At 62.7% G+C, this 56,267-nt stretch carries 50 protein-coding genes (2 of these 50 running past the window's edge); 25 read left to right on the top strand and 25 right to left on the bottom strand.

Translation table 11 applies throughout. From position 1 onward, the window contains the following. Positions 1-217, top strand: partial view of a carboxypeptidase-like regulatory domain-containing protein gene (locus O9Z63_RS05925; RefSeq protein WP_270128394.1) — the 3' end only. 494 nt of this gene lie to the left of the window's left edge; the window shows 217 of its 711 coding nt (coding positions 495-711); the start codon falls outside the window, past its left edge; the stop codon is at positions 215-217. A gap of 198 nt (positions 218-415) precedes the next feature. Here the strand turns inward: O9Z63_RS05925 and O9Z63_RS05930 are convergent, their stop codons facing one another. Further along, positions 416-1,873: an APC family permease gene (locus tag O9Z63_RS05930; RefSeq protein WP_270128395.1), complete on the bottom strand. Its 1,458-nt coding sequence runs from the start codon at positions 1,871-1,873 to the stop codon at positions 416-418. 245 nt (positions 1,874-2,118) lie between these two features. Between O9Z63_RS05930 and O9Z63_RS05935 the strand changes: the two genes are divergently transcribed. Continuing rightward, positions 2,119-2,685 carry an FKBP-type peptidyl-prolyl cis-trans isomerase gene (locus O9Z63_RS05935; protein WP_270128396.1) on the top strand — a complete coding sequence of 189 codons (567 nt, stop codon included), beginning with the start codon at positions 2,119-2,121 and terminating at the stop codon, positions 2,683-2,685. Between the two features lie 126 nt (positions 2,686-2,811). Here the strand turns inward: O9Z63_RS05935 and O9Z63_RS05940 are convergent, their stop codons facing one another. Then, positions 2,812-3,339, bottom strand: a complete 528-nt coding sequence (locus O9Z63_RS05940; protein ID WP_270128397.1) for a hypothetical protein — start codon at positions 3,337-3,339, stop codon at positions 2,812-2,814. A gap of 64 nt (positions 3,340-3,403) precedes the next feature. Then, complete coding sequence (locus O9Z63_RS05945) at positions 3,404-3,934, bottom strand: hypothetical protein (RefSeq protein WP_270128398.1); 531 nt, start codon at positions 3,932-3,934, stop codon at positions 3,404-3,406. Between the two features lie 256 nt (positions 3,935-4,190). Between O9Z63_RS05945 and O9Z63_RS05950 the strand changes: the two genes are divergently transcribed. Then, positions 4,191-6,935: a hypothetical protein gene (locus O9Z63_RS05950; protein WP_270128399.1), complete on the top strand. Its 2,745-nt coding sequence runs from the start codon at positions 4,191-4,193 to the stop codon at positions 6,933-6,935. A gap of 119 nt (positions 6,936-7,054) precedes the next feature. Next, positions 7,055-8,167: an AAA family ATPase gene (locus tag O9Z63_RS05955; RefSeq protein WP_270128400.1), complete on the top strand. Its 1,113-nt coding sequence runs from the start codon at positions 7,055-7,057 to the stop codon at positions 8,165-8,167. 120 nt (positions 8,168-8,287) lie between these two features. Here O9Z63_RS05955 and corA read toward each other — a convergent pair whose 3' ends face one another. Continuing rightward, positions 8,288-9,493: a magnesium/cobalt transporter CorA gene (gene corA / locus O9Z63_RS05960; RefSeq protein ID WP_270128401.1), complete on the bottom strand. Its 1,206-nt coding sequence runs from the start codon at positions 9,491-9,493 to the stop codon at positions 8,288-8,290. Positions 9,494-9,566: 73 nt separating this feature from the next. On the opposite strand from corA, the gene O9Z63_RS05965 reads away from it, so the two are divergent. Together O9Z63_RS05965 and O9Z63_RS05970 are read left to right on the top strand one after the other, a co-directional pair. After that, complete coding sequence (locus tag O9Z63_RS05965; protein WP_270128402.1) at positions 9,567-10,883, top strand: MATE family efflux transporter; 1,317 nt, start codon at positions 9,567-9,569, stop codon at positions 10,881-10,883. 229 nt (positions 10,884-11,112) lie between these two features. Next, positions 11,113-12,021 carry a glycosyltransferase family 2 protein gene (locus O9Z63_RS05970; protein WP_270128403.1) on the top strand — a complete coding sequence of 303 codons (909 nt, stop codon included), beginning with the start codon at positions 11,113-11,115 and terminating at the stop codon, positions 12,019-12,021. A gap of 188 nt (positions 12,022-12,209) precedes the next feature. On the opposite strand, the gene O9Z63_RS05975 is transcribed toward O9Z63_RS05970, so the two are convergent. After that, positions 12,210-13,880 (bottom strand): ArnT family glycosyltransferase, encoded by a 1,671-nt coding sequence (locus O9Z63_RS05975; RefSeq protein ID WP_270128404.1) that lies wholly within the window; start codon positions 13,878-13,880, stop codon positions 12,210-12,212. Positions 13,881-14,306: 426 nt separating this feature from the next. Here O9Z63_RS05975 and O9Z63_RS05980 point away from each other — a divergent pair, with 426 nt between their 5' ends. Then, positions 14,307-16,058, top strand: a complete 1,752-nt coding sequence (locus O9Z63_RS05980; RefSeq protein ID WP_270128405.1) for a hypothetical protein — start codon at positions 14,307-14,309, stop codon at positions 16,056-16,058. Between the two features lie 54 nt (positions 16,059-16,112). Then, a complete protein-coding gene (locus O9Z63_RS05985) occupies positions 16,113-17,090 on the top strand; it encodes an acyl-ACP desaturase (RefSeq protein WP_270128406.1) in 978 nt (325 codons plus the stop codon). A gap of 197 nt (positions 17,091-17,287) precedes the next feature. Here O9Z63_RS05985 and O9Z63_RS05990 read toward each other — a convergent pair whose 3' ends face one another. Both O9Z63_RS05990 and O9Z63_RS05995 read right to left on the bottom strand, forming a co-directional pair. Continuing rightward, entirely contained in the window at positions 17,288-17,923 is a 636-nt protein-coding gene (locus tag O9Z63_RS05990) for a hypothetical protein (protein WP_270128407.1), read from the bottom strand. A gap of 390 nt (positions 17,924-18,313) precedes the next feature. Then, positions 18,314-18,595: a DUF427 domain-containing protein gene (locus tag O9Z63_RS05995; RefSeq protein WP_270128408.1), complete on the bottom strand. Its 282-nt coding sequence runs from the start codon at positions 18,593-18,595 to the stop codon at positions 18,314-18,316. Positions 18,596-18,761: 166 nt separating this feature from the next. Between O9Z63_RS05995 and O9Z63_RS06000 the strand changes: the two genes are divergently transcribed. Both O9Z63_RS06000 and O9Z63_RS06005 read left to right on the top strand, forming a co-directional pair. After that, on the top strand, positions 18,762-19,868 hold the full coding sequence (locus tag O9Z63_RS06000) for a vWA domain-containing protein (protein WP_044002390.1): 1,107 nt from the start codon (positions 18,762-18,764) through the stop codon (positions 19,866-19,868). Positions 19,869-20,011: 143 nt separating this feature from the next. After that, the gene (locus O9Z63_RS06005; RefSeq protein WP_270128409.1) at positions 20,012-21,568 is read left to right on the top strand and encodes a sigma 54-interacting transcriptional regulator; all 1,557 of its coding nucleotides are present in this window, start codon (positions 20,012-20,014) and stop codon (positions 21,566-21,568) included. Between the two features lie 155 nt (positions 21,569-21,723). Here O9Z63_RS06005 and O9Z63_RS06010 read toward each other — a convergent pair whose 3' ends face one another. Beyond that, the gene (locus O9Z63_RS06010; protein WP_270128410.1) at positions 21,724-22,185 is read right to left on the bottom strand and encodes a peptidylprolyl isomerase; all 462 of its coding nucleotides are present in this window, start codon (positions 22,183-22,185) and stop codon (positions 21,724-21,726) included. A gap of 185 nt (positions 22,186-22,370) precedes the next feature. On the opposite strand from O9Z63_RS06010, the gene O9Z63_RS06015 reads away from it, so the two are divergent. Beyond that, positions 22,371-23,012, top strand: a complete 642-nt coding sequence (locus O9Z63_RS06015; RefSeq protein ID WP_270128411.1) for a fasciclin domain-containing protein — start codon at positions 22,371-22,373, stop codon at positions 23,010-23,012. A 122-nt stretch (positions 23,013-23,134) separates the two neighbouring features. Here the strand turns inward: O9Z63_RS06015 and O9Z63_RS06020 are convergent, their stop codons facing one another. The 6 genes from O9Z63_RS06020 to O9Z63_RS06045 all read right to left on the bottom strand — a co-directional run bounded on the left by O9Z63_RS06020 (position 23,135) and on the right by O9Z63_RS06045 (position 29,390). Beyond that, entirely contained in the window at positions 23,135-24,019 is an 885-nt protein-coding gene (locus O9Z63_RS06020) for an NAD(P)-dependent oxidoreductase (protein WP_270128412.1), read from the bottom strand. A 219-nt stretch (positions 24,020-24,238) separates the two neighbouring features. Beyond that, positions 24,239-25,165, bottom strand: a complete 927-nt coding sequence (gene rsgA / locus O9Z63_RS06025; RefSeq protein WP_270128413.1) for a ribosome small subunit-dependent GTPase A — start codon at positions 25,163-25,165, stop codon at positions 24,239-24,241. Positions 25,166-25,270: 105 nt separating this feature from the next. Next, positions 25,271-26,515 carry a 3-deoxy-D-manno-octulosonic acid transferase gene (locus O9Z63_RS06030; protein ID WP_270128414.1) on the bottom strand — a complete coding sequence of 415 codons (1,245 nt, stop codon included), beginning with the start codon at positions 26,513-26,515 and terminating at the stop codon, positions 25,271-25,273. A 207-nt stretch (positions 26,516-26,722) separates the two neighbouring features. After that, positions 26,723-27,361, bottom strand: coding sequence for a peroxiredoxin (locus O9Z63_RS06035; RefSeq protein ID WP_270128415.1), 639 nt, complete (start codon positions 27,359-27,361; stop codon positions 26,723-26,725). 144 nt (positions 27,362-27,505) lie between these two features. Next, positions 27,506-27,955 (bottom strand): Fur family transcriptional regulator, encoded by a 450-nt coding sequence (locus O9Z63_RS06040; RefSeq protein ID WP_270128416.1) that lies wholly within the window; start codon positions 27,953-27,955, stop codon positions 27,506-27,508. 154 nt (positions 27,956-28,109) lie between these two features. Further along, entirely contained in the window at positions 28,110-29,390 is a 1,281-nt protein-coding gene (locus tag O9Z63_RS06045; protein ID WP_270128417.1) for an aspartate kinase, read from the bottom strand. Positions 29,391-29,486: 96 nt separating this feature from the next. Between O9Z63_RS06045 and fbp the strand changes: the two genes are divergently transcribed. Next, positions 29,487-30,503, top strand: coding sequence for a class 1 fructose-bisphosphatase (fbp, locus tag O9Z63_RS06050; protein ID WP_270128418.1), 1,017 nt, complete (start codon positions 29,487-29,489; stop codon positions 30,501-30,503). 96 nt (positions 30,504-30,599) lie between these two features. On the opposite strand, the gene O9Z63_RS06055 is transcribed toward fbp, so the two are convergent. The 3 genes from O9Z63_RS06055 to yihA form a co-directional block, all read right to left on the bottom strand. Continuing rightward, positions 30,600-31,184: a DUF5606 family protein gene (locus tag O9Z63_RS06055; protein WP_044017863.1), complete on the bottom strand. Its 585-nt coding sequence runs from the start codon at positions 31,182-31,184 to the stop codon at positions 30,600-30,602. Between the two features lie 31 nt (positions 31,185-31,215). After that, positions 31,216-31,701, bottom strand: a complete 486-nt coding sequence (locus O9Z63_RS06060; RefSeq protein ID WP_270128419.1) for an energy transducer TonB — start codon at positions 31,699-31,701, stop codon at positions 31,216-31,218. A gap of 77 nt (positions 31,702-31,778) precedes the next feature. After that, positions 31,779-32,396, bottom strand: coding sequence for a ribosome biogenesis GTP-binding protein YihA/YsxC (yihA, locus tag O9Z63_RS06065; protein WP_270128420.1), 618 nt, complete (start codon positions 32,394-32,396; stop codon positions 31,779-31,781). 532 nt (positions 32,397-32,928) lie between these two features. Here yihA and O9Z63_RS06070 point away from each other — a divergent pair. The 4 genes from O9Z63_RS06070 to O9Z63_RS06085 all read left to right on the top strand — a co-directional run bounded on the left by O9Z63_RS06070 (position 32,929) and on the right by O9Z63_RS06085 (position 37,587). Beyond that, positions 32,929-35,103, top strand: a complete 2,175-nt coding sequence (locus O9Z63_RS06070) for an OmpA family protein (RefSeq protein WP_270128421.1) — start codon at positions 32,929-32,931, stop codon at positions 35,101-35,103. Positions 35,104-35,231: 128 nt separating this feature from the next. Beyond that, positions 35,232-35,960 carry a bifunctional demethylmenaquinone methyltransferase/2-methoxy-6-polyprenyl-1,4-benzoquinol methylase UbiE gene (gene ubiE / locus O9Z63_RS06075; protein ID WP_044017859.1) on the top strand — a complete coding sequence of 243 codons (729 nt, stop codon included), beginning with the start codon at positions 35,232-35,234 and terminating at the stop codon, positions 35,958-35,960. Next, positions 35,909-36,733, top strand: a complete 825-nt coding sequence (gene porT, locus O9Z63_RS06080; protein ID WP_270128422.1) for a type IX secretion/gliding motility protein PorT/SprT — start codon at positions 35,909-35,911, stop codon at positions 36,731-36,733. Before ubiE ends, porT begins: the two co-directional genes overlap by 52 nt. A gap of 104 nt (positions 36,734-36,837) precedes the next feature. Further along, on the top strand, positions 36,838-37,587 hold the full coding sequence (locus O9Z63_RS06085; protein ID WP_270128423.1) for an SDR family NAD(P)-dependent oxidoreductase: 750 nt from the start codon (positions 36,838-36,840) through the stop codon (positions 37,585-37,587). Positions 37,588-37,659: 72 nt separating this feature from the next. Here O9Z63_RS06085 and O9Z63_RS06090 read toward each other — a convergent pair whose 3' ends face one another. Then, positions 37,660-38,319, bottom strand: coding sequence for an alpha/beta hydrolase (locus tag O9Z63_RS06090; RefSeq protein ID WP_270128424.1), 660 nt, complete (start codon positions 38,317-38,319; stop codon positions 37,660-37,662). A gap of 114 nt (positions 38,320-38,433) precedes the next feature. Further along, positions 38,434-38,925: a cytidine deaminase gene (gene cdd / locus O9Z63_RS06095; RefSeq protein ID WP_270128425.1), complete on the bottom strand. Its 492-nt coding sequence runs from the start codon at positions 38,923-38,925 to the stop codon at positions 38,434-38,436. Positions 38,926-39,211: 286 nt separating this feature from the next. Between cdd and O9Z63_RS06100 the strand changes: the two genes are divergently transcribed. The 3 genes from O9Z63_RS06100 to O9Z63_RS06110 all read left to right on the top strand — a co-directional run bounded on the left by O9Z63_RS06100 (position 39,212) and on the right by O9Z63_RS06110 (position 42,482). Then, the gene (locus O9Z63_RS06100) at positions 39,212-40,570 is read left to right on the top strand and encodes a saccharopine dehydrogenase C-terminal domain-containing protein (protein WP_270128426.1); all 1,359 of its coding nucleotides are present in this window, start codon (positions 39,212-39,214) and stop codon (positions 40,568-40,570) included. A 274-nt stretch (positions 40,571-40,844) separates the two neighbouring features. Continuing rightward, positions 40,845-41,768 carry a hypothetical protein gene (locus O9Z63_RS06105; RefSeq protein ID WP_270128427.1) on the top strand — a complete coding sequence of 308 codons (924 nt, stop codon included), beginning with the start codon at positions 40,845-40,847 and terminating at the stop codon, positions 41,766-41,768. 3 nt (positions 41,769-41,771) lie between these two features. Further along, complete coding sequence (locus O9Z63_RS06110) at positions 41,772-42,482, top strand: ABC transporter ATP-binding protein (RefSeq protein WP_270128428.1); 711 nt, start codon at positions 41,772-41,774, stop codon at positions 42,480-42,482. Between the two features lie 8 nt (positions 42,483-42,490). Here O9Z63_RS06110 and O9Z63_RS06115 read toward each other — a convergent pair whose 3' ends face one another. The 3 genes from O9Z63_RS06115 to O9Z63_RS06125 form a co-directional block, all read right to left on the bottom strand. Then, positions 42,491-43,210 carry a tRNA1(Val) (adenine(37)-N6)-methyltransferase gene (locus tag O9Z63_RS06115; protein ID WP_270128429.1) on the bottom strand — a complete coding sequence of 240 codons (720 nt, stop codon included), beginning with the start codon at positions 43,208-43,210 and terminating at the stop codon, positions 42,491-42,493. A 110-nt stretch (positions 43,211-43,320) separates the two neighbouring features. Continuing rightward, positions 43,321-45,774 (bottom strand): outer membrane beta-barrel protein, encoded by a 2,454-nt coding sequence (locus O9Z63_RS06120; protein WP_270128430.1) that lies wholly within the window; start codon positions 45,772-45,774, stop codon positions 43,321-43,323. A 393-nt stretch (positions 45,775-46,167) separates the two neighbouring features. Further along, positions 46,168-47,424: a pyridoxal phosphate-dependent aminotransferase gene (locus O9Z63_RS06125; RefSeq protein WP_270128431.1), complete on the bottom strand. Its 1,257-nt coding sequence runs from the start codon at positions 47,422-47,424 to the stop codon at positions 46,168-46,170. 140 nt (positions 47,425-47,564) lie between these two features. On the opposite strand from O9Z63_RS06125, the gene tsaE reads away from it, so the two are divergent. The 3 genes from tsaE to O9Z63_RS06140 all read left to right on the top strand — a co-directional run bounded on the left by tsaE (position 47,565) and on the right by O9Z63_RS06140 (position 50,101). Continuing rightward, on the top strand, positions 47,565-47,987 hold the full coding sequence (gene tsaE / locus O9Z63_RS06130; RefSeq protein ID WP_270128432.1) for a tRNA (adenosine(37)-N6)-threonylcarbamoyltransferase complex ATPase subunit type 1 TsaE: 423 nt from the start codon (positions 47,565-47,567) through the stop codon (positions 47,985-47,987). A gap of 98 nt (positions 47,988-48,085) precedes the next feature. Then, positions 48,086-49,312, top strand: coding sequence for an alanine dehydrogenase (locus O9Z63_RS06135; protein ID WP_270128433.1), 1,227 nt, complete (start codon positions 48,086-48,088; stop codon positions 49,310-49,312). Between the two features lie 285 nt (positions 49,313-49,597). Beyond that, the gene (locus O9Z63_RS06140; RefSeq protein ID WP_270128434.1) at positions 49,598-50,101 is read left to right on the top strand and encodes a hypothetical protein; all 504 of its coding nucleotides are present in this window, start codon (positions 49,598-49,600) and stop codon (positions 50,099-50,101) included. A gap of 44 nt (positions 50,102-50,145) precedes the next feature. Here the strand turns inward: O9Z63_RS06140 and O9Z63_RS06145 are convergent, their stop codons facing one another. Together O9Z63_RS06145 and O9Z63_RS06150 are read right to left on the bottom strand one after the other, a co-directional pair. Beyond that, positions 50,146-51,060 carry a flavin reductase family protein gene (locus tag O9Z63_RS06145; RefSeq protein ID WP_270128435.1) on the bottom strand — a complete coding sequence of 305 codons (915 nt, stop codon included), beginning with the start codon at positions 51,058-51,060 and terminating at the stop codon, positions 50,146-50,148. Positions 51,061-51,278: 218 nt separating this feature from the next. Continuing rightward, entirely contained in the window at positions 51,279-53,375 is a 2,097-nt protein-coding gene (locus O9Z63_RS06150; RefSeq protein ID WP_270128436.1) for a tetratricopeptide repeat-containing sensor histidine kinase, read from the bottom strand. Positions 53,376-53,501: 126 nt separating this feature from the next. On the opposite strand from O9Z63_RS06150, the gene O9Z63_RS06155 reads away from it, so the two are divergent. Next, a complete protein-coding gene (locus O9Z63_RS06155; protein WP_270128437.1) occupies positions 53,502-54,437 on the top strand; it encodes a M28 family peptidase in 936 nt (311 codons plus the stop codon). Here the strand turns inward: O9Z63_RS06155 and O9Z63_RS06160 are convergent. After that, entirely contained in the window at positions 54,426-55,031 is a 606-nt protein-coding gene (locus O9Z63_RS06160) for a hypothetical protein (RefSeq protein WP_270128438.1), read from the bottom strand. The two genes, O9Z63_RS06155 and O9Z63_RS06160, sit on opposite strands and share 12 nt — an antisense overlap. Positions 55,032-55,133: 102 nt before the next feature. Here O9Z63_RS06160 and O9Z63_RS06165 point away from each other — a divergent pair, with 102 nt between their 5' ends. Both O9Z63_RS06165 and O9Z63_RS06170 read left to right on the top strand, forming a co-directional pair. After that, the gene (locus tag O9Z63_RS06165; protein WP_270128439.1) at positions 55,134-55,556 is read left to right on the top strand and encodes an IS1/IS1595 family N-terminal zinc-binding domain-containing protein; all 423 of its coding nucleotides are present in this window, start codon (positions 55,134-55,136) and stop codon (positions 55,554-55,556) included. A 141-nt stretch (positions 55,557-55,697) separates the two neighbouring features. Beyond that, a protein-coding gene (locus O9Z63_RS06170; RefSeq protein ID WP_270128440.1) for a hypothetical protein crosses the window boundary here: on the top strand, positions 55,698-56,267 show its 5' end (the start). Its footprint extends 972 nt past the window's final position; only the first 570 of its 1,542 coding nucleotides appear in the window; it begins with the start codon at positions 55,698-55,700; its stop codon lies beyond the right edge, outside the window.

The following is a 56,267-nucleotide window of genomic DNA, read 5'->3' on the forward strand; positions in this document are numbered from 1 at the left end:
CCGCCCCATGGCCGGCGCTACGGTGCTGCTGAAAGGCTCGCGCAAAGGCACTGGCACCGATGCCAACGGCAACTACACGCTGGAAGTACCCGCCGGCGAAAATGCCCTCGTGTATGGCTACGGCGGCTACCAGGACCAAGAAATCCGCACCCGCGGCTCCCAGCCCGTCAACGTAACCCTGCTGCCTTCAGAAGGCACCAAGCGCCGCCGCAAGTAATCAGTATTTGATATTGAGTATTTGACGATAAGAGTTGAGCGGAGGGCTGGACTGAGTTTCAACATCCACACAACTTTCTCCCTCTAACTACTCACTACCAACTACTACCTGCTCACTGACCGCAACAACAAGAAGGCCTCCCCGGATCTCCGGGGAGGCCTTCTTGTTGAAAGTAGCCGCGGCGGAGCGCCGGGGCCGTTATTGTCCGCCGAAGCGCTTGCCAAACAGGTAGTACACCGGCACGCCCAGCGCTACCAGCAGCAGCCCCAGGCCCGCGTCGCGTGCGGTGGTGGGCGACACCAGCAGGATGATGCAGAAGGCCGAGGCCAGCACCACGTACAGCAGCGGAATCACGGGGTAGCCGAGGGCGCGGTAGGGGCGGGGCGCGTCGGGGCGGGTGCGGCGCAGCACAAAGATGCCGATGATGGTGATGACGTAGAACAGAATCACCGAGAACATCACGTAGTTGAGCAGCTGCCCGTAGGAACCCGACAAACACAGTCCGCAGGCCCAGATGCACTGGGCCCACAGCGCCACGCCGGGCACGCCGGCCTTGTTGAGGCGGGCCATGCCGGGGAAGAACAGGCCGTCTTTGGCCATGGCGTAGTAGGCCCGCGCCCCGCTCAGGATGATGCTGTTGTTGGCCCCGAACGTGCTGATCATGATGAGCACGGCCATGAAGCCGGCGCCCACTTTGCCCAGAATGCTGCCGGCCACGGCTGTGCCCACCCGCTCGTCAGCGGCGTACATGATGCCGCGGCTCATGAGGTCGGAGGCGGCGGCGGCCGGGTCGCCGTGCAGCGGCAGCACCAGCAGATACACCAGGTTGATGAGCAGGTACAGCCCCGTCACGATGCCGGTGCCGATGGCCATGCTGAGCACGATGGTGCGCTCGGGCCGCACGATTTCGTCGCCGGAGAAGCCGATGTTGTTCCAAGCGTCGGAGCTGAACAGGGAGCCGGTCATGGCCAGGCCGATGGCGCCTACCAGGCCCCACGTGGTGAGCGGCGTGCCCTGGCCGGCGGCGTCGTAGCTCACAGCCTCCCACATGTTGTGGAAGTTGAGGCTTACGGCCTGGTCGCTGATGCCCAGGGCCAGCCCGAACAGGATGAGCAACGCCAGCGCCACCAGCTTGGTGCTGCCGAAGATGTTGGAAATCAGCTTGCCGCCGCGCACCCCGCGCGAGTTCACCCAGGTGAGGCCCACCAGCATGACGATGGCCAGCAGCATCACGGTGGAGAACTTCAGCGGGCCCAGTTCAAACAGCACGTTCTGCTCGCTGAACCACGGTACCAGCACGCCCACAAACCGCGCAAACGCCACGGCCACGGCCGCAATTACGCCGGTCTGAATCACGAGAAACAGCGACCAGCCGTAGAGGAAGGCCACCAGCTTGTTGTAGGCCTCGCGCAGGTACACGTACTGCCCGCCCACCTTCGGGAACATGGCCGCCAGCTCGCCGTAGCTCACGGCGCCGGCCAGCGTGATGAAGCCCGTAATCAGCCACACCACCAGCAGCCAGCCCGCCGAGCCAACCTGCCGCGCAATGCCGGCTGAGACAATAAAGATACCGGAGCCAATCATGCTGCCGGTGACAATCATGATGGCGTCGAACAGCGTAATGGCCCGCTGAAAATGGCCTTGTTTCTCAGACATAAAAAAGAGCGAAAACAGGATTTGGGCCGGGAAGATAGAAGTATTCTGAGCATCGAATACCATGCGGGGCCGCGGCAAGGCTAGAAACCGGCCGCCCGGAACCTTTGCGGCTACGGGCGCTGTACTCAGCAGCAGGCGGTGTCCGGCCGGGTAATGTGCGTACTTTTGGTGGGCGCCCGGTGGCCTGCAACCTATGGGCCCCGGCCTGGCTCTTGTTTCTGCTCAGACTTTTTTCTTTTCTCCCTATGCTCCCATCCTTTCTTCGCACCGTTTCTTCCGCCCGATTCCTGGTAGCTGGCAGCCTGCTGCTGTCGTCGGCTGCGCTGCTCACGGCCTGCAACAACTCCGGCATCGACATCGACGCACTGAATGCCCAGGCGCTGCTGCGCCAGAAGCAGGTGCGCGCCGCCGATTCGCTGGCCATCACCAAGTACATTGCCGACAGCAGCTTCACCACGGCCCGCCGCCAGCCTTCGGGCGTCTACATCATCACCAAAAAGCCCGGCACCGGCAACCTGCCCACCGTCGGCCAGCAGGCGTCGGTGGTGTATAAGGGCATCCTGATCAGCAACAACCAGGTGTTCGACAAGTCGCGCGTCGGGGCTGATGGCCAGCCAGTGCCATTCGTGTATGCCTTCGGCACCGGCCAGGTGATTCCGGGCTGGGAGGTGGGCATTGCGCAGATGCGCAAAGGCGAAAAGGCCATTCTGCTGATTCCCTCGGAGCTGGCCTATGGCCCGGCCGGCGCCAACGGCGCCATCCCGCCCGACTCGCCCCTGCGCTTCGACGTGGAGCTGACCAACATCCAATAAGCAGTTGACGCTCGCCAGACGGGGCGGCCACCGGAACTTCCGGCGGCCGCCCCGTTTGGTTTTGGGAGGCCGGATGTATGCGCCGTGTGAACGGGCAAAAACCTCCTGCGAGTCGTTGTAAGAGCCCTAAAACTCGCTTCGGTCGTACCAGCTGCGCATGCGCCATGGGTCGCCTTTCTGGCGGCGTACTAGCACCAGCCGCGCCGAGCCGGCCCCGCTGAACTGCTGGTTGTCGCGCTGCTCGATGCTGAGCTGGAAGGCCCGCTCCACGTACACCAGCGTGTCCGAAAACAGCGTATCGGTGGTGGGTAGGTACTGGGTCCACTGCAGGTTGGCGGTGCGCGAGGCCCGGAACAGGCGGTAGGTGGTGGCAATTTCCACGTCGCGGTTCCAGGTGCGGTCCACGTTGGCCGCGAAGTCGCGGTACGTGAACGTGAAGCGCCGGTCGAGCAGCTGGCCGTAGAGCGTGGAGTCGCGTAGCTGGTAGGCGCTGCGGAACCGCTCGAAAAAGCCGCGCACCGTCACGGGGTTGCCCAGCAGCTGGTTGGGGTCGGTAGGCTGGTCGTCGAGGCCGGGAGCAAACGGGTTGCAGCCCGCGGCCCCCACGGCGCAGAGCGTAACTGAGTAACGGAATAGCTGAGTAAGTTGGGGCATAGGCGGATATGCGGCAGCGGCAGGTAAATTAAAGTACTCAGATACTCAACTGCTCAGCTACTCTTCAGTTGCGGATAAAATACTTTTTCAGGTCAGTCCAGCTTAGGGCGCTGGACGTGCGCTGGTCGCGCCAGCTGGTTATCTTCCATTCATTATTACGACGCCGCACCAGCAACCGGATGTTGCCTTCCAGCATTGTGGAGCGAAACGCCGTGTCCGACTGCACGATTTTCAGCTGGTAGAGGGCCGAAACCTCGGCCGAGTCGGCGGTGAAAAACTGGTCGCGGCGGCCGCTGAACGTGAGCTGGTTCTGGGCGGTACCGGCGGAGCGGCGGCGCAGGCCGTTGAGGTAGTCGCGCTCCTCGTTCACGCTCCAGTTGGTAAACAGCGAGGTGGCGGTGCCGGCCGCCGTGGGGTCGGGCACGAAGCGGTACTGTGGCCCCGCAAACGTGCGCTCGTAGTTCACTACGTTCAGGGTCTGCACGGCTGTGGTGAAGTTGGCCAGCAGAATATCAATCTGGGTGGGCGGCAGCCAGTCGCTGGCCGCGCCGGCCGGCTCCGGTTCGCGCAGCTGGAAGCAGCTCGAAAGCAGCACCAGCGGCCCGGCCAGCAACCCGGCTCTGAACAGGAGCCCTGCGGCCCCAACCCCGGAAAATCTGCCACGGAAAGTCATGGGTTGAAGATAGGCAGATTTACGGATCAGCTACGCTCCGGCCCGGCTGTTGTTGACTACGGCGGACTGGCTCGGACTCCGGCGGTTCGGCTTCGCGTACGCCGGAGCCGTATGACGGGCAATAAATCGGTTGGCTACGGTTGAATACCTATTTTTGCCGCCCGCTCCCGGTGTTCCAATGTCGAAAAAGCTACTTGTATTCCTTACCGGTTTGTTGCTGCTGGCGGCGCTGGCGTCGTACGTGTACTACCGGCGCACGGTAGCCGCCGTTCCTCTCGACCCCTGGGCGCTGGTGCCCGACGACGCCGTGCTGGTAACGGCCACCCGCGACCAGCCAACGCTGGTGCGCCACCTCAAGGAGACGCAGGTCTGGGACAACCTCACCACCGTGCGGTATTTCCAGAGCCTTGAAAATACCGTGGCCCTCATCGACAGCCTCACCGGCAGCCGCAACGTGGTGCTGCGCTTTCTGGGCCGCAAAAACGTGCTCACGTCGGTGCACGTCACCGGGCCCGGGCGCTTCGATGTGCTGCTGCAGGTGCCTATTGGCAGCGTGCGCGAGTACCGGCAGGTGCGCGGGCTGGTGGATGCCCTGGCCCGCGACCCGCAGTTTCGGGTGCGTACCCGCGACTACGAAGGCACGCTGCTCACCGAAATCGGTGAGCCCGGCACCGGGCGCGGCCTCACGTTCATCAACCACCGCAACCACCTGGTATTTAGCCCCAACCCGCTGCTGGTAGAAGCCGTGGTGCGCCGCCTGGCCGGCCCGGAGCAGCCCACCGTAGCGGCCGACTTCCAGGGCACCGACTTCTTCCGGCTGCGCGACGTGGACGCCACGCTGCTGGTGAACTACCGGCGCCTACCGCAGCTGCTGGGCGTGTTTTTCCGGGCCGATGTGGTGCCGGGTATTGGTTCCGTAACCAGCCTGGCCCGCAACGGCCAACTGGAAATGAAGCTTGCCGGCAATAAAGTAGTGCTCAGTGGCTTTGTCAACCCCGAAACCACGGCCGGCAGCCTGCACGAGCGCCTGCGCGGCCAGCCTGCCCAGCGCCTGCGCATGGCCGAAGTGCTGAGCCTGCGCACGGCCCTGCTGGTGCACCTGGGCCTGGGCCCGGCCAGCGTCCTACGCGGCCCACGCCCAACTGCCCCCCGCCCCGATACCCTCAACCCGGCCGTGCTGCCGCTGCTCGACAGCCTCACGGCGGGCCTGAGCCAGGAAGTGGCGCTGGCCTATCTGGCCCCACCCACGGCCCGCGTGAAGCCCGGCCGCCTGGCGTTGATGTGGTGCGCCCGGCCCGCGCAGCAGGCGCTGCTGCTGGGCCAGCTGCGCCGGGTGGTGGGCGCCAGCCCGTCGTTTGAGCGGGTGGGGCCCTATCAGATTCACCAGACCGGTGTGCCGGAGCTGCCGGCTAGGCTGGTGGGGCCGCTGTTTGCCGGTTTCCGGGCGCCGGTGGTGGCCGTAGTGGGCAGCTACCTGGTCTTCGGGGATGATGCCGCCGCGCTGCGGGCCTGGCTGCAGGACGTGGCCGCCGAAAACGTATGGTCCCGCTCGCCCACGCAGGTGGCCTTCCTGCAGGAAACTCAGCCGCTGGCCCGCCTGAGCGTGGTGCTGGACACCCGCAACGCCTGGAACCTGCTGCTGCGCGGGCTGGTGGAAGAGCGCCGGGCCGGGCTGCTGCGCAACGAGTCGTTGTTTAAGCGGTTTCCGCAGGTGGCGCTGCAGTTGGTGCCCGCCGCCAACGAGCAGGAAGAAGGAGCCCAGTATTTCAGCCAGCTGCTGCTGCGCCATCCGCTGGTGGGTCCGGCCGTGGCGCGGCCGCAGGGTAGCACCGGCACGGGCAGCGTGCTGGCCTTCAAAACGCCGCTGGCCGGATCCCCGCTGCTGGTGCCGGTGGCCGGTGCCACCCGGCCCGGCGTGCTGGTGCAGGACGCCGCGCAGGTGCTGCACTACGTGACGCCCGAAAACGTGGTGGCCTGGTCTGACTCGCTGCCGGGGCCGCTGGTGGGGCGGCTGCACCGCCGCACGGTGGCGGGCCGCGCCGGCTATCTGCTGGCCACGGCCGGCCAGCTGCACTTCTTGGACCAACAGGGGCGCACGGCGCCGCAGTTTCCGCTCAACCTGCCTGATTCAGTGCGGGCTACGGGCCTAAGTGTGTCACCGGAAGGAGCGGGGGCGGCCCCGCGGCTGCTGGTGGCCGGCGGCGGCGGCAACCTGTTTCTGTACGACACCAACGGCAACGCCTACCCCAACTGGCAGCCCAAGCGCCTGGACTTCAACCTAGCCGCCCAGCCGCTGTACCTGACCGTAGGCGGGCGCGACGTATTGGTGGTACTGCTCGAAAACGGCTACGTCTATGCCTTCGATCAGCAGGGCGCCACCTACCCGGGCTTCCCCATCAGCATGGGGGCGCGGCTGCAGAGTGAGGCGCTTGTGGAAACGGCCGGTCCTACGCTCAGCCGTACCCGCCTTACCGTGGTCAATCAGCACGGTGAGCAGGTGACTTTCACGCTGGCCGGCGACATTGTGAGCCGCCGCCGGGTGGCCACCTGGAGCCGCAGCTCGGTGTTCCGGCTCATTCCTGATCAGCAGCGCCGCACTTTCGTGGTGGTGCGCGAAGCCGGCGGCCAGCTGGATCTGTTTGAAGCCGGCGGGCGGCGCCTGCTGGGCCAGCGCTTCCTCACCTCCGGGACCAAGCCAGTGCAGTTCTTTGACTTCGGCAACGGCCGCCGCGTGTATGCCATCATGGAGCCCGGTCCCGGCAAAGCCTACCTCTACGACAGCCAGGGCCGGTTGCTGGGCGGGCAGCCCTTCGAGAGCAGCGCCCCGGAAATCGGGCTCGAATACGAAGCCGGCACCAACACCTACCACCTCTACCGCACCGCCGGCCCGGAGCTGCGCCGCACGGGTCTGGAACTGAAATAGCCGTCTGGAAGAGGCTGGAGCGTGCTATGCAAACGCCGCAAGGCCGGCTTCCATGCGAAACTGAATATATTGCCTGTTCAGCCAGCCGCTTTTTCAGGCCGGCCTCAACTTCACTGCGCTTGAACCCAACTTCTACTTCCGTTGCTTCCTGGCCTATCGGGCTGGTGGTGGGCAAATTTCTGCCGTTTCATGCCGGGCACCAGTGGCTGCTGGAGCAGGCGGCGGCCCGCGTGCAGGACCTCTATGTGCTGGTGTACTCCAACCCCGATCCGGCCACGATGGACGCTGAAACCCGCGCCAGCTGGATCCGGCAGATCTACACGCCGGCCGGGTCCGAGCCGGGCACGCCGCCGCGCATCGGTAGCACGGTGCTGCACGTGGTGGCCCTGCCGGTAGGCCAGTTGCCCGTGCCGCCCAACGAAGCCGACGACCACTCGCACCGCGAGTTTGTGCGGCGCTGGCTGCGGCAGCAGCCCCTGCGGCCCGATGTGGTGTTTGCTTCCGAAGACTACGGCCCCGGCTTCGCGGCTCATATCGGCGCTGAGTACGTGGGGGTAGACCCGGCTCGCACAACGGTGCCCATTTCCGGCACCCAGATCCGCGAAGACCTGTACGGGCACAATGCCTTCCTGCATCCGGTGGTGCAGGCGCACTTCCACTCGCCCCAGTTCATCCGCAAGATTGTGCTGATGGGGGCCGAAAGCACCGGCAAATCCACGCTCAGCAAGGCGCTGGCCGCGGCCTACGGCACCGTGTGGGTGCACGAGTACGGCCGCACGCTGCACGAGGAAAAAAACGGCGCCACCGACTTCGATGATCTGCTCTACATTGCGCACCGCCACCGCGAGCTGGAAGACGAGGCCGTGCCGCACGCTCGCCACTTCCTGTTCGTGGACACCAACGCGGCCACCACGGCGCAGTTTTCCTACTTCTACTACGCCCGCTGCGCGCCCGAGCTGCAGGCCCTGGCCGCCGAGTGCCGGCAGCGTTACTTCCACACCTTCCTCTGCGCCCCCGACATTCCGTACGAGGACGACGGCTGGCGCGACCCGGAAGCCCTGCGCGACTTCCACCACGGCATGGTGGCCATGCAGCTTGACATGCTGCAAATCCCCTACACGCTGCTCACGGGCTCGGTGGAAGAGCGCCTGCAGCAGGTGTACGCCGTTCTCGGCGAGCCGCAGAACGTGCTGGCCTCCGCCCTCACCACCGACCCGCGCAAGTGGGGGTAGGTGGTGAGTTGGTGGAGTGGCGGATTGGTGGATTCGTCAGCCTGAGCAGCACTGGTACGTAGTAGCGCGAACTTCGCGGTTCGTGCTACCGGCACTCCACCAGCCCACTACTCCCCAAACTCACCTATTCGTGAGCCAGCCTTTGCGGTAGAAGTACACCAGCTGGAATATCACAATGGCCGCCAGCACCACCAGCAGCACCGGGTAGCCCCAGGGCTCGTAGAGTTCGGGCATGTTGAGGTGATTAATGCTGCCGTCGGGGTTTTCGCGTTGGAAGTTCATGCCGTAGAGGCCCACCACGAAGCTCAGCGGGATGAAGATGGAGCTGATGATGGTCAGCACCTTCATCACCTCGTTCATGCGGTTGCTCTGGTTGCTCATGAACAACTCCACCAGGCTCGTCACCGATTCGCGGTAGCTCTCGGCCAGGTCCAGGGCCTGGATGGCGTGGTCGTAGCAGTCGCGGAAGTAGACCTTCATTTCCTCGGGCACTATCTCGTCGGGCATACGCAGGATTTCGGCTACTTTTTCGCGCTCCGGATACACGAAGCGCCGGAACCGGATGATGTCCTTTTTCATGCGCAGGATGCGGCCCAGTACGCGCCGGTCGGGGCGGTCCTGCAGAATCCGGTCTTCCAGCTTCTCAATATAGTCGCCGATGGCGGCCATGGTGGGGTAGTACTGGTCGAGCACCACGTCGGTGAGGGCGTAGGCCAGGTACAGCGGCGGCTTGCGCTTGATCTGGCTGAAGCCCGACCGGATGCGCTGCCGCACGGTATCGAGGCAGTCCACGTAGTCGTCCTGAAACGTGAGCACGTAGTTGGGGCCGGTGAAGATGGAGAGCTGGTCGTCGTCGATTTCCAGCAGCTGCGTGAACTCCGTCATGCGCGACACCAGAAACAGGCGGTTGTCGCCGAACACGTCCACTTTGGCCCGCTGGTAGTCGCCCAGCACGTCTTCCATTTGCAACGGGTGCAGCTCGAAGTCGGCCATAATCTGCTGCATCAGCTCCAGGTCGTTGTAACCGCGCACGTCAATCCAATGGCGCAGCTCGGGGTGGCCGTGGAAGTAGGTCAGCAGCTCCTGGTAGTTGTCGTATTCGTGCTCCTGGCAGGAATTTTCGTCGTAGGAAATCAGAAACAGCCGGGGCGTGAGCGAGCCTTCGCGGATGGTGAGCGTGCCCGGGCGCTGGCCCACGTGGGCCTCGCGGGCCAGGCGGGTGTCAGCGCGGTCGGCCACGGAATGCCGGCGCTCGGGCGTGGGCTCGGTGGAGGCATCGGGGGGCGGCAGCAGCGGGGCGGCGGCTGTGGGAGAAGCGGGTTCCATAGGAGGGAGGCGGATTGAGGCCAATGTACGGCGGAAGGTGGGGAGAAAGTTGGCCGGCGTACTTTTGGCCTCCATGTCAGTTGCCCGCCCATCCGCCGCCACGCCGCTACCCGCGCCCGCCGCGCCGCCCGCTGCCCGGCAGTTTGTGCGCGGCTCGGTGGGATCGGGCGTGGCCGTGGTGGCGCGTGCGGCGGGGGCGCTGCTGCTCAACAAGCTGCTGGCCGTGTACGGCGGCCCCGGCGGCCTCACGCTGCTGGCGCACTTCCAGAACCTGATGGCCCTGTTCACGACGCTGCCCAACGACGGCACGCACGTGGGCCTGGTGAAATACCTGGCGCCGCTGCCGGCCCGCGCCGGCCGCTACCGGGCGTGGCTGGGGGCGGCACTGTTGCTGAACGGGGCTGCGCTGGCCCTGGGGCTGCTGGCGCTGCTGCTGTTTCCGGGGCCGCTGGTAGGAGTGTTTCAGCCCTCGGTGGGCTGGGTGGCTCTGTTTGGGCTGGGTATTGCGCTGCTCACGGCCTACGCGCTGCTGGGCGCCGTACTGCTGGCTGCCGGGCAGCTGCGCGCCTATATTAGCCTGACGGTGGCGCTGAGTTTGCTGGGGCCGGCGGCGGTGGCGATGGTGCTGGCCGGCGGCGGCGCGGCAACCACGGCGCTGCTGACGTATCTGCTGGCCCAGGGTGCCACGCTGCTGCCGGCCCTTTGGCTCACGCACCGGGCCGGGCTGCTGCCGGCGCTGTGGCCGGGCCGCCTGAGCAAAGCCGCGCTGCGGGGACTGGGCCGTTTCCTGCTGATGGCCGTGGGGCTGCTGCTGTTCGGCAAAGCCGTGGACTTTGCGGTGCGGGAGCTGCTGATCCGGCAGTTCACCCTCGCCGAAACCGACCTCTGGCAGGCCGTAGCCAAGCTCTCCGACAACTACACCATGGTGATGACCGCCGTGATGAGCAGCGTGTACTATCCGCGGCTGGCGGCGCTGGCGTCTCAGCCAGCCGCGCAGCGGGCCTGGGTGCGCACGGTGCTGCAGATGCTGGTGCCGCTGCTGGCCGCCGGCCTGGGTTTGCTCTACGCGCTGCGCCACTGGCTGCTGCCGGTGCTGTTCGAGGCCCGTTTCGGGGCAGCCGCCAGCCTGCTGGGTCCCCAGCTGCTCGGCGACTGGCTGCGGTTTGTGGCGTGGCCGCTGGTGATGGTGCTCACGGCCCAGGCCCGCGTAGGGCGCTACGTAGCGCTGCAGACAGCCTCGGCGGTGCTGTACGCCGCGGCCCTGGCGCTGCTGCTGCCGCGGCTGGGTTTGGTGGGAGCCGTATGGGCCTCCGCGCTGCGCCACGGCCTGCTGCTGCTCTGGTGCGGCTGGTATTTTCGGCGGTTTTGGGTCGGGGAAGTGATGAAGTGATGGGGTGATGGGGTGATGGGGTGATGGGGTGATGAGGGGTTAGGTAAGACGAAACAAACAGCACGTCATTCCGAGCGGAGCAAGAAATTTCGCCAGCACGGTAGAATCATTCACTACACGGGCGAGATTCCTCGCTCCGCTCGGAATGACGTGCTTACTTTGTTACCTGTCACCTGTCACCTGTCACCTCATCACCTCATCACCTCATCACCTCATCACCTCAGAAGAAATGACGCCTCTGGTTACCATCGTGGCGCTTTGCTACAACCACGGCCGCTTCCTGCGGCCCGCGCTGGATTCCATTCTGGCCCAGACGTATCCGCGGCTGGAGGTGTTTCTGGTGGATGATGGCAGCACCGACAACAGCGTGGCGGTGCTGCGTGAGTACGCCGCCGCGCATCCGGAGTGGAAAACAGTTTTTCTGCCCGAAAACATCGGCAACTGTGCGGCTTTCAACCGGGCGTTCTTCCAAAGCCAGGGAGAGTTTCTCATCGACTTCGCCACCGACGATATTCTGCTGCCCGAGCGGGTGGCGCGGCAAGTGGCGCGGTTTCAGGAGCTGGATGCCAGCTATGGCATGCTCTACGGCAACGTGGCGCTGCACACCGAAGGCGGGGAGTTTCAACGGCTGTTTCACGCGCCCGGCCCTACGGGTGCGCTACAGCCAGCTCCCGCTTCGGGCTGGGTGTTTGAGGATGTGCTGCGCCGGTTTTTTATCAGCGCGCCGTCCATGATGATGCGGCGCGCCACGCTGGAGCAGCTCAACGGCTACGACGAAACGCTGGCCTACGAGGACTTCGATTTCTGGGTGCGGGCCTCCCGCAACTGGCAGTTCAGCTACCAGGATGAAATCCTGACCGAAAAGCGTCTGCACCCCCGTTCCATGTCGGCGCAGGGCTACCGCCCCGGCGACCCGCTGGTGGCCTCCACCATCCGCATCTGCCACAAAGCCGCCGCCCTGTGCCGCACCGCGCCCGAGCGCCAGGCCCTTGCCGAGCGGGTGCGCTGGGAGCTGCGTCAGGCCGCCCGCTGGGGCAACCTCCCCGAGGCCCGCGACCTGTACGCCCTGCTGCGCGAGCTGGGCGGCGCCGGGCTGATTGAGCACGGAATTGGAGCGTATCTGAAGGTGATGAGGTGATGAGGTGTCAACGTTAAGAACGTCATTCCGAGCGGAGCGAGGAATCTCGCGTGCTGACGTTGGATTACTATTGCAACGTCAGCACGCGAGATTCCTCGCTCCACTCGGAATGACGTTCTTTCTTTACCTGTCACCTGTCACCTGTCACCTGTCACCTGTCACCTGTCACCTGTCACCTCATCACCTCATCACCTGTCATCCAAAACCACCTCATACAACTCCACCGGCCCGTCCTGGGCTACCAACTGGCGGTGGGGGAACCAGGTTAGCATGGAGTCGGCGGAGTATTGGATGAGCTTGCGGGTTAGCTCGTCGTTTTGCAGGGTGGCGCGGTTGAGCAGCAGCCATGATTTGTCGCCGGGGCGGCGGGCCACGGAGTCGCGCCGCGCGAACCGTTCGTAGTGCAGGCTGGGGGTGGGGCGGAAGCCGTAGTAGAAATCGGCGTGGCGCAGCAGCATATCATCGGTGAACACCACCCCGCGGCGGCTGGCGGGTAGGTGCGTTTTCAGCAGCCGCGCCTGCGCAAAGTGAGCCGATACGCTGGGCTTGCGCGTATAGTACACCGGCCGAATCAGGAGCAGCAGCGCCAGCGTGCCCAGCAGCAGCGCCCCAAAACCTGAGGTGCCTGGCGTGAGCCAGCCAGGTAGCCTACGTACGTAACGCAGGCCGGCTACAGCCAGCAGCAACAGGCCCAACCCACCATACAGCACCGCTACGCCGTTGTGCAGCCAGCCCGCAAAGCCCAGCATCACCAGCCCGATCAGCCAGCTTCCGCGCCCGGTTTGCCATAGGTTGCGCAGTCCAAACCCGGCCGCCAGCGCCAGCGGCGGCAGCAGCGGCGTCACCATGCGGGCCTGCAACGAAATCGGGTTGTACTCGTGCAGGGAGGTGCTGCCCCACCAGTAGAACGCCAGCGTGCTGACCGCCAGCGCCACCCAAAACCCGGCCTCATCGTCAGACGTGGCCGCATCTGCCGGGCCTTGTGGGCGGCGACGGCCGAAGCCGGCCGCTGCGGCCAGTACCAGCATCACGCCCATGCCCAGGGCCACAAAAAAGTCGAGCGGCTGCCAGGTTACGCGGCCCAGCAAGGCATCGGCGTGGCCCTGCACGTAGTTGCCGTCGCGCATGTAGGCATTGGTTTGCTCGATGATGTGGTAGCGGTAGAGCACGTCGCCGGTCAGTACCTGGTAGTAGATCAGGTAAGCCGCCAGCAGGCCGGCGCCGGTCAGCAGCGCCGCGCGCCAGAACCGGCCATGCTGTTTTCGCCAAGTATCCAGCGCCAGCAGGCCCAGGTAGAAGGGCAGGTAAAACACGATGGTTTCCTTGCTGAGCAGCGCCGCGAAGCTCAATACGGCGAAGCCCGCACCCCAGGCCACTGGCCGAAGCTGCACTGCGCGCCGCCCCGCCAGCAGCGCCGCCGCCCCGGCCAGGCACCAGAACATCAGCACGTTGTCGGGGTAGAGGTAGGTGCTCAGGTTAAGGGTGAAGTAGTGCAACCCCAGCAGCAGCACAGCGCCGGCCGCCACCAGCGGCTCGCGCCGCCGGTACAGCTGCCAGATGATGCCGGCGCAGCCCAGCGTGCACAGCAGCGGCCAGAGCGTGGTGCTGATGATGTTCACGCCTAGCACCCGGTAGAGCGCCGCCACCGGCCCGAAAATCAGCAGGCGCTCCTGCAGCGGATCGTGGAGCAGGTGCTGTGGGTCGGGGAGGGGGCGGTAGGTGCCGCTGGCCAGGGCCTGCGCGTAGCGGGCGTAGAGGTAGTCGTCGAGGTCGTAGAGGCCCTCGTGGGCCAGCCCGAAAAAGGCCACGGTCACGACCAGCACCAGCACCAGGGCCAGCGTAGGAAAGCGGAAAAGCATGCGGTGATTCACACCGGCAAAGATGGTGATTAAGTGATGAGGTGGTTTTTGGTGATGAAGTTATGGGGTGATGAGGTGATTAGGTAATAGGGGGCACGTGACAGGTGACAAGGAATCAGGGGTAATGAGAGAACGTCATTCCGAGCGGAGCGAGGAATCTCGCGTGCTGATGCTGCGCTGCATGGGCAGGCTTGCAGTTATTCAGGGGCATGTTTGTAGCGTCTGGGTGAGGAGTGGAGGGGCGAGGGCCGCCGCCCGCCCGCAGTCGTTCGACAGTCTTTTTGCAGCGTACATTTACAGCACAGCTATAGAACAGTGTCAGCACGCAAGATTCCTCGCTCCGCTCGGAATGGCGTTCTTCCCTTATCACCCCATCACCCCATCACCCCATCACCCCATCACCCCATTACCCCACCACCCAGAAAAATGCCAGCTAAACTATTCCGACGGGTGCTGCTGCCGGCGCTGCTGCTGCTGGCCGTGGGGTGGGGGCTTGGGGCGTATTGTGAAACCAACGACGACGTAGCCATCATGCAGCTGCTGCGCGGCACCAGCGCGGCGGCTCCTGTCACCGACCTGCACCTGTATTTCCACGGCCTGGGCGCGGGGCTGAGCTGGCTCTACCAGGTGATGCCCGCCGTGCCCTGGTACGCGCTGCTGCTTTATGGGCTGCTCTATGGCGCCACCGTCGGTGCCTTCACCTTCCTCGACCGGCTGCTGCTGGGCCGGCTGCCGGGCCCCTGGATTGCGGGGCTGCTGGCGTTATTTTTCCTGGTGGCTTGGCTGGAGCACGGCTTTTGGTTCAGCTACGTGCGGGTGCCGCTGCTGCTGGCAGGTGTGGGCGTGCTCACGACCGCCCAGCGCCCCGCCAGCCGTTTCGCGTTGGTCCTGGGGCTGCTAGCCTTCGGGCTGGGCTGGCTGATTCGGCCCAGCGTAGCCGTACTGGGGCTGCTGGCGGCCGCGCCGGGAGCGTGGTGGCTGGGCGGCCGCCGGGCCCTGCCGGTGCTGGGCGGGGCGGCGGCCGTGGCTGTATTCGGGGCGCTTTTCCTGAACCTGACCTGGAGCCCCACCGCGGCCACTTTCCGCCGCCTCGATGTGCGCAAGTCCAACATGCTGGATTTCCAGCTCTACCAGCCAGCCACCGGCCTCTCGTCCGCCGACAGCCTCGGGCTGGCCGCCGCCCGGCACTGGCTGCTGGCCGATTCCACGCTTGTGAACGAGGGCCTTTTCGACCGTGCCGCGCCCCTGCCCACGCCGGCCTATTTCCTGCGCACCCTAGCGCCAGCCAAGCTCCGGCTGGCGCTGCCGCAGCTCCTGCGCGACTACTTCCCGCTGCTACTGCTGCTGGCGGCCAGCGGCTGTCTGCTGACTGCCGCAGCGGGGCGGCCCCGTGGTTTTTGGCTGGTGCAGGCGCTGTTTGCTGGGTTGGTGCTGGCGCTGGCCGCGGTGCTCAAGCTGCCGCCCCGCCTCGCGTTGCCGCTGCTCGATGTCTGGCTGCTGGGCAACCTGGCGGCGGTGTTGCCGCTGGCCGGAAGGCGGGCGCCCTGGGTGCTGCTGGGGGCGCTGGCGCTGGTGGCCGGGCCCTACGCCTACAAAACCGCACACCGCGCGGCTGTGCTAGGTCAGGAGCGGCAACACAACCAGCTGGCCCGGCAACAGCTGGGCTGGCTCACGCGGCAGCGCGGCAGCGCCGCCCCCCAGCTAATCGTGTCCGACGCTTTCGAGGCCACCGGCAAATCGGAGTCACCTTTTGCCGTGGGGCCGCTGCTGTCGGGCCACTACTTTGGCACCTCCCGGCCTGAGCCCCGCTATATGCCCGTGGCGGGCTGGCTGACGCTGCATCCCTCGCAGGCAGCGTGGCGGCGGCAGCTCACCGGCACGCGCTATTTTCCCGAGAGCATGCGCCGCCTCGCTGCACGGCCCGGCGTAGCCTGGATTCTCACGCCCGAAGCGGCCGCCATCCTCAACCGGCAGCTGGCCCGGCCGGCCGGGCCGCGTGTTCGATTAGTACCAATTCTGCCCCGTGCCCTGCCTGCGCAGGGGGCGAGAATTCAGGCCCGCAACGCCGAAACCGGCGCTGCCCGGGCGTATGAAATGCGCGTGGAAACAGTGCAACAAACGAAAAGGCCAAAATTTTATAGCCGGGCTTCTGGACTTATTCGGCACAATACGGGGTAGTGGTTGTATACCTTTGAGCCGCTCTCCTACTTTCCCTATTTTAGTCCCACTGCCATGATTGCAACCACCACCTCCCGCGGAGAGGTTTTGCAGCACCTCGAACCGTTTTTGCGCGAAAACATGGGCACCTTCCTCAAGAGCGTGGAAGACAGCTGGCAACCCGCCGACTACCTGCCCGATCCGCGCCTTGATACTTTCTACGACGAAGTAAAGCTGCTTCGCGAGCGGGCCCAGGGCCTGAGCTACGACCTGCTGGCCGTGCTCATCGGCGATACCATCACCGAAGAAGCGCTGCCCAACTACGAAGCCTGGTTTCACCAGCTCGACGACCTGGGCCGCGACCACAATAGTGGGTGGGGCCAGTGGATCCGCGGCTGGACGGCCGAGGAAAACCGCCACGGCGATCTGCTCAACCGCTACCTCTACCTGAGCGGCCGCGTGAACATGCGTGAGTTCGAGGTCAGCACGCAGTACCTGATTGCCGACGGCTTCGACCTGGGCACTGCCCACGACCCGTACCGCGCCTTCGTGTACACCAGCTACCAGGAAACGGCCACCAACCTCTCGCACCGCCGCGTGGGCCAGCTGGCCCGCAAAGTCGGCGACGACGGTCTCTCCAAGATCTGCGGCATGATTGCCGGCGACGAAAACCGCCACGCCCGCGTCTACAAGACGTTCGTGGAGAAGATTTTCGAAGTTGATCCTTCGGAAATGATGCTGGCCTTCGAGGACATGATGCGCAAGAAAATCGTGATGCCGGCGCACTACATGCGTGAAATGGGCATCGAGATGGGCAAGACCTTCGGCCACTTCACCGACGCCGCTCAGCGCCTCGGCGTGTACACCAGCCAGGACTACACCGACATCCTCGAAACGCTCATCGCCGACTGGAAGGTGGCCGACGTAACCGGCCTTACCGGCCCCGCCGAGAAAGCCCGCGACTACGTCATGGCGCTGCCCAACCGCCTGCGCCGCGTCGCCGACCGTATGTCGGTGCCCAAACTGGAGTACCGCTTCAAGTGGATCGACTAACCTCATCACGGATTTTCCCGGATTAGACGGATGAGTCGGATTTTGTAGTCGACACTGATCCGGCTTCTTGTCAATCAACTGAGTACATAAAAAAGGAGACTTGCCGTTTGGCAAGCCTCCTTTTTTGCTTTTCGGCTACGTGATGAGTCGGCTACAAAATCCGACCCATTCGTTTAATCCGGAGAAATCCATGATTCTTATTGGCCGTCCATTACCTGGCCCATGGTCCATTTGCCGTCGGCACCCAGCTTGTAGGTGATGGTGCGGCTGGTTGGGGTGGTAGCGGCCGGCGTGGTGCCGTCAGTGGTAGAGGCCGTGGCGGTGGTTACCGGGAACGAGCGGCTGAGCATGCCGTTGCTGAGCATGTAGGTGTCCTTTCCGCTGTAGCCGGTAGCGGCCGTGCCCGAAATCATGCCGGGTGAAGCAACAGGCGTGTAGCCCCGCTCGCCGAACTCGTAGCCGTAGAAGCCACCGTTGGCCGAAGCGTTGTCGGTGAAGATGTACAGTTCGGGCTTGCCGTTGCCATTCAGGTCAGCCGAAACAGCGTCGCGCACGGCACCGTTGATGTCCACGCGTACGGGGTCGGCCGAGAGGGCCGAGCCACGGTAGGCGCGGATGGTGAGCTGGCGCTGGGCGCTTTCGCCCGTGGTGCGCACCTCGAAGCGCGAGTCACCCTGCGTGATTTCGCGCGTGAAGCTTACGGGTTCAGTAGAAGCCGTATTCTCTACGGTTGGGGTGCTGGAAGAGGTGTCTTCCACTGCCGTACGCGACGAATCACAGGCGGTGGCGGTAACCAGGGCAGTGCCGAGCAGGGCGAAAATGGGAGCTTTCATAAAAAAAAAGTAAGGAAGAGTGGTACCAGAAGTCAGCCCGAAATCGTGCGGGCTACCAGCCCCGAAAGGTTGGTGAAAGAGCAATCAAAGCAAGCCAATCACTATCAACTGGGCACGCAAAGAATGCGCAGTGTATACGCAAGGTACTGTATTCTCGGTCAAATACAAATTAAAAACGGACAAATGCATTAAATTAATGCAGCAACAGGCCACAACTGCCGCAGCTGGCAGTTCGGCTTGGATGCTGGCTATGAGGTGCTTACCGGCGGCCACGTTCCGGCCTAGCCCGCTCGCCTGTTTCCACGCAAAAGAGCCGGAAGCCGGTGGAAAGCGTGCGTGGCTTTCGTGGGCTTCCGGCTTTTCGGAAACTGGATTAGGGAAGGCGTGGGGCTAGCTTTGCACCTGCACGCCCTTCCAGAAGGCCACCCGGCCCTTAATCTGCTGGGCCGCATCCTTGGGTGCGGGGTAGTACCAGGCGGCGTCCTTGTTCAGCTCGCCGTTTACGCGCAGGGAGTAGTAGCTGGCCTGCCCTTTCCAGGGGCAGGAGGTATGCGCAATGCTGTCTTCGAAAAACTCCCGCTTGATAGAATCGGCCGGGAAATAGTGGTTATTCTCAACGACTACGGTTTCGTCGCTTTCGGCAATGATGGTGTTGTTCCAGATGGCTTTCATGGGTAGTCGGGCTTTAGTTGTTAGTTGTCGGTTGTCTCAGGTTGTAGTTGTTGGCTGCTTGGTTTCGTACTAACAACTGACAACCAACAACTGGCAACTACTACCTACTCTCCCGACAACTAAAAACCGGCTTACGTTGTTCTAAAAGCTCACTCCCCCAATTTATATGTCCGCAGGCTTTCGTTTTCGGGATTTCGTGCCCGAGGAGTCGACTGAGAAAGGCTTCGACTCCCTTTTCAAGATATTTATGCAGCTGGTCACTATTACCAGCGGCGACGTGGGTGAGGCGCTTTCCTGGCTGAATGAGCTGGATAAGCAGTACGGCCTCACCGACGACGGCTACGGTATGGGCGACTTCATCGAGGACCTCAAGAAGAAGGGCTACATCGACGAAAACGAGCAGGAGCCGGGCTCGTTCAACATCACGGCCAAAAGCGAGCAGACGATTCGCAAGTCGGCGCTGGAGGAAATTTTCGGCAAGCTCAAGAAGTCGGGGCAGGGCAACCACCGCACGCCCCACACCGGCCAGGGCGACGAGCAGAGCACCGACATGCGGGAATTCCGCTTCGGCGACTCGCTCGACCAGATTTCCATGACCGAGAGCATCCGCAACGCCCAGCTCAACCACGGCATGGACGGCGACAATTTCATGCTGACCGAGGGCGACCTGGAAGTGCGCGAGAACGAGCACAAAAGCCAGACCAGCACCGTGCTCATGATTGACATCTCGCACAGCATGATTCTGTACGGCGAGGACCGCATCACGCCGGCCAAGAAGGTGGCCATGGCCCTGGCCGAGCTGGTGAAGCAGAAGTATCCTAAGGACTTCCTCGACGTGATTGTGTTCGGCAACGACGCCTGGCAGATTGAGGTGAAGGAACTGCCCTACCTGCAGGTGGGCCCCTACCACACCAACACCGTGGCCGGCCTGGAACTGGCCCTAGACCTGCTGCGCAAGCGCAAGACGCCCAACAAGCAGATCTTCATGATTACCGACGGCAAGCCCACCTGCCTGAAGGAAGCCGGCGGCTACTACAAAAACTCGTTCGGGCTCGACCGCAAAGTGGTCAACAAAACCCTGAACCTGGCCGCCTCGGCCCGCCGCCTGAAAGTGCCCATCACCACCTTCATGATTGCCGACGACCCGTACCTGCGCCGCTTCGTGGAGGAATTCACGGAGGTGAACCAGGGCAAGGCGTACTACTCGTCGCTCAAAGGCCTCGGCCACATGATTTTCGAGGACTACAAGCGCAACCGCCGCAAAAACGTGTAAGCGTTTACCGGCCTCGCAGTAGCGCGAACTTTGTAGTTCGCGTCCCCGCGCCGTTCAAACTATTACAACGGCGCGGGGGGCGCGAACTACAAAGTTCGCGCTACTGTCTACCTCTTTCCATTCGCTCATTCTATTCTCCATTCATGCCTTCTTACGATTCTCTCTCCGCCGACCAGCTCCAGCAAATCACCACCCTCGGTGCTCTGAAGCAGGCGGGCTACCAGCCGCGCTCCGTGAAACAGGAGCTGCGCGACAACCTGATCAAGAAACTCCAGAGCAAAGAGGACGTGTTTCCCGGCATCTTCGGCTACGAGGAAACCGTGATTCCCGAGCTGCAGCGCGCCATTCTGGCCGGCCACCACATCAACCTGCTGGGCTTGCGCGGCCAGGCCAAAACCCGCATTGCGCGCCTGCTCATCGGCCTGCTTGATGAGTACGTGCCGGTAGTGGAAGGTTCCGAGCTCAACGACGACCCGCTGCAGCCGCTGTCGGTGTTTGCCAAAAACCTGATTGCCGAGCACGGCGACAACACGCCCGTGACGTGGATGGGCCGCCAGGACCGCTACACCGAGAAGCTGGCCACCCCCGACGTATCGGTAGCCGACCTCATCGGCGACGCCGACCCCATCAAAGCGGCCACGCTGCGGCTGCCGTATTCCGATGAGCGGGTGATTCACTTCGGCCTGATTCCGCGGGCGCACCGGGGTATTTTCGTGATTAACGAGCTGCCCGACTTGCAGGCCCGCATTCAGGTGTCGCTGTTCAACATTCTGCAGGAAGGCGACATCCAGATCAGGGGCTTCAAGGTGCGGCTGCCGCTGGACCTGCAGTTCGTGTTCACGGCCAACCCCGAGGACTACACCAACCGCGGCTCCATCGTGACGCCCCTCAAGGACCGCATCGACGCCCAGATCATCACGCACTACCCGAAATCCATCGAAATCGGCAAGCGCATCACCAAGCAGGAAGCCCGCATCCAGGACGTGCAGAAGGGCATGGTGACCACCAACGAAGTGATTCACGACTTGGTGGAGCAGGTGGCCGTAGAGGCCCGCGGCTCCGAGTTCGTGGACGCCAAGTCGGGCGTGTCGGCCCGCCTCACCATCTCGGCTTTCGAGCAGGTGGTGGCCGGCGCCGAGCGTCGCGCGCTGGTGAACGGCGAGACTACCACCTACGTGCGTATTGCCGACTTCATTTCGGCAGTGCCGGCCGTGACGGGCAAGGTGGAACTGGTGTACGAAGGCGAGCAGGAGGGAGCCGGCATCGTGGCCGAGAAGCTCATGGGCAAGGCCATCCGCACGCTGTTCCTGAACTACTTTCCCGACCCCGATAAGGCCAAGAAGCTCAAAGGCCGCCCCTCGCCCTACAAAACCGTGCAGGAGTGGTTCGGCCAGGGCCACACCGTGGACCTGCTCCACGACGCCAGCACGAAAGACTACCGCGCCGTCCTCGACCAGGTGCCCGGCCTGCGCGACATCGTAACAGAGCTGCACCCCAACGAGACGCCCGAGCACACCTACTTCCTGATGGAATTCCTGCTCCACGGCCTGAGCGAGTACAGCCTGATTTCGCGCAACCGCCTCACGGCCGGTGCCCAGTTCAAAGACCTGCTCAGCAGCATGTTCACCATGCCCAGCTTCGGCGAGGACGACGACGAGGACGACGAAGACGAGAAACCTCAGCGCGGCCGCCGTCGGTAGCCAAAACCAGTAGCGCGAACTTTGCAGTTCGCGCCCTCGCGCCATTCCAACGACTCTACCGGCGCGGAGACGCGAAATACAGAGTTCACGCTACAAAAAACGCCCCGCGTACCGGAAGGTGCGCGGGGCGTTTTGATGTTTAGAAAGCGAAAAAGCTAGGCCTGCTCGCTTACCACGATTTTCTGAATCTCGTCGTTGGCCTGAATCTGGTCAATCACGTCGAGGCCTTCTACCACTTTGCCGAACACGGTGTGGTTGCGGTCGAGGTGGGCAGTGTTCTGGCGGTCGTGTACGATGAAGAACTGGCTGCCACCGGTGTTGCGGCCGGCGTGGGCCATGCTCAGGGCGCCGCGCTCGTGGTATTGGTGGTCGCCGGTCAGCTCGCAGTCGATTTTGTAGCCGGGGCCGCCGGTGCCGGCCATGCCTTTGGCACCATCGCGCGAGTTGGGGCAGCCGCCCTGAATCACGAAGTTGGGGATGACGCGGTGAAACTTCAGGCCGTCGTAGAAGCCCTGCTGGGCCAGGTCGGTGAAGTTCTTCACGGTTTTGGGAGCATCTTTTTCGTAGAACTCCACTTTCATCACGCCCTTGTTGGTGTGGATTTCGGCAGTCTTCATAAGGAAGGAAATTAGGATTAACGGCACCTATACGCAGTGCCCGGGTCCGCGGGTGCGGGACCGGGCGCAAAGGTAACCAATTCAGCTGCGGCATAAACATCCGGGTGCCGCAACAGTTTCGTAAGCACACTACCACGGCGTCCTCCGACCGGAGCCGCCTTTCCACCAATCCACTTTCCGTTTTTATGAAAAAGAATCTGCGCACCGCTTCCCTGAGTGTTCTGTCGGCTGGTCTGCTCTCGTTTGCTTTGGCAAGCTGCGGCGACAACAAAACCACCGAAACCACCACCGCGACCGACATGGCTACCACCGTCGACTCCACGGCGATGATGACCGACTCGGCCCGCATGGCGAAGCCTGAAGGCGTGATGGTAGACGGCGTGGCCATGACGCCCGATAAGAACATCGTGCAGAATGCCGTGCAGGCCAGCAGCGTAACTACGCTGGTGAAGGCCGTGCAGGCCGCTGGCCTCGATGGCACGCTCAGCGGCCCCGGTCCGTTCACGGTGTTTGCCCCCACCAACGCCGCCTTCGATAAGCTGCCCAAAGGTGCGCTCGACGGTCTGCTGAAGCCCGAAAGCAAAGACAAGCTGAAAGGTGTGCTCACCTACCACGTAATTGCCGGCCGCCTGCTGGCCCAGGATCTGAAAGATGGCCAGAAACTGACCACCGTTAATGGTCAGCAGTTGACGGTATCGGTGAAAGACGGCAAGGTGATGATCAGCAACGGCAAAGACGCTCCGGTAAACGTGGCTACGGCCGACGTCATCTCCAGCAACGGCGTGACGCACGTTATCGACGGCGTGCTGCTGCCCACGGCGGAGTAACATTGTTCATCTGACACGCTGAATAAGTGCGTCAGATGAACACAAAAAAAGACCCGGCCATCTCGGCCGGGTCTTTTTTTGTGGGTGTTACTTCGTCCGTAGGGCTTGCCACCGGGCTTGGCTTACAGCCCGGCGCCGTCGGTGATGCGCTCGGCAAATCCGGCCCAGTCGCCCTGCTCGCCTTTGGCTACGGTGGTGGAAAGGTGGTCGTGAAGGATATTGGCGAAGGGCATAGGCACCAGGTGCGTGCGCGACTCATCCAGTACCAGGCGCATGTCCTTGCGGATGATGGCCGGGGCCGCGCCTACGGGCTGGTAGTGGCGCTCGGCCACCAGCTTGCCGTAGCCTTTGTAGATGGGCGTGTTGAAGAGGGTAGAGGTGAAGAACTCGTACACCTGCTGCCGGGCGAGGCCGCTTTTCTGGGCCAGCGTGAAGGCTTCGGCCATGGCCTCGATGGCGGCCCCCAGCATGAAGTTGCCGCAGAGCTTCACGGTGCTGGCCGCGCCGGGGTCGTCGCCGAAATCGTGGACACCCTGGCCGAGGGCCTCAAGCAGCGGCGCGAGTCGTTGGCGGGCGTCGGCTTCGCCGGAGGCGGCCAGCCAGAGTTTGGCCGCGGTCGCCACGTCGGGCTTGCCAAAGACGGGCGTGGCTACCAGGGTGCTGCCGTGCTGGGCGTGAGCTTCGGCTAAGCGGCGATTGGTGTCGGGGGCCACGGTGCTGCAGGAGGCGTGCACGGCCCCGGCGGGCAGGGCGGCAACAAGCCCATCGGGCCCCAGGCACAGCTCCAGCAGGGCGGCGTCATCCGTGACCATGGAAAACACGAAGGCCGCGTCGGCAACGGCGGCGGCGGGGGTGGCGGCCACGGTGGCGCCCAGCTTTTCGAGGTCGGCGGCTTTGCTGGCCGTGCGGTTATACACGGTGAGGCGGTGCCCGGCTTTCAGGAGGTTTTTTGCCATGGCCTCGCCCATATTTCCCAGGCCGAGGAAGGCTATGTTATGCTGTGTCAAGAGTGGTGTAGTGATGAGGTGATGAAGTTATGAGGTGACAGGTAACAGGTGAAAAGTAGCAGGGGTTATAACGGATGAACGTCATTCCGAGCAGCGCGCAGAATCTCGCGTGCTGACTTTGCAATAGTAGCCAGGCATCAGCACGCGAGATTCCTCCCTTCGCTCGGAATGACGTTCTTTCTTTACCTGTCACTCCATCACCCCATCACCAAAAAACACCTATTTCCGATTGTCGTCGGCTTGCTGCATGCTTACATAGCTGTCGTAGCGGGGGAGGGCAATGCGGCCTTTGTCGACGGCTTCGCGTACGGCGCAGCCGGGCTCGTGTAGGTGCTGGCAGTTGTGGTAGCGGCACTGGTTGAGCAGGGCGCGCATTTCGGGAAAGTAGTGGGCCAACTCGCCGGCTTTCATGTCCACGAGGCCCAGTTCCTTGATGCCGGGCGTGTCGATGAGGAAGGTGCCGGGGCGCACTTCCAGCATCTCAGCAAAAGTGGTAGTGTGCACGCCCTTGTCGGAAAACTCGCTGATTTCGGCGGTTTTTAGGTCCAGGTCGGGCACCAGTGCATTGATAAGCGTGCTTTTGCCCACGCCGGAGTGGCCGGAAAGCAGGGTGGTTTTGCCGTTGAGCTGGGCGTCGATTTCCGCCACGCCTTCGCCGGTGTGGGCCGAGCAGCGCATGCCCGGGTAGCCGATGCGCTGGTACATGTCTAGAATCTGCTCTTGGTAGTCGGCGAGGTCATCGTCGTAAAGGTCGGTTTTGTTGAAAAGCAGCGTTACCGGAACCCGGTAGGCCTCGGCCGTCACCAGAAACCGGTCGATGAAGCCGAACGAGGTAGCCGGCGAAACCAGCGTGACCACCAGCATGGCTTGGTCGAGGTTGGCGGCGACGATGTGGGCGTGCTCGGTTTTGTGCACCGAGCGCCGGATGATGTAGTTGCGGCGCGGCTCGATGTGGTGAATTACGCCAGCGCCTTCGGTCTGCTCTTCCACCGTGAAGGCCACCTCGTCGCCCACGGCCAGCGGGTTGCTCACCTTCAGGCCTTTGATCTTGAATTTGCCCCGCAGCCGGCAGCGGTGCAGCTGCCCCGTGCCGGTTTCGCGCACCACATACCACGAGCCTGTGGATTTTACAACGGTTCCGGTCATGAGAGTAACTGAGTAAAGGAGTATCTGAGTAAGGAGTAACTGAGCAGTTGAGTAACTGAGTAGCAGGGTCGAGCTGTAGAACGCACTACTCAGTTACTCAACTGCTCAGTTACTCTGGTCGAGCCAGCGCATGATTTTGTTGGTGGCGCCGCTGTGGTCGTGTACGTAGTCGAGGCTGAGGTCCTGCACTTTCAGGCGGGCTTCTTCCTGGTGAAACAGCGGCCCGAAGGCGCGCAGCAGCTCGTCTGCCGAATTTACCGGGAAGGCGCAGCCCAGGTCTACCAAGTCTTCAGCTTCCTGAAACTTGTGGTAAGTAGGGCCGAAAAACAGCGGTAGGCCAAAGGCAGCGGCCTCCAGCGTGTTGTGCAGGCCTTTGCCGAAAGCCCCGCCCACGTAGGCAAAATGCCCAAACCGGTACAGCTGGCTGAGCAGCCCCACGTTGTCGATGAGCAGTACCCGGGCCTGGGCCACGGTGGCGGGCTCGGCGCGGGAGTAGCGCACCACTTGGCCGGGCAGCACGTCCTCCACCAGCCGAAGCGTGGTTTCACTGATTTCGTGGGGCGCTACGATGAAGCGGAGCTGCGCGGCGTACTGGCGCAGGAGCGGCGTGAGGGCCGGCAGGTCTTCGGGCCAGCTGCTGCCGATGATGAACACGGGCACCCAGTCGTCGGTGAAGGCGTCTACGAGGGGCAGCGGGCGGGGCGTGGCGGCAGCGGTGCGCACCACCGTGTCGAAGCGGGTGTCGCCGGCCACGCTGGCCTGCCCGATACCGGCACCGTGCAGCAGGGCGGCCGAGGTTTGGTTCTGGGTGAAGATGTGGGTGAAGCAGCCCAGGATTTTCCGGAAGAAGCCGCCCCAGGGCTGGAAAAACAGCTGGTCGGGCCGGAAGATGGCAGACACGCAGATGGTAGTGATGTGCCGCCGCTGCAGCTCGGCCAGAAAGAAATACCAGAACTCGTACTTCACGAATACGGCCAGCTGCGGCTGTACCGCATCCAGGAAGGTGCGGGCGTTGGCAGCCGTATCCAGTGGCAGGTAGAAGATGTAGTGGGCGCCGGGCCAGTTTTTGCGCACCTCGTAGCCGGAGGGCGAAAAGAACGTCAGCACGATTTTGTGGCCGGGGAAGCGGGCGGCGTAGGCCTCCATCAGGGGGCGGCCCTGCTCAAACTCGCCCAGCGAGGCGCAGTGAAACCAGGCCAGCGGCGCAGTTTCGGCCTGCAGGGCGGCCTGAATCCGGGGCAGCAGCCCCTGCCGGCCCTGCACCCATTGCGCCGCTTTGGGCACAAAAGGCGCTACCAGCTGCAGCAGCCACGCATACAGGCGCAGGACAATGGAATAGAGAAAAGGCAACTTTCAGGACTTAGGGCATGGTGCTTAGGGCTTGGGCCCAGAGCAGCGAGTTCTTGGTGCGTATCCGGAAGCTCGAAAAACAATCCGTTTACACTGGAATGCGCAAAAGTAGGCTTTTGCCTGCAGGCGAACTAAAAAAGGCTCCGACGTATCCGCCGGAGCCTTTAAATCGAAGTGCTTCTAAGCCTAAGCCCTAAGCTCAGATACCTAGTGGTTGGCCTGCTTGCCGAGGTAGTTGGCAACACCTTCGCGGGTGGCCGACATAGCCTCTTTGCCTTCTTCCCAGTTGGCGGGGCAAACTTCGCCTTTCACCTCGAAATACTGCAGCGCGTCCACCATGCGCATGGCTTCGTCGATGCTGCGGCCGAGGGGGCCGTCGTTTACTACCTGGTGGCGCACGATGCCGTCCTTGTCAATCAGGAACAGGCCGCGGTAGGCCAGGGGCGAGCCCACGAAGGTCATTTCGCCGGCCTCGTTGTAGTCGTAGTGGCCGCCGAGCACGTCGTAGTTGGCCGCAATGGTTTTGGTGGCGTCGGCCACCAGCGGGTATTTCACGCCTTCGATGCCGCCGTTGTCGCGCGGCGTCTGCAGCCAGGCAAAGTGAGAGAAGTGCGTATCCGTCGAGCAGCCTACAATGGCCACGCCCTTGGCCTCAAAGTCGGCAAGACGATCCTGGAAAGCAATAATTTCGGTGGGGCAAACGAACGTGAAGTCGGCGGGGTAGAAGTAGAAGATGACGTGCTTCTTGCCCAGGTAACGGTCGAGGGAGAAATCCTCTTCGAATTCGCCGTCAATTACAGCGGTAGCTTTGAAAGAAGGGGCACGCTTGCCTACGAGAACTGCCATGGATTGGTGATTTGGTGATGAATTGATTGGGTGATGGGGAGGCGAAGAAGGGGGAGTACAACCGGATGAAGCAGCGGAATAGGGCAGGCCACGCTACGCGAAAAGCCATACGGCTAAGCCTAGGAGAATGACCTTCGTGCTGCCCTAGCGGGCTACTTTCTCGCCGGTGATGTGCAGGGAAAAGGTGTGGGCCTGAAAGCCGGGCATGTTGCGCTGCGCAAAAAACTCCTGCAGCAGGGCATCCAGCTGCGGGTCGTGGAAATCCAGGATTTCCTGCGTGTCGGAGCAGATCAGGTGGTGATGCGCCGAGCAGTCGGCGTCGTAGCGGCGCGAGGCGCCTTCGGCCGATGCTACGCGGCGTGTGAGACCGGCTTCCACAAACGAGTCGAGGGCCTTGTACACGGTGCCCAGCGACAGGTTGGGCACCTGCTGCAGCACCTGCCGATGCACCTGCTCGGCCGTGGGGTGGCCCGGCAGCTGCAGCAGGCACTCCAGAATGGTCAGGCGCTGCCGGGTAGCCCGCAGGCCGGCCTTGGCCAGTCGGTCGCGCAGTTGGCCCGGCGTGGGCGGCGTATGTTCAGGATGAAAGGTCACTAGGTAAGAATGCTTCTCCGCAAAGATACGGCTATAAGCCCGCCAGTCCCAAAAATGTTCAGTCAAGCCGCTGGAAGGGAGTTGTCAGTTGCTCGTTGTCAGTTGTTAGAAGCCGCTTGCTGCAGATGCATTGTGCCTGACAACGAACAACTCCCTAAACCTGCCCGCGACAGACTACCTGAAAGGTCTGGCGGGTGCGTTGCTCCAGCAGCAGCTCGCGCCCCTCGGTGAGGCGCTGGATGCTGGCCGCATCGTAGTTTTTGATGGTGTAGAGCTCCAGCCCCGTGTTGTAATGGATAGTGAACTGGTCGCGCAGCAGCGCCAGTAGCTTTTCGAGGCGGTAAGCCGAGAAATCCGTGCACACCGAAAAGCTGATGGCCGAGTTCTGCATCAGATGAATCTTGAGCCGCACCTGCGCCAATGCCCCGAAAATCACCTCCAGATTCTCCTCGGAGATAAACGTGAGGTCCTTGCTCTCAAACGACACCAAGCACTGCCCGTCCTTGCGGATAAAAGCCGGCGCCAATAAGCCGTGGCGGCAGTCGTGGATGCGGGTGCCCTCAGCGCTGGGGTCCAGAAACGACTTCACCAGCAGCGGAATCCGGCGCACGGCCAGCGGCTTGATGGTTTTGGGATGAATGACGCTGGCGCCGTAGTACGCCATTTCGATGGTTTCCTGATAGCTGATTTCGGGGTAGCGCACCGTATCCCGGAAAAACTTGGGGTCGGCGTTCAGTAAGCCCGCCACGTCCTTCCAGATCGTCACCGACTCGGCCTGCAGGCAGTAGGCGAAGATGGCGGCTGTGTAGTCGGAGCCCTCCCGGCCCAGCGTGGTGGTCTGGCCGCTGGACGTGCCGCCCACGAAACCCTGGGTCACGACGGGGCCGCGGGCCAGCAGGTCGGGCAGCGCGGCCAGCAGGTGGCGCTCGGTGGTGGGCCAGTCTACGCGGCCCTCGCGCCAGGTGTGGTCCGTGCGAATCAAGGAGCGGCAGTCCAGCCACTGGGCATGCAGGGCGCGGGCCACAATGCACGTCGCCAGCAGTTCCCCGAAGCTCACAATCTGGTCGTACTGCCGGTCGTAATCGCCGGGAAGGAGGGTGGCCATCCGGTCGCCGAGCTGCTCGAACAGTGTGGCCAGCAGCGGCGCGGCGCTGTCGGCCGGTGCTGCCTCGTCGGCTACACCCAGTTCCGCGGCTACGCCCGCATGAAACTCGCGCAGGCGGGCCAGTGGGGCGGTAAAATCCTGGCCGCTATAAGCCAGCTGAAACAGTTCCTCCAGCGCGTTGGTGGTTTTGCCCATCGCCGACACCACAATCAGCAGCGGCGCGCCGGCCCCGTATTCCTGCACAATGCGGCCGAGGTTGCGGATGGCGGCGGCGTCTTTCACCGAGGCGCCGCCAAACTTGTAGACTTTCAACTGAGAGGATTCCTGCATGGGCTCAAATGTAGGGCGGAACGGATATTTGTGCCACTACGCCCGAAAAAGGTTAATTTTGGCTTCCCACCCATCCGTTCATTCTCTCAGGCTTTTATGAATCAACACGACAAGCTGGCGCTGCCCGTAGGCACTACTCTGGACCGTTTCATCATGCGCAAGCAGGAGGATTTCCCTTATGCCACCGGCGAGCTGAGCCAGTTGCTGCGCGATATTGCCCTGGCCGCCAAAATCGTGAATCGCGAAATCAACCGCTCCGGCCTCATCGATATTGCCGGCGCGTACGGCAACCGCAACGTGCAGGGCGAAGACCAGCAGAAGCTCGACGTCATTGCCAACATCCGCTTCATCCGGGCGCTGCGCAACGGCGGCGAGGTGTGCACCATCATCAGCGAGGAAGACGAGGAAGTCATCCAGACCGGCAACGTGCAGGGCAAGTACATCGTGGCCATCGACCCGCTCGACGGCTCCAGCAACATCGATGTAAACGTGTCCATCGGGACCATCTTCAGCATCTACCGGCGCGTATCGCCCACCGGCGCCGAAGGCACGATGGCCGACTGCCTGCAGAGCGGCACCCACCAGGTAGCGGCCGGCTATGTAATCTACGGCTCCAGCACCATGATGGTGTACACCACTGGCAACGGCGTCAACGGCTTCACCTACGAGCCCAGCCTAGGCGAGTTCTTCCTCTCGCACCCCAACATTCAGTCGCCGAAATCCGGCAACGTGTACTCCGTAAACGAGGGCAGCTCGGTTTCCTTCTCGCCCGGCATGGCCGCCTACGTGGCGTATTGTAAGGAGCAGGGCTACTCGGCCCGCTACATCGGCTCATTGGTAGCCGACTTCCACCGCAACCTGCTCAAGGGCGGTATCTACATTTATCCGTCCACCCAGAAGTCGCCGAAGGGCAAGCTGCGCCTCATGTACGAGTGCAACCCGCTGGCGTTTATCGTGGAGCAGGCCGGCGGCAAAGCCAGCAACGGCTACATGCGCACCATGGAAATCGAGCCCCTGGATATGCACGACCGGTGTCCACTGTTCATTGGCTCTGTAGACTTGGTGAGCCAGGCTGAAGAGTTTATGGCCCGCGAGCTGGCTCAGGCAGAGTAGACGGCCGCTTCGGCCGTATTTAGCTGGCATACCTATAAAAAGAAGCCCGTCTGCACTACTGCAGACGGGCTTCTTTATTGCTGTTGAAGAAAAGAACTAGTCTTTCTTCTTGGCGCTTTTCTTGGGCGCCTTTTCTGCTTCCTCAGCGGGCTCAGCGGCTTTCTTCTTGGCTTTCGGCTTTTCTTCCGTAGCCTCGTCGTCGGCTTTCTTGGCTGCTTTCTTAGCAGGCGCTGCAGCGGGGGCTTCGGTTTCAGCGGCGGCAGCTTCGGTAGCTTCTTCAGCGGCCTCCTGGTACTCCAGGCGGCTGCTTACCACGTGGTACCACTGCACCAGCTTCTTGATGTCGGACATGTACACCCGGTCCCGGTCGTAGTCGGGGATGATTTCGCCCATGAACGCCGTCAGGTCCCGGTCATCCGACTTGTGGGTGAGGGCCAGGCTGCTGCCGTGCTTTTGGTAAATCCGGTCGAAAACTTCCGTCAGCGGTACCGTCTGGTCGTAGTCCTGGGTGTAAATGGAAATCTCCTGCAGCAACGACACCTTGTTGCGGGCCGAGGCCACGGAGCGGGTTGCCTGCTCATTGAGGGCTTCCACGATTACGCCAGCGCGGGTTGGCTTCACGAGGCGGTACAGACCGGGCATTCCGCTGATAGCGGCAATCTCCTTCAGGTCGTAGGGCATAGGGGTAAAACAGTTGTTGGAAAAAGCAAAGTTACTCAGTTGCGGCGGCTTGGCCGGGGGCTGGCAGCTTAAATACAATCGGCAGGCTGGTCAGCACTGCGTAGTCGGGCTTCTTGAACTGGAGCAGGCGCACCACACGAAGCGCCTCCTCGCCGCAGCCACCCCCGATATTCTTTACGAGCTTGATGCCTTCCAAGGTTCCGTTGGTTGTGAGCGTGAAGCTCACGATACAAGTGCCCTGGATCCGGTTGCGGCGGGCCAGAATCGGGTACTTCTTTTCCTTTTCAATAAAAGCATACAGGGCATCCTGGCCACCCTCGTAGTACTCGGCTACCGGAATGGTTTTGCCCACGTTGCCTACCTGATGCGCCGGAGCTGCCGCGGCTGGCTCGGCTTCAGGCGCTACCGTTTCCGGCGCCGGCCCGTCAGTCTTGACCTTTACTTTGGTTTTCTGCGCCAACGCCGGCACCGAGCAGGCCAGCAGGCCCAGGGCCAGCGCGAAGGAAAGTTTTTTCATGAACGTAACAGCAAGAAAAAAGGGAAGGAAAAAGCCGGAACAACCCGGCCCGGTACCCAGACAATTACGAGGCCAATCTACACAATCTCCTCCGTTTGGGCCATCTGCCGGTTCACGTCTTCAATGAAGGCCAGCACCTCGTCGCGGCCCGTTCTCTCCTCCGCCGACGTAATAAAATGGCGCGGCACCTCATCCCACGACTCGCTCATCTTGCGCATGTATTCCGTCACGTTCTGATGCGTGCGGCTCCCGGATTGTTTGTCGGCTTTGGTGAAGACCATCACAAACGGAATGCCTTCGGTGCCGAGCATTTCCATGAACTCCAGGTCGACGGCTTGGGCCGTATGGCGGGAATCAATCAGCACAAACACGCAGGATAGGTTTTCTCGCTGGCGCAGATAGAAATTAATCATGCGGCCCCACTTCACGCGGCTGTCCTTGCTGACCTTGGCATAGCCATAGCCCGGTAAGTCAACCAGATACCACTCTTTGTTAACCAGAAAATGGTTGATGAGCTGGGTCTTGCCCGGCAGGGAAGACGTTTTGGCCAGCCCTTTGCGCTCCATCAGCATATTAATAAGCGAAGATTTGCCCACGTTGGAGCGCCCGATAAAGGCATACTCAGGGAGCGTGGGCGGCGGACATTGGTCTACCCGCGTATTGCTCATTAAGAAAGAAGCGTCACGAATTTGCATACTGAAATCAACAGGTGTGTAAGCAAAGGTACGCCCGGAAATACATTGATTCCCGCTGTGCCAGGTAAACCGTAGCACAGGCAAATTTCGTAGGCTAGTCAAGGTTCTTTGTAAAGCAGGCCTATATTTGCGCGGTTCGAGTGCCCTGCTCCAGGCAAAAAAAGTGGTATATCTTTATTTTTTTCCAGGCGTTGCTGCACTTATTTAACTGAATTGGATGGGACTAAGGTGGTATTATAAAATTTCTATCTTTGCCCCCAAATTCATTGGTGCTGCACTCGCCAAAATCCGGTAATAAGTAGCGTAATGAAGAAAAACAACTCTTTCTAACGCGAAAAAAATAGTTCCCTACTTAACCCTAGGACAGGTTTTCAGTATAAGAGGCATCTTACCGCAAAACCGCTGCCACAATCAGCATCCGCACCTGGGTTAACTCCTCTTGCAACTCCTTATTCCTCAAACCCCTCCTCAGATGGACAACTTAGTCAAAAGGTTATTGAAAGCCTCTTGCGCCTTAGCTCTTACCGCTGCCGTGGCCCAGCCTGCGCTGGCCCAGAGCACGCGCCAGCAGCTTAAGACGGCAAATAAGTTATTCGACCAAGAAAACTACCGGGCCTCTATTCCTTACTATGAGCAGGTACTGGCAAAGGAGCCCAACAATGCGTTAGCGCTGTTCCGCGCCGGCATTTCTTATATGTCGTTCGACAAAGAGAAAGCCAGCGACTACATCTACAAGGCTCAAAAGCTGAAGCCTAAAGTTTCGAAGGACGTAGAGTATTGGCTCGGCCGTGTCGACCACCTCAACTACAACTTCGATGAGGCCATCACGCACTACCAGGCTTACAACGCCACGCTGAAGCCCAAGGACACCCGCAAAGCCCAGTTGGCGCAGTTGATCCAGCACTCGAAAAACGCCAAGGTGCAGTTCAACAGCCCCAAGGACATCTTCGTGAAGAACCTAGGTCCCACGATCAACACGCCTTACTCGGAGCACAGCCCCGTGATTTCGCAGGACGACAAGATCCTGCTCTTCACGTCGCGCTCCGACAACATGAGTGCTCAGTCGGTTGCGCAGGACGCTAAGAACAACAAGAAAGACAAGAATCTGGCAACTGACGGCCAGTACTACGAAAATATTTACGAAGCGCGTCGCATCGACGACGAGAACTGGGAGAAGCCACGCTCGTTGAGCACGGTGCTCAACGGCAAAGGCCACGATGCTTCGATTCAGGTGTTCGATAACGACACCAAGTTGCTGATGTATCGCAACGACGAGAACGGCGACATCATGTACGCCGAGAAGTCGGGCGCTGACTGGACGGAGCCGAAGAAGTTGAACGACAACATCAACTCCAAAGCCTTCGAGTCGGACGCGTACATCACGCCGGACGGCCGCACCATCTACTTCTCTACGGGCAAGTACTCGGAAGACGGTACGCTGGACATCTACTACGCTACCCGTCAGCAGGGTGGCGACTGGGGCACGGCCAAGCCGGTTGCCGGCATCAACACCAAGTACGATGACGACAGCCCGTACCTGAGTAAAGATGGCCGGACGCTGTACTTCGCCTCGCGCGGCCACAACACCATGGGTGGCTACGACATCTTCAAGTCGGAGTATGATTCGGTAGGCAACAAATGGGGCCGCCCGGAGAACATGGGCTACCCTGTGAATACGCCCGATGATGACACCTACTACCGTCTGAGCCCGAACGGTTCGTATGCGTACCTGTCGTCGTACCGCATCGGTGGCTATGGTGAGAAGGACATCTACACCATCAACTACATCAAGAATGCCATCATCCGGGGCAAAGTGTTTAGCAAGCGCGACAGCACGACGGTAGTTCCCGGGGTGGAGCTGGTGTTCAGCGGCACGCAGGCCGATAAAACGGCCCTGAGCTACCGCGACGTAACCAAGCCAGAAACCGGCGACTATCAGGTGAACGTGCTTTCGGGCCGTACGTACCAGGTAGCTGCTTCCAAAGACGGCCAGAACGTAGCCACGGAGGAATTCGCAGTACCCGTATCGACTAACGATTCGACGGTTATTGAGAAAAACTTCTACGTTGACTACGTAGATACGAGCACGGTAGCTGGTGTGGCTATGAAGCCCATCTACTTCGATACCGACAAATACAAGCTGCGCGCTGAGAGCATCACGGAGCTGAACAACATTGCTGCTATTCTGGCTGCTAACCCTGGTGTGAACATCTCCATCGAGGGCCACTGCGACTCGCGCAATACCGACGAGTACAACATGGTACTGGGCCAGAACCGCGCCAATGCTGCTTACAATTACCTGAAGAAGCAGGGTGTAGGCGAAACCCGCATGGTAACGGTGAGCTACGGCGAGCGTCGTCCGGCTGCTGGCAACGATACGCCGGAGAACATGCAGCTTAACCGCCGCGTGGAGTTCCGCACGATCCTGAAAGAAGGCGAAGCCATGCCAACCATGACGCCTCCTGCCGCTCCAACCTCGGCTACTCCGGTGCGCACTGTGCCGCTGCAGCCCGGCAAAAGCAAGGTGAAGATGGCCGACGGCACGAAGGTGAAAACCAAAGTGGACGAGGACAGCGACAAAGTGAAAGTGAAAACCAAAGGCGCTTCGGACGAGAAAAGCAAAACGGTTACCAAAGACGGTACCATTGATGCCAAGACCAAAGACGCCAACGGCGAAAAGACCAAAGTGAAGACGGACAACGACTAAGCCGCTTCAGACAGCAAGTAAAACGGGCCGGGCACATTGCCCGGCCCGTTTTTTTTCAACATAATGGCCGAACCAGCGTTATGTTTGGGCAATTTCGCCCCCGAATTTTCGTTGTTCGCCCCAGAACTATGGCCGTAGTACCTTACAAAGACGACACCGCTGGCAAAAAGTCGCAGGTGGCGCACATGTTTAACAGCATCGCCGGGAAGTATGACTTCCTCAACCACTTCCTGAGTGCGGGCACCGATATCTACTGGCGGCGCAAAGCCGTGAGCGAGCTGAAGCAGCTGCGGCCGGCCCGGATTCTGGATATTGCCACCGGTACCGCCGATTTCGCCATCGAAACGCTGCGGGCGGCCTCGGCCGATGCGCAGGTAACGGGGGTGGATATTTCGGAAGGCATGCTGGCGGTTGGGCGTAAGAAGCTGGAAGCAAAAGGCCTCACCAACCGAATCCGGCTGGAGCTGGGCGACTCGGAGAATCTGCCGTTTCCGGACGGCCACTTCGACGCCGTAACGGCTTCGTTTGGGGTGCGCAACTTCGAAAATCTGGCAATTGGCCTGGCCGAAATGCGGCGGGTGCTGCGGCCGGGTGGCAAGCTCGTGATTCTGGAGTTTTCCAAGCCCACGGCCTTTCCCATGAAACAGGCTTATAATTTTTACTTCCGGCATATTCTGCCGGTATTTGGTAAACTCATCTCCAAAGACCGCGCCGCCTACACGTACCTGCCCGAATCGGTGCAGGCTTTCCCGGACGGCCCCGACTTTCTGGCTATTCTCCGGCAGGTTGGCTTTACTTCTCCCGCATGGCAACCCCTCACTTTCGGCATCAGCTCCATTTACACCGCACTCAAGTAAGCCAGGTTGCATTGGCCGGCCTGCTGGCTCTGGCCGTGCCGCTCAGCGGGCTGGCGCAGAACAAGAGCCGGAGCAGCGCCAGCCGGGGCAAAGGCGGCCGCGTGAAGTCCATTACGGTGCAAAACCTGCCCGGCTACGACGACAAGTGGTTTCACCCCGGCTTCTACATTGCCCCGAACTTCTCGAGCTACAAGGTCGAGCAGTCGCCGGAGTATATCGCCAATTTTGGCACGTCGCGCGGCGTGACGGCTAATTCCAAGATCAGCCCTGGCTTTGCGGTGGGCTTTGTGGGCGATGCGCGGCTGAACGACTACCTGAATCTGCGCTTTGCGCCGGGCGTGAGCTTTATCACGCGCCAGATTGAATTCAAGCCAGATGGCTACACGCCAAATCCTGCCAACGATAATGACCCAGACGAAATCCTGACCCAAGAGGTAGGGGCCACGCAGGTGGATCTGCCGCTGCTGGTGAAGTTTCACTCGGAGCGTCGCCGCAATACGCGCGTGTACGTGGTGGGTGGCCTCAAGCCCAGCGTAAATGTGGGTACCCGTCGCAAAGACCCGGACCGCAACCAGCTGTCGGTGGCCAGCAGCGACCTGGCTATTGAGTATGGCGTGGGTCTCGACCTGTTTTACCCGTTCTTCAAGTTTGCCCCCGAGCTGCGTTTCTCGCATGGCTTGAGCAACCAGCACCAGGGCGTAGACAACATCTACAGCCGCAGCATTCAAAGCCTGCGCAGCAACACGGTGACGCTGTACCTGACCTTTGAGTAACCTACGAATGCGTGGCTGAAATCAAGAAATGGCTGGCTGCCCAACAGTGTGTTGGCGTGGCCAGCCATTTTGCATCTGGCTCTCTGTCGTTTTAACAAGTCTATATGAAAACTGCCTTCATCACCGGGGCTTCCTCGGGTATTGGCCGCGCTACGGCCGTAGCGCTGGCACAGGCCGGGTTCCAATTGGTCGTTACCGGGCGCCGCCGCGAGAAGCTGGAGGAACTTGCCCGGGAACTCGCCAATACACCCACGCATATTCTAACCTTCGACGTGCGCGACCGGGCGGCGGTGGAGGCTGCCGTCGGAAGTTTGCCTGCCGCGTTTGCTGAGGTAGACGTGCTGATCAACAACGCCGGCAATGCCCACGGCCTGGCCCCGATTCAGGACGGCAACCCCGACGACTGGGACGCCATGCTAGATGGCAACGTGAAGGGGCTGCTCTATGTGAGCCGGGCCGTGCTGCCCGCCATGACGCGCCGGCAGGTGGGCCACATTATCAATATCGGCTCCATTGCCGGCATTGAGGCCTATGCCAACGGCAACGTGTACTGCGCCTCCAAGGCGGCCGTATCGATGCTGACCCGCACCATGCGCCTGGATCTGCTGCCCCACAACATCCGGGTGGCAGAGGTGAACCCGGGCGCGGTGGAAACCGACTTCTCAAAGGTGCGCTTTAAAGGCGACGAAGCCCGGGCCGAGTCGGTGTACAAGGGCTTTCAGCCGCTGGTGGCGCAGGATGTGGCCGAAGTCATTCAGTTCATGGTGACCCGCCCGCCGCACGTAAACGTGGCCGAAGTGCTGCTGCTGCCAACGGCACAGGGCGCGGCTGCTACCATTCGGCGGGAGTCATAACCGAAAGCCAACGCACTGCAGCGTGCTGCAAAAACAAAGCCCGGCCAATCAGTTGGTCGGGCTTTGTTGCGTTTAGAGCTGTCGGGAGGCCAGCTGCTGCAGCAGGCCGGCGTGCAAGGTGTGCTGGCCGGCGAAGCGCAGGATTTCAGGCTCTACGCCGAATTCGCGCAGAAACGCACTTTGCTTCTCTACATCAGCAGGCGAAACAAACTCGTCTTCGTCGCCGCAGACCAGCGTGACGGGCAGGCCGCGCAGCAACCGCCCGGCTGCCTGAAAGTCCATGTCGGGCGGGAAGGCGCCGGCCCACAGCACCAGCCGGGCCGGCCGGAAGGGCGCGCGCGCCAGCCAGCGGCTGACTGTAGCAGCGCCCTGCGAGAAGCCCAGCACCGTTACCCGGGCCTCAGCCGAGGCTTGGGGCAGCAGGGTGGCGGCCAGCTGGTTGAGGTAGCCGACGTAGTCGTCGATTTCGAGCAGCCGGTCTTCACGCGTCATCCAGGTGGCGCCCACACGGCCGCTGGTACCTTGTAGGTAGAACCGCGAAAGGCCCTCGGGCGCCACCACCACCAGAGAAGGATCGGCGGCGCTGATGGCCGCGAAGTGCCGGATGAAATACTGGGCCAGCTGGCCGTAGCCGTGGCACACAAACCACACCTGCCGGGTGGCGGCGGTTAGCTCGCCCAGCTGGAAATAGCGCGCCGTACGCGCAACCGATATGTGGTGTTCCTGAGCCATAGCACGCAAAATCAGTTCGGGCCGCCCGCCCGTTCGTCAGGGCAGAGCGCCCAGCAGTAGCCGTTGCCTGCCGAACAAACGGCGGCAATATGCGGGCCGAACGAGGAAAGAGAATCAGCCTTTCGACGGCAGATCGTCGGCGCTGAAGCCAAACGGCAGCAGGTCGGAGAGGCTGCGGAAACGGTAGATGCTGCCGTCGGGGCCGGGCATGAGCAGCGGAATGGCCTGCTTCTGGCGGTGCTCGTACTCGGCCATCACTTGGCGGCAGGCCCCGCACGACGATACCGGCACGAAGTCGCCGGCGGCGGGGCGGGCGGCTACGGCCATGCCCAGAATGCGCCGCTCGGGCTGCGAGGCGGCCAGCCCAAACAGAGCGGTGCGCTCGGCGCAAAGCCCCGACGGGAAGGCCGCGTTTTCCTGATTGGTGCCCCGGAAGATGGTGCCGTCGTCGAGCAGGAGGGAAGCGCCGACGTGGAAGTGCGAATAAGGCGCGTAGGCCTGGTCGGTGGCGGTGCGGGCGGCCTGCCAGGTAAGGGCTTCGGCGGGCGTTAGCTCGGCTTCAGTGAGAACCTCTACGTGAATGGTGAGGTGGAGCGGGTGGGCCATGAAATAGGCAGAAATAGATATTCCGGTACCGGCTCGCGGCCCCGGCAGAAGAAGGGGCGGTGAATGTACTACAAATCCGGCGGAGTATCGGTATGCAGCCCGGAGAAAGGCGGCCGCGGGAATGGCTGTTCCGCATTTGCAGTCTGGCCTGATGGCCGACCAGGGCTGCGGACAGACCGGATTGGCAGGAATTCGTTAGAATTGGCCCTGTTTTGTGCCTTCTCAACTGCTGTGCTGACTTGCCCACTATGCCGGGCCTGATTGGCTTCTCCGCAAATTCCCACCCATGACCCGTATCACCCTGCTCGGGGCCGGCCGTTCGGCTTCCTCGCTGATTCAGTACCTGCTGCGCCACGCGCCCACCGAAAACTGGTTTCTCACCGTGGCCGATGCCAACCCAGCGCATCTGGTGCCGGTGCTGGCCGCGCACAGCGAATACGCCCGCGCCGTGCCTTTCGCGCTGGAAGATGAGGCCCTGTTGCAGGAGCTGGTAAGTGGCGCCGACATCGTTCTTTCGATGCTGCCGGCGCTGCTGCACGGGCCGGTAGCGCGCATGTGCGTGCAGCTGGGCCGCCACCTGGCCACGGCCAGCTACGTGAGTGAGGAAATCAGGGGCCTGGATGCGGCGGCGCGGGCGGCCGGGTGTACGCTGCTGATGGAATGCGGCCTCGACCCCGGTCTCGACCACATGTCGGCCATGGCCGTGATTGAGGAAATCCGGGAGCGGGGCGGCCGCATCACCTCGTTTAAGTCGTACTGCGGGGGGCTGATGGCGCCCGATTCGGAAGGGGATAATCCGTGGAAGTACAAGTTCACCTGGAACCCCCGCAACGTGGTGCTGGCCGGGCAAAGCACGGCCAAGTATCTGGAAAATGGCCATCCGCGCTACATCCCCTACCAGCACCTGTTTGCCCGCACCGAGTCGATATCGGTGCCCGGCTACGGCGACTTCGACGGCTACGCCAACCGCGACTCGCTCAGCTACCGCGCGCCCTACGGCCTCGACGATATTCCGACGATTCTGCGCGGCACACTGCGCCGGGCCGGTTACTGCGCCGCCTGGCACGCGCTGGTGCGCCTGGGCCTCACCGATGATACCGTGCATCTGGGCAATGCCGCCGACCTGACTTGGCGCGAGCTGCTGGAGTCGTATCTGCCGGTGCTGGTGCCGCGGGCCGCCACCGAAACCGCGCTGGCAGCCCACTGTGCCGACTATCTGGGGCTTTCGATGGCCGGGCCGGAGATGGAGAGGCTGCAGTGGCTGGGCTTGTTTGGGGAGCAGCCCGTGGGCCTGGCCAATGGCACGCCGGCCCAGCTGCTGGAGCGCCTGCTGACGCAGAAGTGGCAGCTGCAGCCCGCCGACCACGACATGATTGTGATGCAGCACCTGTTTGAGTTTGAGCTGGCGGGCGTGCGCTACGGCCGTACCAGCTCGCTGGTGGTGCTTGGGGATGATGCCACGCACACGGCCATGGCCAAAACGGTGGGCTTGCCGCTGGGCATGGCGGTGCGCCGCCTAGCGCGGGGCGAGGTGGCCGCCCGGGGCGTGCTCATCCCCACCGGTGCCGACCTCTACCAGCCGATTCTGGCAGAGCTGGCGGCCGACTACGGCATCCGGTTCGAGGAGCACGAAACCGCGCGCTAGGCTTGCTAACAGCTGTTGTAAGGCAGGAACAGGCGAGGTAGCTACGCAATAGTTGGAGTCTCGTCGTTGAACGACTGACGCCGGATTGTGCGGCGAAACAACATCAGCAACGGCGAGACGCAAGATATTGCGCCTCTACCTCGTTCACCCAGCCGAAAAGTATCTATAACAGCTTCTCTAGGCAGCCGCGGGTGCGTGCCAACTTAGGCATGTGCCCGGCCGCTTCCCTGTCCTGGATCAAATCAATTCTGCGCGCTTGAAAGGGTATCTGTGGATGCGGCTGCGAATAGGTGGCCGCTTGCTGGCCGAGCTGGGCTGGTGGCGGCTGGCATTGCTGGGGCCGTTTCTACTCTTGTCGGTGGCGCGCGCCTTCGTGGTGCTAGCCCCGCACGCGGCCGGGCAGTGGCTGGTGCCGCTGTTGGTGGCCCTATTCATTGGCAGCCAGCACCGCCGCCGCCCCGATCTGGCGTTTCTGCAGCTGACCGCGCCCAGCTTCCGGCCGTGGCTGGCCGCCGAATACGGGCTGTGGAGTGTGCCGGCTGTGGCCGCACTGCTGGCCTTCGGGCAGCTGGGCGCGGCGCTCCTGACGCTGGGGCTGGCCGTGGCCGCCGCTTGGCTGCCGGCGGCCTGGCCTCAGGACAGCAAGAAACGCCGCCGCAGCCTGGTGCGCAGCGAGGCCTTGGAGCTGGTGAGCGGCCTGCGGCAAACGGCTGCCGCGGTGTGGTGGCCGCTGCTGCTGGCCGGGGCCGTGTGGGGGCGGCAGTATCCGGAGGTGCCGGCCCTGGCGCTGGTCGTTTGGCTGTTGCTGCTGGCTGGGTGCTACGGAAACCCTGAGCCCTGGACGCTGCTGCTGCCGGCCCTCCGGCAGCCGGGGGCGTGGCTGCGACGGCGCGTGGGGCTGGCACTGCTTTACCTGCTGCTCACGGCCGCGCCGTTTGCCGGGCTGCTGGCCTTGGGGCCAGCGGGAGCCGGCGGGGCGGGCCTGCTGCTGCTGGGCGGAGCGGTGCTGCTCACGATGGTAGTGCTGGCCCGGTATGCTTTCTACCCCGATGCGCTGCTGGTGCGCCTCACCCAGGGCGCCATCCTGTCACTAGCACTGCTGGCGGGGCAGCCGGTGTTTCCGGCGCTGCTGCTGGTGGCGTTTGCGGGGCTGCTCTGGAAAAGCCGGCAGCGGCTCTCCACTTTCCGACAAGACTGAGGCATGATTGAGATTCGCAACCTGAGCAAAGCCTTTGGAAGCCAGCCGGTGCTGCACGATGTGAGCCTGACGCTGCAGACCGGCACCCTGCACGGCTTGGTGGGGGCCAACGGCGCCGGCAAAACCACGCTGCTGCACTGCCTCTACGGCCTGCACGCCGACTACCAGGGCACAGTGGTGGAAACCACCGGCCTGCCCATCCGCGCCCACACCGGGCTGCTGCCCTACGAGCCGTATTTCTACCCGCGCCTCACCGGCCGCGAATACCTGGAGTTCACGCTGCAGGCCCGCGGCCGGGCTGTGGGGGATTTCAACGGCTGGAACCAGCTGCTGGAACTGCCCCTCGACCAGTACGCCGAGGAGTATTCGGCCGGCATGAAGAAGAAGCTGGCGCTGCTGGCCTTGCTGGTGCAGCCCTTCCGCTACCTCATCCTCGACGAGCCCTTCAATGGCCTCGATCTGAATGCCAACCTGCTGTTGATGGAAATTCTGCGGCGACTGCGCGGGCAGGGCGTGGGCATTCTGCTGACCTCGCACCTGCTGGGCTCCCTCACCGAGCTCTGCGACGAGCTGACTGTGCTGGCTGACGGTACCGTGCGCCGCCGCTACACCGCCGCCGATTTCGGGCACGTGCAGGCCGATCTGCTCGACGAGTTCTACCAGGAAAAGCTAGCCCAGGTCCACCGGCTTTTGCCAGCTGAAGGCCAGGTCTGAAGCAGCCACTACAGCGCCAGATAAAACGGCCCCAGCAATTCCCGAAAAGCCTGCGAATACTCCTCATTGGCACCTTTTATCAGCAGCTCCTGCTGCCGGAGCGGGGCAGGCTGGCGCTCAAACGTAGTGATGTGGCGCAGCGGCTTGCTGCCGGCCCGGTGCCGCACTATCAGTTGGGTGGTCGGCCAGAGGCCAGCTTTGGCGGCGGCCTGCTCGAAGTGCTGCATTTCAGGCGGTGGCAGCAGCACCGTGAGGTGGCCGGCTGGGGTCAGGAAGTCGGCTGCGAACTGCGCCAGCTCCGCGAAGGTCAGTGAATCATCCGTGGTGTGGCGGGCGGTGGTGCGCCGGGCGTCGGGCGAGCGGAGGGAGTGGCGGAAGAAAGGCGGGTTGCAGATGATGCCGTCGAAGGGAGCAGGGTGGGTGGCGGCCAGGCCGGCCAGTGGTACCGCGTGCAGCGTGAGGCGGGCCGCCCAGGGGCTGGCTCGGAAGTTGGCAGCGGCCTGCGCGGCGGCGGTGGGGTCCAGCTCAATGGCCTCGATGGCCGCGGCGGCATTGCGCTGAGCCGCCATCAGGGCCAAAAGGCCGGTGCCCGTCCCGATATCGAGCAGCCGTTGGGCGCCGGCCACCGGGGCCACGGCACCCAGCACGCAGGCGTCGGTGCTCACCTTCATGGCGCACGCACCCTGCTCAATCCGGAACTCTTTGAACTGAAAATACGAATTGGCCACGACAGACAGCAAACAAACGGGCCGCAAAGATCCGCAGCGTATCGACTGTTCCAGCGCGGGCCAGCGTTTTTCAGCGAAAATGACCTGCCAAGTCCTGCTGTGTTCCGCGGCTATTGGCTAACGGCGCGACGCTTTTCCTCCTCGGCTCCCGTAGCCCGCTTGCGGGCCGGCGGCACCTCGTTGCTGCCGAAGCGGTACGTAAACGACACCGTGGCCGCCCGGCTGTCCTGGTTGGCGCGGTAGCGTTCCTCAAACACCTGATAGCGCGAGGTGGCCGTAATTGGCGCCGTATAGAGCAGGTCAGTGGCGTTGAGGCGCAGCGTGGCCCGGCCGTCGAGCAGGCTTTTCTGCACGCCCACACCCAGCTGCCCAAACGCCTCCACCACCTGGAAAGCGTACCACTCGCGCGAGTGGTAGCTGCCATTGAGGTCGGCAGTCCAGCCCTTGCCCAGGGTGAAGGTGCTGTTGGCGCTGGCAATGGCACCCGGCCGGCCGGCCGGGGCGGTGGTACTGCTCAGGCGGCCATCGAAGTAGATGTAAAACAGCTCGATATCGGTGTAGAGCTGCCACCATTTGGTGGGGGCCAGCGGGGCCGTGAGCGTGAAGGCGTAGTAGTGGCGGGTTTGCAGGTTCACGTCGGTGGCGGCCACCAAGCGCTCGGGGCCGGGCTGGGCCAGGTACACCGGCACGATGGGCCAGTGGCCGCGCGCGTAGCTCAGGCCCGTGGTGTATTTCTGGCGCCAAGTGTGGTTCAGCTCGGCGCTGTAGCTGGTCATGGGCTGCAGGTAAGGGTTGCCGGCGCGGTACGAGGTGGCGTCGACGTAGGTGCGGAAGGGGTTTAGCTGGGTGTAGGTGGGCCGGTCGAGGCGGCGGCTCAGGGTGAAGCCCACCGTGTGCGCCTCCGACAGCGTGCGGCTCAAACTCAGGTTCGGGAACAGCTGCAGGTAGCGGCGGTCGAAGTTTTCGTTGCCGATGTTCTGGCGGCCGGTGGCCACGGTCTGCTCGGCGCGCAGGCCGGCCGTGAGCGTGAGGCCCGGCCGGGTACGGCTCATCGTCAGGTAAGCCGCCCGGATGCTTTCGTCGTAGCGGAAGCGGTTCGACTGGGTGGCGTCCGGCAGCAAGCTGCCGTTTCGGTAAAACACCACGTCGTTGTCGGCGCGCACCTGGCTGGCTTTCAGGCCCAGCTCCAGGCGCAGGCCGCGCGGCAGCGGGCGCACGTAGTCGGCCTTGGCGCTTTGGATATGCAGCGTGCCGTCGTGTGTGCCGGTGAGCGTCGTAGCCGGCCGGTCGGCGGGCAGGCTAAAGGTTGTCGCCAGGTTCAGCCCGCGTCGGATACCGTAGCGGGCCATGTCGGCATCTGCCGTCAGCTCGGGTGTGCCCGCCGAATCGGGGCGGAACGTGTGGCGGAACGTGAGGTTGGCGGCCACGTTGGGCGTGCGCAGGTCGCGGAAGTTGTCGGAGGTGTAGCGGCTCACGGGCTGGCCCTGGGCGTCAAAAAACGCCGACTCATTAGTGCCCTGCCACGGCGACTGGCTGGCCAGCCCGCTCACCATGGCGCCCAGCGTGGTTTGCTTGCTCAGGGTGTAGTCGAGGCCCGCTTTCCAGGTGTGCGACACCAGATGGTTGCGCATTTCGTTGCGCTGCTGGCTGCTGGCCTGGGGCAGCCCCTCGGGCCGGTGAAGCCGCGAAAACACTAGGTTCTGAAAGTTGCGGCGGTCGGTGTAGGCGTAGGTGGCGTAGAGGTTGGCGTGCGGCCCCCGGTGGTTCAGCGACAGGCCCGAGGTATGCTTGCCGTAGCGCCCGCGCCCGTAGCTGGCATTCACGCTGCCGTTGGTGCCCAGGTGCTGGTCTTTCTTCAGGTTGATGAGTATGACCCCGGCCGTACCCTGCGCGTCGTACTTGGCGGGCGGGTTCGGAATCAGCTCCATGGTGCTCACCTGCTCGGCGGGTAGAGCCCGCAGCATATTGGCTAGCTCGGCGCCGTTCATCGGCACCCGCTTACCGTCGAGCAGCACCAGCACGCCCCGTTTGCCCCGCAGCGCCAGATCGTCGTTGCCGCCAACCGTTACGCCCGGGGCGCGGCCCAGCACATCGAGCACGGTGTTGCCGCTGGAGAGCGGGCTGTTTTCCACGTTGATGACGGTGCGGTCGGGCAGGCGCTCGAAGGGCGGCTTCTGGCCCGTGACGGTAACGCCGCGAAGCTGCTGCGTGGTGCTGGGCACTAGCGTCAGGCGCAACGGCTGCATCGGTCCGCTCGTGACAGTGACGGGGCCCGCCCAGGTCTGCGCGTAGCCGACGTGCACCACCGATACCAGATACTGGCCTGTGCTGGCCGGAACCAGCAGGAAATGGCCGCTCGCATCCGTAAACTCGGTTTTTAGCGCCACCGAGTCGATGGCGCGGTGCAGCATTACGGTGGCATATTCCACCGGAGCCCCGTTGGCGGTACGCACCTGGCCCTGAACTGCCGCCGGCAACTCCTGCGCCGCCAGCGGCCCCGACAGAGCAAGCAGCGGCAGTAGATAGGAAATCCGGCGCTGAGCGTCGGCAAAAAAAGGATTCATGGGTGCACTTTCCGGTGGGAGAGAAAAACGGAACGTGCAATAGGTGTTAGGTTGAGTTGCCGGCGCTGGTCAGGACAGGCACTCAGGTAGGTAGCGAGCAGATAGAGCAGCAAAAAAGCAGGCAGATAGCCCCCGGCTTACTTTGCATACTGAAAGGTAGCAACAAACTATGTTCCGGCAAAAATACTATTCATTGAATATTCTCATAGTTGGATTGGCCTTGCGGGAACAAATGATTGCCAGGTATTTGATGGCACACCGCTAAATCAGCCCGCAGCCTGCAAAACGACCAAACAGGCCCAAAAAGAGAATCCCTGGCCGTATCAGCCAGGGATTCTTCATAAAAGCGCCGGGCGCACCGCCGCGAAACCAGGACAAAGCCGCGCCGCGCAGCTACCGCAGCGCGTCCAGCGCTGCCCGCAAACGGGGCAGGGCCGCCTCAATCGACTCCAGCGACGCGCCGCCCACCGACATGCGGAACCACGGCGCCGTGCCGGCCGTGCCGAAGGCGCTGAACGGCACCAGCGCCAGCCCGGCGTCGCTGATCAGGTAGGAAGTCAGCTCTTTGGTGGTGCTGAGCAGCTGGCCGGCCGGGGTGGTTTTGCCCAGCACATCAAGGCGGGCCGTGAGGTAGATGGCGCCCATCGGCACGATGGAATCGACGGGGTAGCCGGCCGCTTTCAGCTCCTGCAGGCCCGTGTGCAGCGTGTCCAGGCTGCGCTGAATCTTCTCCTTGAACTCACCGACGAAGCCATCAACGGCCGGGGCGTTGGGCAGAAACTTGGCGGTGGCCACCTGCTCGGCCTTGGGCGCCCAGGCCCCCACGTGGCCCAGAATGGCCTTCATCTTGTCAATCACCACGGCCGGCCCGAAGGCATAGCCCACCCGCACGCCGGTGGCGGCCAGGCACTTCGAGATGCCGTCGATGTACACCACATAGTCGCGCAGCTCGGGGCGCAGGTTCACCGGGTCGAAGTGCTCGGTCTGGCCGAAGGTGAGCATCCAGTAAATCTGGTCATAGAGCAGGTAGAGCGGCTTTTCGCCAGGCTGGCGGCGCTGGTTTTCGGCCAGCACCAAATCGCAGATGGCCAGCAGATTGTCGCGGGTGAAGACCGTGCCGGTGGGGTTGAGCGGCGAGCAGAGCGCCAGCAACGTAGCGCCAGCCAAGTGCGGGGCCAACTCCTCGGCCGTGGGCATGAAGTTGTTTTCGGGCCGGGTTTCCACCATCACCGGCTCGGCACCCGAGAGGTGGCAGTAGTGGTTGTTGTTCCAGCTCGGCACCGGAAACACCACCCGGTCGCCGGGGTCTATGAGGGCCAGGTAGGTGGCATAGATGAGCGGCCGCGAGCCGCCGGCCACCAGCACGTCGTTGGGGGAGTAGTCGAGGCCCAGGCGCTCCTTGGTGAAGGCCGTGGCGGCTTCGCGCAGGGCGGCCATGCCGTTGGCGGGCGGGTAGTTGGTGTGCCCGGCCTGGTAGGCGTTGGTGATTTCGGTTTCGAGGGCGGCCGGAATCGGGAAAATGGCGGGGTCGAAGTCGCCGATGGTCAGGTTGCAGATCTGCTCTCCCCGGCGGATCATGTCGTTTACTTCGTTGCCGATTTTGATGATTTCGGAGCCGATGAGGCTGCCGGCCATTCGCGAAACTTGCATGAGAAAGACAGTTTGTGGTCGGCCAAATGTAGGAAGAACAGAAAGGCGGAAAAATTCCGGCCCCCGACAATAGCGCCGCAAGCATGCCGGGCAGGTCCGGGCCACCTGCTACCTTGCGGCCCCAATCTGCACTAATTCCTATGCTGACACTCGCAATTCCGGGCCTGGAGGCCCTGCCCGCCGTGGCCGACCAGGTGCGGGACGCTTTACAGGGCCACAACATCGTGTGCTTCGAGGGCGAGATGGGGGCCGGCAAGACCACGTTCATCAAGGCCCTGTGCGTTAGCCTGGGCGTGCCCGAGGACGAGGTCAGCAGCCCCACGTTCTCGCTGGTGAACGAGTACCGCGACGCCCGCAACCAGCCCATCTACCACTTCGACTTCTACCGTCTCAACAATCCCGGCGAAGCCGAGGACATTGGCGCGTTGGAGTACTTCGATTCCGGCTATCTTTGCCTGATCGAGTGGCCCAGCCGCATTGAGGCGCTGCTGCCCCCCGAACGACTACTCCTCACGCTCACCGTCACCGGACCTTCATCAAGGGAATTAAAAATTGAGAATTAAAAATTAAAAATTGCCTGAAACCCTTTCCTCTGAATGAGTTGTGTAAGTGCAATGGTCTCAATTTTTAATTTTTAATTCTCAATTTTTAATTGAAAAAAATGCCCGACGCAGTACCCCCCGGATTCGAGTCGCTGGCTACGGGCCGCGCCTACTTCACGCAGGAATCCATGCTGGCGGTGGAAACCCGGAAGCGCAAGCTGTTTATCGGGTTGCCGCGCGAAACGTCGCTGCAGGAAAACCGCATCTGCCTCACGCCCGAAGCCGTGAAGCATCTGGTGGAGGAAGGCCACGAAATCATCATCGAAAGCGGGGCCGGGGAGCCCAGCAAGTACTCCGACCACAACTACTCTGAGGCCGGCGCCACCATTGCCTACTCGCAGAAGGAAGTCTACGAGGCCGACCTCATCCTGAAAGTGGCCCCGCCCACCCACGACGAAATCGAGTTCCTGCACGCCAACCAGACCCTGATTTCGGCCCTGCAGTTCGGCACGCTCACCTCCGAGTACGTCATGGCCCTCACCCGCAAGAAGGTGAATGCCATTAGCTTCGAGCTGATCAAGGACCCGAGCGGGGCGCGGCCGGTGGTGCGCGCCATGAGCGAAATTGCGGGCTCCACGGTCATGCTGATTGCGGCCGAGTATCTGGCGCGCTCCAACGAAGGCAAGGGCATCATTCTGGGCGGTATCACGGGCGTGCCGCCGTCGCAGGTCGTGATTCTGGGGGCTGGCACCGTGGCCGAGTACGCCGCCCGCGCCGCCACCGGCCTGGGCGCCGAGGTGAAGGTATTCGACAACCACCTCTACAAGCTGCGCCGCCTCAAGCAGAACCTGGGTACCCAGCTCTACACCAGCACCCTCGACACCTTCGCCCTCAGCCAGCAGCTGCGCCGCGCCGACGTGGTCATAGGGGCCCTCAACGCCGAGGAAGGCCGCGTGCCGTTCATGGTGCCCGAAAGCATGATCAGCAGCATGGCCCCCGGCTCGGTTATCATTGATGTGAGCATCGACCAGGGCGGCTGCTTTGAAACCAGCGAGATGACCAGCCACAGCAAGCCCGTCTTCCGCAAGTACGACGTGATTCACTATTGCGTGCCCAACATTGCCAGCCGCGTGCCACGCACCGCAACCAACGCCCTGAGCAACATCTTCACGCCCATTCTGCAGGAAATCAGCCAGCACGGCGGCATCAACGAGGTGCTGTTCACGAATGAGCACTTCCGCAGCGGCGTGTATATCTACAAAGGCTCGCTCACCAACGCCACCATCGCCAAGCGCTTCAACATGCGCTACAAAGAGCTGGGGCTGATGATTGCCGTGCGCAATTAGAAACGCGGATTTTGCAGATTAGCACGGATTAGTCGGATTTTGTGGACGATTCCGGATGAGCAGGGCCGGCGCGGAAGCGCTGGCCCTGCTTGTTATAAGTAGCCGGACATTGTTCAAACGCCTGATTGACGATCATTCAGAGATTGTCTGGATACTTAGCCCTTATATCTTGCTACTTAAGGGCATTTGGTGTGAATATTGTGCGTGGCTGGCCGCCGCGGCTTTGGCGCTTGTGCGCGGGCAGGGGCCGCTTCTTTACTTACTTCTACTTTACTTATTCTATCAATGACCAGACATTACGTATTGGCCGTGGCCGGGCTGTGGCTGACCTGTAGCGCTCCTGGCTTCGCGCAAACCCTGGCTGCTACCACGCCGGCCGCATCGGCGGCAGCCGCCGCCGTGGCCCATTCCGGATTGAGCACTGCTCGCTACGACCGCTCGGATACCTTGCGGGCGGTACAGCACCTGTTTGTGCAGCGTTCCAGGGCCACCCGTGGCTGGCTGCAGACGGGGGCCGGCCTGATGACTACAGCCGCCGTGGAAAAAACAGCACTGGCGCTGTCAAGCGCCAAGAAAACCGACAAGAAATTTTACCAGACACAGCAACAGGAGGCCAACGGCGACCTGCTGCTGGGCGGGCTGATGGCCGGCTACGGCCTCTTCCGGCTCAGCCGGTTCGGGCCGCAGCAGTACCAGCGCGTAACCGAAGCCTACGCGCAGGGCGCGCCGCTACCGTCTTATCTGGCGCGCCGGCTGCAAACGAAGTATTTCCGGCTACTGCCTTTGTAAAAACGCGCAAGCTATTCGGACTGTTGGCAAGTTTGCCTTAACCGCTACTCCGCGGCCAGTAGTAGCACCTTCCAGGCATCTGGCATATTGCCTTCTTCAAGCAGCTTCTGGCCCAACAGGATCAGTTGGCGGCGCTGCTCGGACTGGTCGGTGGCGTGTTTGCTGAGGGTGTAGCTTACCAGCGGGTCCTGCCGGAATGCCTGTACCTGCTCGGGCGTGGGCATGGCTTCGGCTTCGATGTTGGCGAGGCGGCCCAGGTTGTTGCCGGTCAGGATGGTGGACTCGCGCAGGTAGGCCGGGAGCTGGTCGAAGCCGATGCCGAGGCGGCGGTTGGGCTTGGGCACCTCGAACAGCGTTTCGGCCGAGCGGCTGTACCAGTCGCCGCCGAGGCGGGCCACGGCGTCGAGCTTGCGCGGGTCGATGCCGATGCCGGAGGGCAGGATGATGTCTTCGCGGAAGTGGGCCAGCACCACGCGGCACAGCACCAGGTTGCCGGCGCCGTTGTTCTGTCCCAGCTCAATTACCTGCTCCACCACGCACTCGAAGGCGGCCGGGGCTTCCAGCACGCGCGGCGGCCGCACCAGCTGGCTGGGCGCCTGCGTAAAGCCGGCTTTCACGAACTCATTCACGCCCTTGGCATACTCGGTGCTGGCCAGCGACATTTGTTCCACCATGGCGTAGTCGCAGATGTGAACCACGCACTCGGCCACTTCGCGCACGTTTTGCAGGGTGTGCTTCTGCGAGTTGTCGCGCACACGGTTGGCGGGCGAGAAGGCCAGGATAGGCGGATTGGAGCCAAAGCAGTTGAAGAAGCTGTAGGGGCTCAGGTTCACGCTGCCGTCGGCGGCCACGGTGCTCACAAAGGCCACCGGGCGCGGGGCCACGGCCCCCACCATAAACGGGTGCCAGTCGGAGGGGCTCAGCTCGGAAGGAACGATGGTGCGGAAGGCAGCAGGCATAGGGCAGGAGGGAAGGCGGCACCACGGCCGCCGGGTGGGAAGAAGAACAGGACGCGTTGAGGCCGCAAATATGCCACAAAGCCCCCGGACTGCCGGCGTCGCCCGCCGTAGCGCGAACTTGGTAGTTCGCACCCTCGCACCGTTGCAACAAATCCAGCGGCGCGGATACGCGCACTACCAAGTTCGCGCTTCTACAGCCTGCTACTGCCGGAACCGTGCTATGCCGGGGTGGCCCAGGTGGTGGGCAGGGATTTGTCTGCCAGCGGCAGCTGCATGATAAACTCGGTGTACTCGCCCTCCACGCTTTCCACGCGCAGCGTGCCGCCGTGGCCCCGCGTCACGATTTCGTAGCTGACCGCCAGGCCGAGGCCCGTGCCTTCGCCGCTGGGCTTAGTGGTGAAAAAGCGCTGAAACACGTTGGCCCTGGCGGCCGCCGAAATGCCCAGGCCATTGTCGCGCACCCGCACTTCCACGTAGTCGCCAACAAGCTCCGTGACGAGCGTCACCTGGGGTACGTAGTCGTCGTCGAGGCTTTGGCGCTGGCGCTGTTGCACGGCGTAGAAGGCGTTGGTGAACAAACTTACCAGCACCCGGCCCACATCCTGGCGCACGAGCGGCACCATCGGCAGATCGGGCCACAGGCGCGGCAGCAGCGCCGCGTTGAAGTGTCGGTTTTTCAGGCGCTGGTCGTGATATACGAGGCGCATATACTCGTTGGCCAGCACGTTGAGGTCGGTGGGCTGGCGCAGGGCGGGGCGGCTGCTGGAGTAGTCCAGCATACCCGCCACAATGTCATCGGCGCGCTGGCCCTGCTTCACGATGCGCGACTGGTAGCGGCTCAGGTTTTCAAACATGCCCTCAATGTCCTGCTGCTCGTCGAGGGCCAGCGGGAGCTTGGCCAGCTCCTCCCGGATTTCCTGGCAGAGGGCCGCGCTGATGGCCGCCAGGTTTTTCACGTTGCTGATCGGGTTCTGAATCTCCTGCGCCACCCCCGTCATCAGCTCGCCCAGCGTGGCCATCTTCTCGCGTAGCACCAGCTGGCTCTGGGCCGCCCGCAGCTCCTGCAGCATGTGGGCCAGCCGGTCGCGCTGCTGGGTAAGCTGGCTTTTCTGCTCCGTTATCTGCTCGTTGAGCTGCTGCAGCACTTGGTTGGCGCGGCGCTGCCGCCACACAAAAGCGCCGAGCAGCAAGGCCGTGAGGGCCATGATGCCCAGCCCGGCCCACAGCAGATACAGGCGGAGCGAGGCATTGAAGCGGGTGGTTTCCTCTTCCAGCTGGCGCAGGCGCTGCTGCTCGGCGAAGCCGATGGCATCGAGCTGCTTGATACGCTGCGGGTCGTGCAGGCTGTCCTGGGCCGTGAGCATGATGTGCAGGTACTTGAGCGTGCTGTCGGGACGGCCGCGGGCCTCGAAGGCGTTGGCCAGCAGGGCGCTGTTGCGCAGAATGCCCAGCGTGAAAGGCAGCGTCTGGCCCACTGCAAGGGCCCGCCGGGCGTAGAATATGCTGGAATCGGGCAGCTGGCGGGAGCGGTAGAGCTCGGCCAAGTACTGATAGGCCCGGCTGCGGCTGCGCTGGTCGTTTTCGGGCACGGCGGCGGCGGCGCTGCGGTGGTAGTACACAATGGCCTGGGCCGTTTGGCCCCGCGAGGCATGCAGCAGGCCGATTTCGCGCAGTACGTAAGGCAGCGGATTACCCCAGCAGCTCCAGCCGCGTGGGTGCGGGGCAATGGTGAGGGCATGCGCCCGGTCGAGGAAGTAGGCCGTGGAATCTAGTTGGTGCAGGCCCTCGTAGCTGGCGCCCAGGTTGGTGAGCACGCTGATCAGCTGCGAGTCGTCGGTGCTGCCGCTCTGCTCATACAGCTGCAGGGCCCGGAAGAAATAGCGCAGCGCCGGCCTAAAATCGTCGAGGGCGAAGTAGAGCAGGCCAGTCTGGTTGAGGGTGCGGGCCGTGCCGGCCAGGTCGTGGCTGTCTTCGTTGAGCTGCAGCGCCTGCAGGTTGATGCGCAGGGCGGCGGGCAGGTTGCCCCGCTCACCCATCAGAATGCCCAGCCTCGACAGGCAGCGCCCCTCGCCCCGGCGGAACCCGATACGGCGGGCCAGCCGCAGCCCACGCTGGGCGTAGTAGCGCACGGAGTCGAAGCGGGAGTAGCGGTAGGTGGCGCTCAGGTCGGCCAGCAGCAGCACGCAGGCCGTGTCGGAAGTGGCCCGGGCCAGGGCGCGCTTCAGTGGCGCAGATTCGGGGCTCTGGGCCCGGGCCAATGGGCCGGACAGCAGCAGCAAAACACCCAACAACGGCACCCAACGACAGATGATCATGCGTGAAGGTAACCACGCCTGTAACGCGTGGCAAGCCACGTGGGCGAACCACCCGACGAATTCCGCCCGCAGTCCGACGAGCCTGCTATCTTACCAGCCCGGCAATTTCCCTTTATCCCTATCCCGATGCCAGTTTCTACGCTTCCGCTATGGCTGGCGGCCCTGCTGCCACTGCAAGCTGCCGCTCAAGTACTTCCCCCGGCTGCCCCAGCCGATACCAGCCAGCTGCGGCAGCATCTGGTGGCCCTCATCGGCACCCCCGAGCCGCGCAACTATCAGCACCTGCCCAGCCTCAACCAGGCCGCGCGCTACATCGAGCAGCAGCTGCAGGCGGCCGGCGCCCAGCCCGTGCGGCAGCCCTACGACGTGCAGGGCAACACGTATTACAACGTCATCGGCCACTTTGGGCCTGCCACCGGCCCGCGGCTGGTGGTGGGGGCGCACTACGATGTATGCGGCGAGCAGCCCGGCGCCGACGACAACGGCACCGGCGTGGCGGCGCTGCTGGAGCTGGCCCGGCTGCTGGGGCGCCAGCCCACGCTGCCCTACGGCATTGAGCTAGTGGCCTACACGCTGGAAGAGCCGCCGTTTTTTCGGACGCCGCAGATGGGCAGCTACGTGCACGCCCGGGCGCTACACGACGCCGGCGTGCCGGTGCGCGGCATGGTGGCTTTGGAAATGCTGGGCTATTACGACGACCGAAAAGGCAGTCAGGACTACCCGTTTGGGCCGCTGAAATGGGTGTATGGCGGCCGCGGCAACTACGTGACGGTGGCCCAGAAATTCGGCAACGGACAGTTTGGGCGGCAGTTTGCGCGCCGCTACAAAGGCCTGGCCACGCTGCCCGTGCGGCGCTTCAAGGCCCCGGCCTGGCTGCCCGGCATCGACTTCTCCGACCACCTCAACTACTGGCAGTTCGGCTACTCCGCCGTGCTGCTCACCGACACGGCTTTCTACCGCAACAAGCACTACCACCAGCCCACCGACACCCTGGCCCGCCTGGACATGCGCCGCCTGGCCCTGGCCGTGGATGCCCTGCTGGCCACTCTGCTACGCGGTTGATACCCCAGCCGCCTGCCCCACCCATACCCAGCCGGTCTGCACCATCAGGTACTCATCATTATCCTCCGGCTGACAGAGGTAATGCGGTTTTGCCAGCGCCCAGGCCGGCCAGCCGTCCGGGTAATCAAACGAATCCACCAGAACTTCCCAAGGGTGCGCGTGCCATGTCAACTGATTGGCCCCGGGCAAGGCGCGGTATTCTGCCGGCAGGGGAGGGCCCGCTGGGTCAGCTTCCTGAAGTCTGTCACGATACCGCGCCCGCATTTCTTGGATTGCTGCTACTACTTTTGAGCTGTGTGCAAACTCAGGGCTACAAACCAGCCAGATAGCCAGATAGAATGGCTCGGGCTGCGCTTGTAGCTGTTGTTGCCAGTTGAAAAAGGTGGTGAGCGGGTGCTGGGCAGCCAGCTGCCGCACCCGTTTCGGCGGTTGCCGATGGTGCCAGTGCCAGATGCCCAGGCCCAGCCACTTGTAGTCGTAAGAAGAGTGTTGTAATCTTTGCTCTGAGAGTGACGCCGCGGTTTGGCTCAGCTGCACCAGGCGTTTCAGGTGGCGTTTGCCGCCGCGTATCTTCTTATATCGTCCGTAGTTCATGGCCGGCAAAGGTATATCTGCGTATAACGCTCAATACTTGCTAAAATGGTATATCTTTACTAATTAGCTATAGCTATTTAGTAACCACTTACTCACCTACTCATGGCCCAGATCAGCTGCCCGAAGTGCGAATCCAAGGAAGCTACCAAAAGTGGCATAGTGGGAGGAAGGCAGCGTTATAAGTGCCGCAACTGCGGCTACCACTACTCGGTGGCCAAGACGGGCAAGGAAACCAATCCGTACTACGTCATCAAGGCGCTGCAGCTGTATGTGGAGGGTGTGAGCTACCGCGAGATTGAGCGGCTGCTGGGCGTGAGCCACGTGAGCGTGATGAACTGGGTGAAGAAGTACGGGGTGAAGGCGCCCCGCCAGACCGAGTATCACCCCACCTATAAGATTCTCAATCAAAAGGAATTGGCGGAGTTTTTTCAGAAGCCTGAAAACCTGAAAGAAGCCGGGCTGATGGTGACGGAGCTGGGCGACAAGTACATGATGATCCGCTGGGAGCGGTTCCGGCAGGGGTAGCGGCTATAGTGGTTAGCGGAAGTATAGCAATGAAGTGGCTTCTGTTCAGGGATTCCGCTACTTGGTGGTGTAGTCTGGCCCCGGCAAGGGGCTGGCTGCCTTTCCTGCGCTTCTCCCACTTCCATTCCCACCACCTCTACCATGCAAAACACCCGTTACGCGCTGGCGCTGAGTGCCCTTCTTTCGGCCGCCGGAGCTTCGGCTCAGGTGACGCCTACCCCGCCACCCAGCACCACCCCGCCGGCCCCGGCGCCGGCGGCTCCTGCCCCCGTGGTAGCGGCCACCCCACCGGCGCCCACCGAGTCGGCTCCGTATGGGCCGGGCATGAAGGTGAATATCTCGGCCGATGGCTCCAAGTATATCCGCTTCATCACTTGGCACCAGGTGTGGGCGCGCTACACTGAAAACAACACCGGCACGCTCCGGGCGCCCGGCAAGCCCCAGTCTGATCAGATAGACTTCGCCCTGCGCCGCTCGCGCCTTATCGTGCTGTCGCAGCTGAACCCGCGGTTTCTGGTGTACACTCACATCGGCATCAACAACCAGACGGCGGTGAGCGGAGGCTTTGCGCCGGCCGTGGATGGCAAGAAGCCCCAGCTGTTTGTGCACGAGGCCGTGGTGGAGTACAAGGTCAACAAGTACCTGAACTTGGGCGCCGGTATGCACTACCAGAACGGCCTCTCGCGCATGACGCGCTCCAGCACCATCAAC

The organism is Hymenobacter yonginensis (assembly GCF_027625995.1).
Classification (GTDB): domain Bacteria; phylum Bacteroidota; class Bacteroidia; order Cytophagales; family Hymenobacteraceae; genus Hymenobacter; species Hymenobacter yonginensis.

What these genes read in the sequence shown, in the direction of transcription:
- O9Z63_RS05930 (WP_270128395.1), bottom strand. Translation starts at nt 1,873, where the DNA reads ATGTCTGAGAAACAAGGCCATTTTCAGCGGGCCATTACGCTGTTCGAC.
- O9Z63_RS05935 (WP_270128396.1), top strand. Translation starts at nt 2,119, where the DNA reads ATGCTCCCATCCTTTCTTCGCACCGTTTCTTCCGCCCGATTCCTGGTA.
- O9Z63_RS05940 (WP_270128397.1), bottom strand. Translation starts at nt 3,339, where the DNA reads ATGCCCCAACTTACTCAGCTATTCCGTTACTCAGTTACGCTCTGCGCC.
- O9Z63_RS05950 (WP_270128399.1), top strand. Translation starts at nt 4,191, where the DNA reads ATGTCGAAAAAGCTACTTGTATTCCTTACCGGTTTGTTGCTGCTGGCG.
- corA (WP_270128401.1), bottom strand. Translation starts at nt 9,493, where the DNA reads ATGGAACCCGCTTCTCCCACAGCCGCCGCCCCGCTGCTGCCGCCCCCC.
- O9Z63_RS05965 (WP_270128402.1), top strand. Translation starts at nt 9,567, where the DNA reads ATGTCAGTTGCCCGCCCATCCGCCGCCACGCCGCTACCCGCGCCCGCC.
- O9Z63_RS05970 (WP_270128403.1), top strand. Translation starts at nt 11,113, where the DNA reads ATGACGCCTCTGGTTACCATCGTGGCGCTTTGCTACAACCACGGCCGC.
- O9Z63_RS05975 (WP_270128404.1), bottom strand. Translation starts at nt 13,880, where the DNA reads ATGCTTTTCCGCTTTCCTACGCTGGCCCTGGTGCTGGTGCTGGTCGTG.
- O9Z63_RS05980 (WP_270128405.1), top strand. Translation starts at nt 14,307, where the DNA reads ATGCCAGCTAAACTATTCCGACGGGTGCTGCTGCCGGCGCTGCTGCTG.
- O9Z63_RS05985 (WP_270128406.1), top strand. Translation starts at nt 16,113, where the DNA reads ATGATTGCAACCACCACCTCCCGCGGAGAGGTTTTGCAGCACCTCGAA.
- O9Z63_RS05990 (WP_270128407.1), bottom strand. Translation starts at nt 17,923, where the DNA reads ATGAAAGCTCCCATTTTCGCCCTGCTCGGCACTGCCCTGGTTACCGCC.
- O9Z63_RS05995 (WP_270128408.1), bottom strand. Translation starts at nt 18,595, where the DNA reads ATGAAAGCCATCTGGAACAACACCATCATTGCCGAAAGCGACGAAACC.
- O9Z63_RS06000 (WP_044002390.1), top strand. Translation starts at nt 18,762, where the DNA reads ATGTCCGCAGGCTTTCGTTTTCGGGATTTCGTGCCCGAGGAGTCGACT.
- O9Z63_RS06005 (WP_270128409.1), top strand. Translation starts at nt 20,012, where the DNA reads ATGCCTTCTTACGATTCTCTCTCCGCCGACCAGCTCCAGCAAATCACC.
- O9Z63_RS06010 (WP_270128410.1), bottom strand. Translation starts at nt 22,185, where the DNA reads ATGAAGACTGCCGAAATCCACACCAACAAGGGCGTGATGAAAGTGGAG.
- O9Z63_RS06015 (WP_270128411.1), top strand. Translation starts at nt 22,371, where the DNA reads ATGAAAAAGAATCTGCGCACCGCTTCCCTGAGTGTTCTGTCGGCTGGT.
- rsgA (WP_270128413.1), bottom strand. Translation starts at nt 25,165, where the DNA reads ATGACCGGAACCGTTGTAAAATCCACAGGCTCGTGGTATGTGGTGCGC.
- O9Z63_RS06035 (WP_270128415.1), bottom strand. Translation starts at nt 27,361, where the DNA reads ATGGCAGTTCTCGTAGGCAAGCGTGCCCCTTCTTTCAAAGCTACCGCT.
- O9Z63_RS06045 (WP_270128417.1), bottom strand. Translation starts at nt 29,390, where the DNA reads ATGCAGGAATCCTCTCAGTTGAAAGTCTACAAGTTTGGCGGCGCCTCG.
- fbp (WP_270128418.1), top strand. Translation starts at nt 29,487, where the DNA reads ATGAATCAACACGACAAGCTGGCGCTGCCCGTAGGCACTACTCTGGAC.
- O9Z63_RS06055 (WP_044017863.1), bottom strand. Translation starts at nt 31,184, where the DNA reads ATGCCCTACGACCTGAAGGAGATTGCCGCTATCAGCGGAATGCCCGGT.
- O9Z63_RS06060 (WP_270128419.1), bottom strand. Translation starts at nt 31,701, where the DNA reads ATGAAAAAACTTTCCTTCGCGCTGGCCCTGGGCCTGCTGGCCTGCTCG.
- yihA (WP_270128420.1), bottom strand. Translation starts at nt 32,396, where the DNA reads ATGCAAATTCGTGACGCTTCTTTCTTAATGAGCAATACGCGGGTAGAC.
- ubiE (WP_044017859.1), top strand. Translation starts at nt 35,232, where the DNA reads ATGGCCGTAGTACCTTACAAAGACGACACCGCTGGCAAAAAGTCGCAG.
- porT (WP_270128422.1), top strand. Translation starts at nt 35,909, where the DNA reads ATGGCAACCCCTCACTTTCGGCATCAGCTCCATTTACACCGCACTCAA.
- O9Z63_RS06085 (WP_270128423.1), top strand. Translation starts at nt 36,838, where the DNA reads ATGAAAACTGCCTTCATCACCGGGGCTTCCTCGGGTATTGGCCGCGCT.
- O9Z63_RS06090 (WP_270128424.1), bottom strand. Translation starts at nt 38,319, where the DNA reads ATGGCTCAGGAACACCACATATCGGTTGCGCGTACGGCGCGCTATTTC.
- cdd (WP_270128425.1), bottom strand. Translation starts at nt 38,925, where the DNA reads ATGGCCCACCCGCTCCACCTCACCATTCACGTAGAGGTTCTCACTGAA.
- O9Z63_RS06100 (WP_270128426.1), top strand. Translation starts at nt 39,212, where the DNA reads ATGACCCGTATCACCCTGCTCGGGGCCGGCCGTTCGGCTTCCTCGCTG.
- O9Z63_RS06105 (WP_270128427.1), top strand. Translation starts at nt 40,845, where the DNA reads ATGCGGCTGCGAATAGGTGGCCGCTTGCTGGCCGAGCTGGGCTGGTGG.
- O9Z63_RS06110 (WP_270128428.1), top strand. Translation starts at nt 41,772, where the DNA reads ATGATTGAGATTCGCAACCTGAGCAAAGCCTTTGGAAGCCAGCCGGTG.
- O9Z63_RS06120 (WP_270128430.1), bottom strand. Translation starts at nt 45,774, where the DNA reads ATGAATCCTTTTTTTGCCGACGCTCAGCGCCGGATTTCCTATCTACTG.
- O9Z63_RS06125 (WP_270128431.1), bottom strand. Translation starts at nt 47,424, where the DNA reads ATGCAAGTTTCGCGAATGGCCGGCAGCCTCATCGGCTCCGAAATCATC.
- tsaE (WP_270128432.1), top strand. Translation starts at nt 47,565, where the DNA reads ATGCTGACACTCGCAATTCCGGGCCTGGAGGCCCTGCCCGCCGTGGCC.
- O9Z63_RS06135 (WP_270128433.1), top strand. Translation starts at nt 48,086, where the DNA reads ATGCCCGACGCAGTACCCCCCGGATTCGAGTCGCTGGCTACGGGCCGC.
- O9Z63_RS06140 (WP_270128434.1), top strand. Translation starts at nt 49,598, where the DNA reads ATGACCAGACATTACGTATTGGCCGTGGCCGGGCTGTGGCTGACCTGT.
- O9Z63_RS06145 (WP_270128435.1), bottom strand. Translation starts at nt 51,060, where the DNA reads ATGCCTGCTGCCTTCCGCACCATCGTTCCTTCCGAGCTGAGCCCCTCC.
- O9Z63_RS06150 (WP_270128436.1), bottom strand. Translation starts at nt 53,375, where the DNA reads ATGATCATCTGTCGTTGGGTGCCGTTGTTGGGTGTTTTGCTGCTGCTG.
- O9Z63_RS06155 (WP_270128437.1), top strand. Translation starts at nt 53,502, where the DNA reads ATGCCAGTTTCTACGCTTCCGCTATGGCTGGCGGCCCTGCTGCCACTG.
- O9Z63_RS06160 (WP_270128438.1), bottom strand. Translation starts at nt 55,031, where the DNA reads ATGAACTACGGACGATATAAGAAGATACGCGGCGGCAAACGCCACCTG.
- O9Z63_RS06165 (WP_270128439.1), top strand. Translation starts at nt 55,134, where the DNA reads ATGGCCCAGATCAGCTGCCCGAAGTGCGAATCCAAGGAAGCTACCAAA.